We start from the raw sequence: 56,459 nt of genomic DNA on the forward strand, positions 1-56,459 counted from the left end.
GGCGAGCGGGTGGCGCCTCATCTCTTCCATGAAGGGGAACCGCGCGGTGAGGTCGGCGAGCGTGGTCCCGGCCCGCCAGGCGTCGGCCACCTGCGCTACCTGGAGCAGGTCGGTGGCGTCGCCGCGGGCCTGGACCTCGCCGGACACCCGGAGGTCGATCATGAAGTAGCGGGCCTGGGAGCCGAGCCCGACGCAGACGACGCCGCGGTCGGAGGTCAGCTCGGCGCAGGTGAACCGGGCCCGCCCGTGGTCGGGGGCGCTCACCTGGCCGAGGTCGAGCTGGTGCCGGGCGGCCGTGTCGGCGAGCGCGGGGGCGAGTCCGCCCCGCTCGACCAGGTCCGGGTAGAGGCGCACACCCAGCGCCGTCGACACGTCGCTCATGAACTGACTCCCACTTCCTCGTGACAGAGACCAGCAGCACGCGGTTACGGGAATGTTTCCGACGCGCCTTGGTCATCCTGTCCCCCCTGGAGGCCCCACGGCAATAGGAACGGTTGATTCGGCCCCTGTCCGGGTGACATCGCTGCACCGGCTCGAGCGCGCCGGCCTGGTGGCCAGCGCCTGGCGCGACGGGGGGGGCGGGCGCCGCCGCTACGCGCGCACCGGCGGCCGGCCGGCGGCGCGCGTACGATCCAGGCCCATGGCGCGGATCCGGTGTGACTTCTTCTCCGAGGCGCTCGGCATGGGCACGTCGATGACCGTGCTGCTGCCGGAACGGACCTCCGGGCAGATCGGCCTGGCCGGCAACGCCGCCGTCGGCGACCCGCCGGTGCTCTACCTGCTCCACGGCCTGAGCGACGACGACACCATCTGGACCCGGCGCACCTCGATCGAGCGGTACGTGGCCCCGCTCGGGCTGGCCGTGGTGATGCCGCAGGCCGGGCGGAGCTTCTACACCGACGAGGCGCACGGCAACCGCTACTGGACCTTCCTCAGCGAGGAACTGCCCGAGATCTGCCACTCGTTCTTCCGCCTGTCCACCCGCCGGGAGGACACCTTCGTCGCCGGCCTGTCGATGGGCGGTTACGGGGCGGCGAAGTGGGCGCTGCGCGACCCGGGCCGGTTCGCGGCGGCGGCCAGCCTCTCCGGCGCGCTGGACGTCACCCGGCGGCGGGACCACCCGACCAGCCCCGTCAACCCGGCGGTGTGGCACACGGTGTGGGGCGGCCGGGAGGTGCCGGGCACCGACGACGACACGGTGGCGCTACTGGAGCGCGCGGGCTCCGACCTGCCCGCGCTCTACGTCGCCTGCGGCACCGAGGACTTCCTGTACGAGGACAACATCCGCTTCGTCGAGGCGGCCCGGCGCCGTGGGGTGCCGGTCACCGTGGAGTTCTCCCCCGGCGACCACGACTGGGCGTACTGGGACGCGAAGATCCAGGACGTGCTGGCCTGGCTGCCGCTGCGCCGCGAGGTCATCGGCTGAGCCGCAGCCACCGTCTCGGCCGGACCCGAGGCTCTGCAGACTGCGAGTCAGACGCCGACGGAGCCGTCGATGGCCTCGCGGAGGAAGTCCGCGTGCCCGTTGTGCCGGGCGTACTCGTGCATCATGTGCAGCATCACCAGGCGCAGCGAGACCTCCTCTTCCCAGCGTGCGTTGTAGGCGGTGACGTCGAGGGACTCCGCCTCCCGCTCGATGCGGCGGGCGTGCTCGACCTCCCGCTGCCACGCCTCGAACGCTTCCGACCGGTCGGCGGCGCTCGCGTCGTACGCCTCCTGGAAGTCGCCGGTCTCCGACCAGACCAGCGGGATGTCCTCACCGTTGATCACCCGGCGGAACCAGGTGCGCTCCACCTCGGCCAGGTGCCGGACCAGGCCGAGCAGCGACAGCGTCGACGGCGGCGAGGACTGCCGGCGCAACTCCTCGTCGGTGAGCCCCGCGCACTTCATGGCCAGAGTGGCCCGGTGGAAGTCGAGGAATGCGCGCAGCGTCTCCCGCTCGCCGGCGAGCAGCGGCGGGCCGATCCGTTCGGTCTCCACGAGGGTCCTTCCGCGCAGGCGGCGGGCCTGCTCGCCGAGGGTTGGAAGTGGTACCGGGCGAGCTTAGTCTCAGCGCATCCGTCCACCTCCGAAGGGATCATGGATGTACCCCCACCTCCGACGTTCCGCGCTGGTCGCCTCGGCGGTCACCGCGGCGATCGCCGCCGGCGGCACGACCGTCCAGGCGGCCGCCGATCCCTACGGCCACACCGCCACCGCGACGGTCTTCGCCCCGAACCCCGTGCAGCAACTCGGCGACCAGTCGCTGACCGACCAGAAGGACGCGGACTACCCGGCGCTGGCCGGGGCGTACCGGTCGGTGCTGCTGACCAACCTGGACGGTTCCGGCACGCTGACCGGGAAGTACGTCGTCGTCAAGAGCAGCACCGGCACGCCGGCCCGGGCGGCCGACGGCGCGTTCCCGGCGTGGCACCGCGACGCCGACCAGTTCGAGCAGGTCATGGGCTACCACTGGGTGAACACCGCCCAGGCGTACCTGCAGTCGCTCGGCTTCGGCAGCACCCTGCGCCCGGTCAACCAGCGGCAGATCGAGCTGCGCATCGGCCAGTACGGCGGCGACAACTCGTTCTTCCGGGAGGACAAGGCCAACATCACCCTGGGCAAGGGCGGGGTGGACGACGCCGAAGACGCCGAGGTGATCGTCCACGAGTACGGCCACTCGGTGCAGGACGGCCAGGTGCCCGGCTTCGGCACCACGCTCGAGTCCGGCGCGATCGGCGAGGCGTTCGGCGACTACCTGGCGGTCGCGGTGACCAGTTGGGCCACCGGAGCGCCGACACGGACGCCGGAGGCCTGCGTGGCCGACTGGGACTCCGTCTCGTACACCCGGACCGCCCCGCACTGCCTGCGCCGCCTCGACGGCAGCAAGGTCTACCCCGCCGACCTGCGGGGCGAGGTGCACGCCGACGGGGAGATCTGGTCGCGGGCGCTGTGGGACATCCGCACCGCCCTCGGCAACCGCACGGCGACCACGCTGATCGTGGACGCGCAGTTCGACTTCGCCAAGGACACCACCTTCCGGGACGCGGCGCTGGCGACCGTGGCCGCCGCGCAGCGGCTCTACGGCGCCCAGGCCGCGAACGCGACCCGCGCCGCGTTCGCCGCCCGCGGCATCCTGTGACCGCCGCGGTGGGCGCCGCCTCCCGCCGGGGCGGCGCTCACCGCAGCGACGACCGGGCCACCGGGAAGTCGAAGTACGTGTCCGGGTACGGCTCGTCGCGGTAGCGGTAGTGCCACCACTCCCGGGGATAGTTCTCGAAGCCCTGCGCGGTCATCAGCCGCTTGAGCAGCTCCCGGTCGGCCCGCGCCGGACCGGTGATCCGGGCGTCGGCGGTGTGGGCGCGCGGGTCGAAGCAGTCGAACCCGGTGCCCATGTCGACCGAGTTGTCCGGGAAGCGGCGCCCGGCTGGCGCGGTGCAGGGTTGCAGCGGCTGCCCCGGCACGTACGCCGGCTGGTTCGGGGTCGGCACCGGGACCAGGGTCAGGTCGAGGGTGCTGCCCCGGCTGTGCGCGGTCGGCGCACCGATGTAGCCGTCGGCGAAGAGCCTGGTCTTGGGCACGTCGGGATAGAACTCGGCCTTCATCTGCTGCTCTCCGGGGGTCTTCGCCCAGGCGACGAAGTCGTCCACCGCCCGCTGCGGGCGGTAGCAGTCGTACACCTTGAGGCTGCGGCCCTCGGCGAGGGCGGCGGCCTGGACCCGGTGCAGCGCCTCGGCGGCCGTCCGGGTGAGCAGGCACAGCGGTTCGGCATAGCCGGTGATCGGCCGGCCGACGAAGTTGTGCGCGGTGGCGTACCGGATGTCGGTGCGGATGCCCGGGTCTACGGCGGCGAGGTCGACGAAGTCGGCCGGCGCGCGTGGTCCGGCCGACGGGGTCGGCGACGGGGTGGGTGCCGGGGTGGGCCGCGGCGCGGGGCGCTGGCAGGCGGTGAGCGCGGCGACCAGCACGACCGCGATCGCCCCCACGCGAATGCCGCCGCCCCCTCGTCTCCCACTCCCCACCTCGCCCTGTCTACCAGCGTCGCCGCCCGGAGCCGGGCGCGAATTCCCGGAAAGGGTGGCCAGGGTCACCGCGCCCCGTCCCGGTGTGCCCCCAGCGGCCCGACCGTCCAGCCCTGGCGGTGGCACTCCGCCAGTAACCGGGGCAGGGCGGCCAGCGCGGCCCGCCAGGCACCCGGCGCGGCGGAGCACGAGGAGTCGTGCAGCAGGATCGTGCCTCCGCCGGAGAGTCCGGACCGGACGGTGGCGTACACGGTGTCGCCGGTGGCCTTACGGGTCCAGTCCCGGCCCCAGCAGCTCCACAGCACCGGCTCCAGCCGCAGCCGGCGCGCCGCCAGCAGGGTCGCGCCGGTCAGCACGCCGTACGGCGGGCGCAGGAAGCGGGGCGCCCGGCCGGTCACGCCGGCGATCAGCGCCTGGGCGCGCGCCAGGTCGCGTACGGTCGCCGCCGGCCCGCGCAGCAGCAGGTTGTGGTGCGCCCACCCGTGCACCGCCACCTCGTGACCCGCGGCGACGATCTCCCGGCCGAGCTCGGGGGCCCGCTGGAGCATCACTCCGAGCAGGAAGAAGGTGGCCCGCACCCCGTGCGCGGCCAGCACCTCCAGGAACCGCGGGGTGGACTCCGGGTCGGGACCGTCGTCGAACGTCAGCGCCACCCGGTCCGGCGGACCCAGCCCGTGCAGGCCGGGCAGGAACCGCCGCCGGACGGCCGGCAGCGCGGTCACGACCGGCGCCACCTGCACCGCCGGCAGCGCGGCCGCCGCGGCCCAGGCGACGGGTCGGGCGCTCACCGGAGACCGCCGGTGGACTGCAGCAGCGCGGCCACCACGGCGACCGCGTCGCCGACCGAGTCGACCAGCCGGTGGCTGCGGTCGTCCACTCCGGCGCTCCCGGCCCGGCTCGCCACCTCGGCGACCAGGCTCGCCGGATCGTCCCGCTCGGCCGCGGCGACCTCCGCCCTGGTGTCCTCCACCTCCCCCGCTCCCCAGGCGTCCGCCACGGTCAGGGTCAGCCGGTCGTCCGGCGGCAGGCCGGAGCGTTGCCGGGCCGGCAGCTGGCCGACGGCGGTCGAGCTGGCGAGGGCCCGCGACACGAGCGGCTGGACCAGCGTGAGGGCGACGTCGTCCGCGGGCTGCGGCTCGGCGTGCCGTACCGCGCAGTAGACGTCCACGCCCTCGCACAGCCAGCTGGGATGGACGACGAAATCGGTCACGTAGGTGAGGAGCGGGACGGCCAGCCGCCCGTGCCGGCGCAGCGGCCCGAGGAGCTGGTTGGCGAACGGGTAGGTCGTCACCACCACCCGGGTGTCCGGCGGGATGGACCGGCGCATCCGACCCCGCAGCGGCCGGAGCAGCCCGCGGAGCACCGAAACGGACAGCCGGGACCGGCTGGTGAGGGCGAAGAGCGCGTCGTATCCCCACGGCAGCCAGCGCAGGATGCCCCGGTAGGCCCGCCGGACGACCCAGCGCGCCGGGCGGGGCAGCGCCTCCAGGAAGTTCAGCCGGTCCACCACGAAGCCCCGGCGGCGCAGCCGCCGCGTCAGCTCGGCGGCGGCCGTGTCGTGGCCCGCGCCGATGTCCGCGGAGACCACCACGATCCGTCCGGCGCTCTCCATGTCGCCGCGCATACCCGGGGCCACGACATCCACGCGTCCGCCCTCAGATGGCCCGTCGCCGGACCAACAGGCGCAGGGCCACGTACCCGGGCAGCACCGGCAGCCAGAAGGTGGCCAGCCGGTAGATCAGCACCCCGGCGACCGCGGTGTGCACCGGCACCCCGTAGAGCAGCAGCCCGGAAACCAGGGCCGCCTCGGTGGCGCCCAGCCCGCTGGGCGTCGGCGCGACGGACGCCACGCCCTCGCCGAGCGCGGAGACCAGCACCACGGGCGCGATCAGCGCCGGAGCGGAGGGCAGCCCGACGGCGAGCAACGCGAGCCAGAGCGCGGCCCCGTAGGCCAGGGTGAGCGCCACGCCGACCGGCAGCAGCCGCAGCATCCGCCCGCTGCGGACGAGCAGGCGGAGGGCCTCGAGCGCCTGCCGCCGGGCCTGACGCACGCGGGCCCGCCACCGGCGTACGCCGAACGCCACCACGGCCAGCGCGAGCAGCGCGAGCACCACGAGCAGGAGGATCCGGCCCCGACCGACGGCCGCACTGCCCAGGTGCTGTGCGGAGCCCGGGACGAACGGCACCAGGACGGGCAGCATCAGCGCGAAGGCGACCACGCCCGAGGCCCGGTCCACGGCGATCGCGGTGGCCGCGACCGGCAGCGGCAGGCGCTGCCGCCGCAGGTAGCGGAGGCTGAGTGCGACCCCGCCGACGGCGCCCGGCGCGAGCCGGTTGACGAACGCCGACGCCACCTGCACCGCCACGGTGGCACCGAAGGGAATCCGGCCGGGCGCGGCGAGGCGCAGCGCCAGGGCGCTGATCGGGTACGTGGCGGCGGCGGCGAGCAGCGAGCTGGCCACCGCCCACGGGATCGCGTGCCGCAGCGCCCCCAGCGCCATGGCCACCTGGCCGGACTGGGCGAACACGAGGTAGCCCAGGACGCCGAGCATGACGACCAGGAGCAGGCCCCGGCCGGTGAACCGGACCACCCGGGCCGGCCGGGGGGAGCGCCCCGGACAGCGGTGGACGATCTCGTCGCGGAGTTCGTCGAACAGGCCGGGCTGCGTGCCCAGCGCGTGCCGCCCGGCCCGGGACAGCAGCACGGGTTGCAGCCAGGGCAGGCAGTCGGCCACCGCGGCTTCACCCAGGTGGGCGGTCGCGGCCGCGACGGTGGGGCGTACGCCGGCCAGAGCGGCGACCGTGACCAGCGGCTCGACCAGATCCCGGGCGCGCTGCTCGGGGCTGGCCCGGTCGGTGGCGGCGGCCAGCCCGACCAGCCGGGCCGCGGAGTCGGTCACCAGCACGCAGCCCCCGCGCAGGTCCTGGTGGGCCAGCCCGGCGCGGTGCAGCAGCGCCAGCTGGCGCCAGACGTCGGCGAGCGCGTCCGCGCCCAACTCGCCGGGGCGGAGCGTGTCCAGCGGCCGCCCGGGCACGAACTCCTCGACCAGCAGGCCCTCCCCGGCCGGGCCGGTGGTCACGTCCACCGGGCGCGGCACCCGCACCCCGGCGCGCGCGGCCCGGCGGAGCAGCTCCGCCTCGTGCTCGGCCTTCTGCGCCGCGGTGCTGTACGGCGGGCCGTCAGGGAGCTGGCGGTACCGCAGCCGCCGGTACCAGCGACGCAGGCGGCCCGCGTCCCGCTGCCGGCCGGCGGTCAGCTTCACGAAGAGGCAGCGCCCGTCGTCGGTGGTGACCCGCCAGGGGCGGGAGCCCCGGCGGTCGCCGGGCAGTGGCTCGAGGGCCCGCACCGCGACACGCCGGTCGGCGAGGAGTTGGCGGACCCGCGCGGCGGAGCCGGCCCCGCCGCTGTCCCGCATGCTCCGACCATAGGGCCCGGCAGCGTACGTCGGGCGGCAACGCCGCCGATCCGTCCGGCGGCTGCCAGAGCCTCGGCTCGCCCGGGCGAGCCTTGTACGGCAGGTCCTAGGCGCGGCGGCGGCCGACCCGGCGGGACCGGCCCCGGCGGGCGACCAGCGCGGCCACGAGACCGCCGATCGTCAGCGCGAGGATGCCGGCGACCGGCACGATGACCCGCCAGTCACCGTCGGCCATCCGCGCCAGCGCGGTCCCGGCCGGTCCCCGCCAGGGCGCCGGCGTGACCGTGGTCGACGGGGCCGGGGAGCCGCTCGGGGCCGCCTCCGCCGCGTCCAGCTCGCCGGGTTCGACCAGCCGGCCGACCGAGGCGTCCCGGGGCAGGGCGAATCCCCAGTCGAGCAGCTGGGCCCCCTGCTGCCAGCCGCGTACCGGGCGGGCCTCGGCGCCGAGCAGGGTGACCACGAGCCGTCGGCCGTCGCGCTCGGCGGCGCCCACGTAGCTGTGCCGGGCCAGCTGGGTGAAGCCGGTCTTGCCGCCGAGGGCGCCCGGGTAGCGGTAGATGAGCTGGTTCTCGTTCTGGATCTGGAAGCCGCCCTTCTTCAGGGCCGGCTGGGCTGGGATCTTGGTGCGCTCGGTGAGCGCGTACCGGCGGAACAGCGGGTTGGCGAAGCAGGCCCGCGCGATGAGCGCCAGGTCGTACGCGCTGGTGAACTGTCCCTTGCCGTCCAGCCCGGAGGGGGTGACGGCGTGGGTCTGCCGGGCGCCGAGGCGGTGGGCCTCCTCGTTCATCGCCCGTACCCCGCCGGGTACGCCGTCGTCGCCACCGCCGAGCCGGGCGAGCACATTGGCGGCCTCGTTGCCGGAGTTGAGCAGCAGTCCGAGCCACACCGTCTCGACAAGGTACTTTCCGCCGACGAGCAGGCCGACGGCGGAGCTGCCCGGTTCGATCTTCAGGTCGTCACGGGTCACGGTGACCACCTGCTTCGGGTCGAGCTTCGGCAGCAGGGTGGCCGCGAGTAGCAGCTTCTGGGTGCTGGCCGGGGTGGCGTACTCGTGCGGCCCGCAGGCGCCGAGCACGGCGCCGCTGTCCAGGTCGGCGACCAGCCAGGAGGTGGCGGTGACCGCCGGCGGCGCGGCCGTCCCGTCCGGCACGACCAGCCCGGGCGTGTCCAACCGCTCGCCACCCACCACCCGGTCCGCCGGCACGTTCGGCGGCGGCACCGGTCGGGGCGGGCGGGACGCCTTCGGCGCCGGCGCCTTCGGGCACGGCACGGGTGCCCGGGCTGCCGCCGCGGCGGCAGCGAGCTGCGCGGCCGCTCCGGCCGGCGCGACCTGCCCGCCGGATCTCGGCGGCGCGGCGTGCGCGGCGGGCAGGGCCGTCCCGGTGCCCAGGAGGACGGCGGCGGTGAGGGCGGCCAGGACCCGAGCTCTCATGACCAGGGAGACTAACCGCAAGATCGCTTCGCGGTGACACCCGTCGGGGTCCGCCACGCCACGTCCTGCCACCGTCGCGTCGGGTCACCGGCGCACGTGCCCCACCGGACCGCCACCGCCGGCCGGCGCGGCGGCTGCCGGCCGACCCGTGTTGGGCCGGCTCCAGCCGCCCGGTCAGCGGGACGCCAGGCCCAGGTCCGCCAGGTAGCTGTGGAGCGCGGCGGAGGAGCGCAGCCGGCGCAGGCTGCGCCGGTGCAGGTCCTGCTCACGCCGGGCCAACTCGGCGCGGACCCGCTGCGGGCTGCCCGTGGTACGCAACTCACCGAGGACCGCCTCGACGATCTCGTAGGGGTAGCCGCCGCGGCGCAGCAACGCCACGACCTGCGCGGCGCGTACCTCGGCGGCGTCGTACACCCGGTAGCCGGTGCCTCGCTGCCGCGCCGGGCGCAGCAGGCCGCGCTCCTCCCACAGCCGCAGGCGGGAGGTGCGGACGCCGGCCAGTTCGGCGACCGCGCCGATGCGCAACGGGCGCCGGGGCGCCGGGCCGGCGCGGCCGGCCACCGTGTCGAAGGCGGCGACGACGCGGCCGATCTCGGCCCGCTCCCGCTCCAGCTCGGCGTGCCCGGCGTCCACCGCCGCCAACGCCGCCGGCACGTCGCCGCGGTGGACGGCGGCCATCGCCTGGCGGGTACGGGCCCAGCCGTGCCCTTCGGCCAGCCGGCGGGCCACCGCCAGCGCCCGCGCGTGCGCCTCGGTGAAGATCCGGTAGCCGCTCTCGGTACGCGAGACCGGCGGCAGCACTCCGAGGTCGACGTAGTTGCGGACCTGCTGCACGGAGATGCCGGCCCCGGCCGCGAGGTCGACCGCGCGCAGCCTCCGCTCCGGGTGGGTCGCCACGGCCGGCAGCCTATCGCTTCCACCCCGGTTGAGACTTTTTGGAGGAAGCCGGGCGCACGTCGCGCTCGACGTACGGCCAAACTCTCCACAAGCTCGTTAATGGGAGAATTGAGACGGCCAGGCCGCCCAGGAACCGGGCAGGGCTCCGCCCTGCCCCCGAGCGCTGAAGGGTCCCCATGCCACCGTCCGCACCGTCCGCCGCCGACAGTCACGACATGATCGAGGTACGCGGCGCCCGGGAGAACAACCTTGCCGACGTCTCGGTCGACATCCCCAAGCGACGCCTCACCGTCTTCACCGGGGTCTCCGGCTCCGGCAAGTCCTCCCTGGTGTTCGGCACCATCGCCGCCGAGTCCCGCCGCCTGATCAACGAGACCTACAGCGCCTTCCTCCAGTCATTCATGCCCAGCCTGTCCCGGCCGGACGTCGACTCGCTGCGCAACCTCACCCCCGCCATCGTGGTGGACCAGGAGCGGATGGGGGTGAACTCCCGCTCCACCGTGGGCACCGCGACGGACGCGTACGCGATGCTGCGGATCGTGTTCAGCCGGCTCGGCACGCCGCACATCGGCGGACCGGGGGCGTTCAGCTTCAACCTGGCCGAGGGCATGTGCCCCACCTGCGAGGGCCTGGGCCGGGTCTCCGACCTGGACGTGTCCGCCATGGTCGACGTGGAGCGCTCGCTCAACGACGGGGCGGTCCTGGTGCCCAACTTCGCCGTCGACTCCTGGTACTGGCAGACCATCGTGGGCTCCGGCCTGTTCGACCCGGATGTCAAGCTCCAGGACTACACGCCGGAGCAGTGGCAGGACTTCCTGCACAAGCCGGCCACGAAGATCAAGATGGGCAGCAACAACTGGACGTACGAGGGCCTCGCGGTCAAGGTGCGCCGGCTCTACCTCAGCAAGGACCGGGAGTCGATGCAGCCGCACATCCGGGCCTTCGTCGACCGGGCGGTCACCTTCACCACCTGCGGCGACTGCGACGGCAGCCGGCTCAACGCCGCGGCCCGCTCGGTGCGGGTCGCCGGCCGGACCATCGTCGAGTGCGCGGCGATGCAGATCAGTGACCTGGCCGAGTTCCTCCACGGGCTGGACGATCCGGCGGTGGCACCGCTGGTCGGCAACCTACGCGAGACGGTGGACTCGCTGGTCGAGATCGGGCTCGGCTATCTCAGCCTGGACCGGGAGTCCGGCACGCTCTCCGGCGGCGAGGCGCAACGGGTGAAGATGGTGCGCCATCTCGGCTCCAGCCTCTCCGACATCACGTACGTCTTCGACGAGCCCACCGTCGGCCTGCACCCGCACGACATCGCCCGGATGAACGACCTGCTGCTGCGGCTGCGGGAGAAGGGCAACACCGTCCTGGTGGTCGAGCACAAGCCGGAGACCATCGCCATCGCGGACCACGTGGTCGATCTCGGCCCGGGCGCCGGGACGGCCGGCGGGCGGATCTGCTACGCCGGTGACGTCGCCGGGCTGCGCCGGGCCGACACCCGCACCGGCCGGCACCTGGACCACCGGGTCGCCCTGCGCGAGCGGGTCCGCCGGCCCACCGGCCACCTGCCGATCCGCGGTGCCGACCTGCACAACCTGCGCGACGTCGGCGTGGACCTCCCGCTGGGCGTGCTGACCGTGGTGACCGGCGTGGCCGGCTCCGGCAAGAGTTCACTGATCCACGGCTCGCTGTCCGGGCGGGCCGGGGTGATCGTGGTGGACCAGTCCGCCATCCGGGGCTCGCGGCGCAGCAACCCCGCCACCTGGACCGGGCTGCTCGACCCGATCCGCACCGCCTTCGCCAAGGCCAACGGGGTGAAGGCGGCGCTGTTCAGCGCGAACTCCGAGGGCGCCTGCCCCACCTGCAAGGGGATCGGGCTGGTCTACACGGATCTGGCGATGATGGCCGGGGTCGCCTCGGTCTGCGAGGACTGCGAGGGCCGCCGCTACACCGCCGAGGTGCTGACCTATCGGCTGCGCGGCAGGAACATCAGCGAGGTGCTGGCGATGTCGGTCACCGAGGCCCGCGAGTTCTTTCCCACCGGCAGCGCCCGGGCGGTGCTCGACCGCCTCACGGACGTCGGCCTGGGCTACCTGGGTCTCGGCCAACCGCTGACCACCCTGTCCGGGGGCGAGCGGCAGCGGCTGAAGCTGGCCACCCACCTGGCCGGTGACGCCGCCACGTACGTGCTGGACGAGCCGACCACCGGGCTGCACCTGGCCGACGTGGACCAGTTGCTGGCCCTGCTGGACCGGCTGGTCGACGCCGGCAACACGGTCATCGTCATCGAGCACCACCAGGCCGTGATGGCGCACGCCGACTGGATCGTGGACCTGGGGCCGGGTGCCGGCCACGACGGCGGGCGGGTGGTGTTCGCCGGCACCCCCGCCGACCTCGTCGCGCACGGTGACACCCTCACCGCCCGCCACCTGCGCGGCTACGTGAACCGCTGACCGGGCGGCCGGCGGGTGGATCGGTCGGACCGGCTCGGGACCGGCGGCTCAGGGCAGCCGGTGCAGCCACCACCGCTGCCACGGGGTCTCCACGGCGCGAGGGTGGTGGTGGGCGCGTACCCAGGCCACCGCTCGCGCGGGGGCGAGCCCGTCGAGGACGGCGAGCGCGGCGAGGGCGGTGCCGGTCCGCCCGACGCCGCCCCGGCAGGCGACCTCCACCCGCTCCCCCGCGTACGCCCGGCGCCACGCCTCCCGCAGCGCGTCCCGCGCGTCGGCGGAGTCGAGCGGCACCCAGAAGTCGGGCCAGCGGACCCGGCGGTACGGCCAGGCCGGAGTCGGACCGGCGGCCAGCAGCAGGGCGAAGTCGGCCGGCGAGGCGGGCGCGCCGATCCGACGGCCGCGTACGGTGGCGCCGCCGGGCAGCACGACCAGCCCGGCGCGGTCGGTCCAGCGCTCGCTCGCGTTCATCCGGCCATTGTGCCGACTGCCGCCCGGCCCGTCGGCCCCGCACACCTGGGTGCCCGCCGGACGTGGTCCGGCGGGCACCCATCGAGGTCCGGGCTCTGCCCGGTGCGCCTCGGTCAGCGCGAGCCCATCCCGAGGCGGCCGCGACGACGCCAGGCCAGGGAGAGCAGCAGCAGGACGACACCCGCACCGGCCATGCCGCCGCCGAGCTTCATCGGTGTGCTGAGGCTCGCCCCGGTCACCGGGAGGTTCTCATCCTTGTGCGGCGGTCGATGCGGCTTCGGCGGGAGGACCGTACCCGTGGCGGTGGCAACCCGGTCGGAGGTCTCACCCGTGGCGGTGAAGGTGTACCGCCCCGGCCGGTTCGGCCGGTAGGTGACAGTGAAGTTGCCAGCGCCGTCGGCGGTCACCGTGAACTCCAGCGGTGCCGGCTGCGGCTGCGCCTGCGCGTAGGACACGCTCGCCAACGCCACGGTGGTGCCGTCGCTACGCCGCGCCGTTCCCTGCGCGGGCGCGGCCTGCGGCAACGCCGAGATGGCGACGCGATGATCCACTCTCTCGTTGGGCGCGAAGCCGGTGCCCCTGAGCGTGAAGATTTCGCCGAGCCTGATCGTGGGCGGGCCGACCGTCAGCTTGGTGACGGGCGGCGGATAGACCGGTGGCTGCGGCTGCGCCGCCCCGGCCGCGGTCGGCGCGGCCGCCACGGCCAGGCCGACCGTGAGCGCCATGATGATGCGGGATAGCCGCATGTGGATTCCCTCCTACTGGTCACAGCTTGGTGCGGTAACAACTTGGGTGGTCCATGGGGTGACGGTGGGGGTGACTACCAGTTCGGCCGTGCCGGCGCCGGTCTGCCCGGTGAGCAGCGTGACGTCGAGCGTCCGGGTCTGTCCCGGCTTGACCTCGACGTTCGCCACGGTGACCTGGCGGCGACGGTCGGTCCCGCTGCCCATCGCGGTGTCCCGCCCGTCGAGCCGGCCGCCGAGCACCGCCCCGCCGGTCGGGCTGTACACCGACACGAAGGTGCGGGCCGTGTACGGGTCGCCGGCGAGGGCGGCGCCGGTGACCGACTTGTCCAGGCCCGACCGCGGCGCGGTGGAGTGCACCGTGACGCGCAGCCGGAGCTCCCGACGCCCGTCGGACTGGCAGTCGCCGACCGTCAGGTTGGCCGAGAACCTCAGGTAGTAGCCGAGCTTCGCGCCGCTGCCGTCGTTGAGAAAGACGCCGACCCTCGGCACGGTGTCCTTCTCGGGGAGCCTCCCGGTCAACGGGCTGTCGCCCAGGACGCGCTGCTCCTCGGGATGGACACTCCAGAACAATATCCGACGTTCAGCAACAGAGCGTGCGAAAACGGTCAAAACCTCGCGGGGATTGGGCGTCTTGGCAAAGAGGGCGTCGAACACCGCCGACGCCGCCTGCGCGTAGTACGCGTCCTGGGCGTGCACGTCCAAGTCCCGGTAGGAGTCGCTGAGCAGCGTCCGGACCACGGTGTTCGCCGCCAGGGACGGGCGGCCGGGCACCGCCACCGGCCCGATGACGCCGAGCAGGTACGACAGCACCACCGGATCCACCGCCAGCACCCCGTCCACCGTGGTCCCGGTACGCCGGCGGACCATCTCCCGGTAGAGCGCCGCCGCGGTCGGGAAGTCGGGACTGAGGTTGACGTCCGCCGGAAAGGTCCCCGGCAGGTCGGACCAGAGCCGGCGCATCTCCGCGTCCACCCGCAACGGCGGGTCGAAGTACTGCATGCTGGCGGAAGCGCCCTGCCCGGTCATCCGGATCTTGCCGCCGTCGGCGCTGATCACGGCGTACGCGCCGAACATCCCGCCGGTGGCGCGCAACTCCGCGGGGTTCTGCGACACCAGCAGATAGCGGCGGGGGCCGTCGGCGCCGAGCAGCGGCGGCAGCAGCCGGGCTCCCTGGTCCGCGGCGGCGGTCAGGCCGGCGAGCCGGTCGAGTTCGGCACGCAGCCCGGTCAACGCGTCGCGCACCTGCCCGACGAGGTCGTCGGTCGGCACCGCCCGCAGCCGCTCGGTCGTCTCCCGCACCGCTCGATCCGCCGCGGACACCTCGGTGGACACGGCGCGCAGCCGGGCCAGGTCGAGCCGCCCCTCCTTGGGCACCAGCGAGGCGAGGTCGATCCGGAGCAGGGTCGGGAAGGCGAGTCGGGCGAGGTCGTCCACCGCCACCGCGATCCGGCGTACGGCGGAGAGGTTGTCCCCGGCGTACGGCGTCTGCCGGCCGAGCCACCAGCCCGGGTCACCGGTGGCGCTTTTGGCGGCGGCTGCCTGCGCCTGGAGCGCGGCGAGGGTGCGCTGGGCCCGGGCGGCGTCCCCACCCACCACCTGGGCGCTGAGTTCCTTGGCCAACCCGGCGGCGTTGAGCAGGTGGGCCCGGGCCTGCCAGCCCCGGAATCCGACCCAACCACCCAGCGTCAGCAGCAGCGAGACGACCACCAGCCCGATGAGCAGGACGCGCCGGACCCGGGCCCGGGTCCGCCGTCGGGACCTTGGCCGCCGACCACGCGACACACCGCTCTCCCCCACACCACTCTCCCAGGACTGAATCGGACAGACTTGTCGATGCACCGCTTTCTAGCACGAAACGGCACAGCACCGGCCCGATATCAGGAAGTTTGCTGCCTCGCGTCCTGGTTTGCGATATCGGTTCGCCTCTATCGGCCGGCGCGCGCCGGCGCCGAGACGTCCTGGAGCATCTGCTCGATCCGGTCGACGCCAGCCCGCAGCGACATCTCCCGCAGGTAGGCCTCCCGCCCCCGGCGGCCCATGTCGACGCGGGCGGGCGGCGGGATCGTCGACGCCAGCCAGAACCGGTCCGCCAGCGCGGCCCAGTCCTCCGGCGGGCAGGACAACCCGGCCCGGGCCCGCTCCACGAGCGCCACCGTGTCGCCACCGGCCGAGGCCACCACCGGAGAGGCACAGGAGAGGGCGGCCTGGAGCTTGCCGGGCACCATCCCGCGCAGCTCGGGCAGGTCGCGCAGCATGACGAGCTGGTAGTCGGCCGCCGCGTACAGCGCCGGCATGTCCAGCGGCGAGCGTCGCTCCACGAAGCGGACGTTGTTCGCCCGGAGCTCGGCGGCGAGCCCCCGCACCCGCCGCTCCTCCGCTCCGGAACCCACCAGGACCAGATCCATCCGGTCGTCCAGCGCGGCCGCCGCGCGCACCGCGGTCTCCAGGCCCTGCCGTACGCCGATCGTCCCCGCGTGCATCACCACGCACCGGCCGTCGCGGCGGATCAGCTGCCGCGCGGCCGGGCTGGGCTCGGTCGGCCGGAAGATCCGTTCGTCGGTCCAGTTGAGCACCACCCGCACCCGGTCCGGGTCGGCGCCGGCCGAGACGACCAGGTCCCGCATGGACGGCGCGGTGACGGCGATACCGCCGGCCTCCTGATAGATCCGGCGCAGGGTGGCGCCGAGCCGCCCCGACCACCGGCGGCCCTCGTCGGGCCGGGACGAGTCCTCCTCCGGCCAGACGTCCTGCACGTGCAGCACGGTCGGTACCCGGCCGAGCAGCCGGACCAGGGCGGCCGCGGCGAAGGTGGCCGCCGGCAACTGGAAGACGTACAGGGCGTCGACGTCACCGAGGTAGCGGCGGCCGGTCAGCGCCACACTGCCGGCGAAGGAGAGCCAACTGGCCATCCGCGCCCCGGCCGAGCCGTCGCCGCCGGCGTACCGGGGCACCCGGCGGACGGTCAGCCGCTCGCTGTGCGTCTGGTGCCGCCACCGCTGCCGCCAGCCCGGATAGACGTGACCGCCCGGGTAGTCCGGGAAACCGGTGAGCACGCGTACCTCGTGACCCCGGGCGGCCAGCTCCTCGGCGAGGCTGCCCGGGATGAACGCCGGCTCCGGCGGGAAGTGGTAGGACAGAATGCCGATCTTCATGGCCGCACTCCCGGTGTGGTATCCCGGCGCCCGACCCGACGCACCCCGTACCATGCACGCATCCCCTCTGCGTCCGGCCGCGATCGCCGGAATTCCGCCGTCGCGGCGATCAGCCGCGCCACCGTGCCGACGAGAGGGGTGCAGATGGTCGACGGGGTGCTCTTCGTCTGCCACGCCAACCTGTGCCGGTCCCCCATGGCCGAGTTCCTCGCCCGGCGGCTGCTCCGCGATCTCCCGGTCACCGTGACCAGTGCGGGCACCGACGCCGTCGACGGCGGGACCATGCACCCGTACGCCGGCGCGGTCGCGGCCGGGACCGGCGTGGACCCGGCGACGTTCCGCACCCGGCGGCTGCGCCCGGAGCATCTGACCCGGGCCACGCTGGTGCTGACCGCCACCCGGCGACAGCGTTCCGTCTGCACCGCGCTGGCCCCGGCCGCGCTGCACCGGACCTTCACCCTTCGCCAGTTCGCCCGGCTGGCCGCCGCGGCCGAGGCCCCCGCCGCGGTCAGCGGATCCCCGCTCCGCGCAGCGGTGGCGGCGGCCGCCCGCGCCCGGGGGCGGCTGCAACCCGCCACCCTCGACGCGGACGACCTGGGCGACCCGATCGGTGGCTCACCCGCCGACTTCCGGCGCTGCGCCGAGGAGATCGAGCGGTCGATCCGACCCGTGTTGGCACTCATCGGGACAGCCGGGTGAGTTCCTGGGTGTGGTCGCCCAGCGGCGCCCCGTGCTCGCCGCGCCGGGCGACACCCGCCCGGTCGGTGGGCACGGACGACGCGGCCGGCGGAACGACCACCTTGTACGCCTCGTACTGGTAGGCGTCCGCCCGGGCCACCTTGGCCATGTTCAGCACACAGCCGAGCAGGCGCACCGACACCGAGTGCAGTGCCCGGGACGCCGCGGCCACCTGGCTGCGCGAGGTCCGCCCCTGCTGGGTGACCAGCAGCGCGCCGTCCGCCTGCACGGCCACCACCACGCCGTCGGTGACGGCGAGCAGCGGCGCGGTGTCGATGACCACGATGTCCGCCGACTCCCGCAGGGCGACCAGCAGGTCAGCCATCGCCTTGGAGCCGAGCAGCTCACTCGGGTTGGGCGGGGTGGCGCCGCTGGGGAGCACGAGCAACGACTTGTCGCCCCACCGCTGCACCACGTCGCCCACCTGGACGTCACCCACCAGCACGTCGGTGAGGCCCACCCCACCGTCGACCCCGAGGTAGTCGGCGACCTTGGGACGGCGCAGGTCGGCGTCGATGAGCAGCACCCGCCAGCCCGCCTCGGCCAGCGCGATCGCCGTGTTGCAGGCCATGGTGGTCTTCCCCTCGCCCTGCAGGGCGCTGGTGACCGCGATGACCCGGGCCGGCTCGTGCACGTCCACGAAGCGCAGGTTGGTGCGGAGCTTGCGGACCGCCTCAGCGCGGGGCGAGTTGGCCGCCTCGCCCACGATCAGCGGAGCCGCCTTGGCCCCGGACTCGAACGGGATCTCGCCCAGCAGCGGGCTGCCGGTCACCCGCTGGAGCGCGGCCGCGTCCCGCATCCGGACGTCGGCGACGCCCCGCAGCACGGCCAGCCCCGCGCCGAGCAGCAGGCCCAGCAGTCCACCGATGACCAGGTTGCGCACCGGCTGCGGCGCCACCGGGCTGGAGGTCACCCGGGGACCGCTCACGATCTCGATCTTGACCGGTGGCGACTTGCCGTCCGGGGGCGTCTCCACCTTCCGCACCAGCTCCACGAACTTGGCGGAGAGCGCCTCGGTGGTCTGCAGCGTCCGAGTCTGGTCGGTGTCGGTGAAGGTGGCCTTCAGCAGCACCGTGCCGGCCTCGGTGGAGGTGCTGATCCGGCGCTGCACCTGGTCGGCGGTGAGCCCGAGCGGGCTCTCCGTCACCACGCTCTGCGCCAGCCGGTCGCTGGTCAACAGGTCGGCGTAGGACTTCACCCGCTGCTGGAGGAACAGGCCGCCCTGGTAGGCGTCGGTGACCCCCTGGCTGGGCGTGGTGACGAAGAAAGTCACCGAGCCCTGATAGCTGGGTGGCGTGCGGACCGTGATCAGAGCCGCCGCCCCCACGGCGACCATCACGGTGACCAGAACGATCCACCAGTGGCGTCGGACCAGCCGCAGATAGCTGAGAACGTCCATCACGCTCCCCCTCGCGACACGCCGATCAGCCGATGAAACTGCACGAAAGCCCCCTAAAACGCCCAGTTGCCATGCCAGGATCGAAAGCGCATATACATCACAGTAAGCGACCGGACGAATGTAAACGATTAGAAGCGCTCATACGGTCTAAATCCTTCCATTCCCGGTTCGGACGCAGAGGACATCGATGGATCGCGAAGCAACCGCCGCCGCCCGGCCCCGCGACTGGGTCACCCGCCGCGCGGCCACCCTCTCTCTGTTAACGCTGGACACCGCCGCGTGGTGCGGCGGATTTCTCGGCGCGGCGTGGACCCGTTACGAGTTCGAGCTGACCGCCGTCCGCGGCGTCCGGGTGCTGACCGTGGCGCTCGGCTGCGCCGCGCTGTACGCGGTGCTCACCCTGCTTCGCTTCCGGATGTACGGGCGGCACCCGATCGGCAGCGCCGGCGAGGCCCGCGGGCTGGCCGGCCGGGCCGCGATCGCCGCGCTGGCCACCCTGGCCTGCCTGCTCCTGCCGCCGTGGACCGAACGGCCGACACCGGCCACCACCCCGCTGCTCGGCGGCGCGGTCGCCCTGGTGCTGATGGCCGCCGGCCGCGCCGCCTGGCGGGCCCGGCAGGAACGACACCGCCGGCCGGTCCGCGCCGCGGAACGGTGCCTGGTCTACGGCGTGGACGCGGCCAGCGAGCGCCTGGTCCGGGTGCTCCTCGGCGATCCGCAGGGCCGGTACCGGCCGGTGGGACTGCTCGACGACGACCCCGCCAACCGGGGACTGCGCCTGGAGGGGCTGCGGGTGCTGGGCGGCCGGGAGCAGATCGCCCCGGCGGTACGGGCGACCCGGGCCGGCACCGTGATCTTCTCGATGAGCGGCTCGGACGCGGCGCTGCTGCGGGACGTGCGCGCCCGCACGCTCCAGGCCGGCGCCGCGTTCAAGGTGCTGCCCCCGGTCCGCGAGCTGCTCGACCGCCCGGTCGCGGTCACCGACGTCCGGGACATGCAGCTCACCGACCTGCTCGGGCGGGCCCAGCGGGTGGCCGAACTGACCTTGGAACGCAGCGGCCTGGCCGGGCGGCGGATCCTGGTCACCGGCGCCGGCGGCTCCATCGGCTCCGAGCTGTGCCGGCAGATCGCCCGCTGCGAGCCGGGCGAGCTGATGATGCTCGACCGGGACGAGTCGGCCCTGCACGCCCTGCAGATGTCCCTGCACGGGCGGGCGCTGCTGGACGGCCCAGAGCTGATCCTGGCCGACATCCGCGACGCCGAGGGCATCGCCCGGATCATCGCCGACCGGCAGCCGGACGTGGTCTTCCACGCGGCGGCCCTCAAGCACCTCACCATGCTCCAGCGGCACCCCGGCGAGGCGATCAAGACCAACGTCTGGGGCACCCTCAACGTCCTGGAGGCGTGCCGGGACATCGCCGAGTTCGTCAACATCTCCACCGACAAGGCGGCCAACCCGACCAGCGTGCTCGGCTACTCGAAGCGGATCACCGAGCGGCTCACCGCTCACTTCGCCGACCAGCTCGGCGGGGCCTACCTGAGCGTCCGCTTCGGCAACGTGCTCAGCAGCCGGGGCTCCGTGCTGACCGCGTTCCAGGCGCAGATCCGGGCCGGGGTGCCGATCACCGTCACGCACCCCGAGGTGACCCGCTACTTCATGACCGTGCAGGAGGCGGTGCACCTGGTGCTCCAGGCGGCCACCATCGGCCGCGGCGGTGAGGCGCTGGTGCTCGACATGGGCGAGCCGGTACGCATCGCCGACGTCGCCCGCCGGCTCGCCGCCGAGGCGGACCACCCGGTCGACATCGTCTACACCGGGCTGCGGCCGGGCGAGAAGCTGCACGAGCACCTGTTCGGCGCCGACGAGGCGGACAGCCGACCGCTGCACCCACTCATCTCACACGTGGCGGTGCCGTCGCTCGCCCCAGAGGAGGTACGCGGGCTGGACCCGTACGCCGACCCGGACGAGTTGGTCAAGCGGCTGGCGGCGCTCTGCGACCACGTCCACGCGTCGCTGCCGGTGCTGCCCGGGCAGCGCTGAGCCGGGCGTGGTGGGCGCTTCCGCCCGGCGCCTGAGCGAAGCGTCCCACCGGCCCGGATCGGCCCTGCTGCCGCCGACGGGATAGGGTCGAACCCGGTGTGCCGGGAAGTCTGGTCGGCGAGTTCCTTGCCGTCGACGAGCCGGAGTTGGACACCGCATGACCAACCGCACCCCGCGCACCCGCCTGCCCGAACGCCTCCTCGCCCGCCGTTCCTGGCCGGAAGCACGCTTCCTGGCCGACGTGCTGCGTACCGAAACGGTGGGCGGCGGGCTGCTGCTGCTCGGTGCGGTGATCGCGCTGGCCTGGGCCAACTCCCCCTGGCGGTCCGCGTACGCGGAACTGGGCCGCTGGGTGCCGTGGCCCGGCGGCGGGGCGCTGCACCTGGACCTCGCCCTCGCCGCGTGGGCCGCGGACGGCCTGCTGGCGATCTTCTTCTTCGTGGTGGGCCTGGAGCTCAAACGCGAGTTCGTGGCCGGGGACCTGCGGGACCCGCGGCGGGCGACCGTGCCGGTGGTCGCCGCGATCGGGGGCATGCTGGTGCCCGCCCTCTGCTACGTCGCGGTGGTCCTCTCCACCGGCGGGGCGGGACTGCGCGGCTGGGCCATCCCCACCGCCACCGACATCGCCTTCGCCCTCGCCGTGCTGGCAGTGGTCAGCTCACACCTGCCGCAGGGGCTGCGCGCCTTCCTGCTCACCCTCGCGGTGGTCGACGACCTCTTCGCGATCATCATCATCGCCGTCTTCTACACCGCCGACTTCCACCCCGTGCCGCTGCTCGCGGCGCTGGCACCGATCGCCGTCTTCGCGCTGCTGGTGCAGCGGCGGCGGACCTGGTGGTGGGTGCTCATCCCGCTCGCCGGGCTCGCCTGGGCCCTGGTGCACGCCTCCGGGGTGCACGCCACGGTGGCCGGGGTGCTGCTCGGCTTCACCGTGCCGGTGCTGCCCTCGCGGGCCGGCGGACCGGGGCTGGCGGAGCGGCTGGAGCACAGGTGGCGGCCGGTGTCGGCGGGCCTGGCGGTGCCGGTCTTCGCGTTCTTCGCGGCCGGCGTGTCGCTGGTCGACGTCGACCTGGGCGCGGTGCTCACCGACCCGGTCGTGCTCGGGGTCGCCGCCGGTCTGGTGCTCGGCAAGACGGTCGGCGTGTTCGGCTCGACGTTCCTGCTCGCCCGGTTCACCCGCGCCGAACTCGACGAGGAGATCACCTGGGCGGACCTGCTCGGGCTGGCGCTGCTGGCCGGCATCGGCTTCACCGTCTCGCTGCTCATCGGTGAGCTGGCCTTCGGCGCCGGCAGCCCGGAGGACGACCGGGTGAAGGTGGCCGTGCTGCTCGGCTCGCTGATCGCGGCCACGTTGGCCTCGACCGTGCTGCTGCGCCGCAACCGGGTGTACCGGCGGATCTCGGAGCGGGAGAGCCGGGACGCCGACGGCGACGGCATCCCGGACGTCTACCAGAAGCGGACCGCGTAGGCGCCCCGGGCACGGTCAGCGCCGGCGCTGGCCCTTGCGTTCCTCCTCGGGCTCCTTCCACCCATCGGTCTCCTCCTCCACCGCCTCGGCGTACGGCTCCATGGCGTCGTCGGCCGGCACCACGATCTGCTCGATCCGGTCCTGCTCGTCAGGGCGCGCGCCGGGTGGCGGCTCGGGAGCGGTGGTCTCCCCGGCGAAGCCGTACTCGTTGGGCTCGTCGTGCCTGGCCATGCGCTGACCTCCCGGTCGTCCGAAGGTTCGCCTCTCCTGCCGCCCACGCTAGGCGTCCGGCGTCGCCGCCGCAGGACGGCGCAGATCTTCGTACCCGGGGCCGGCCTCGACGATCGCCCCGGTCGGGCGCCGCCGCCGCGACCGGGCGGGCGCGGCGGCGACACCCCGCGGACGGCTCAGGTCAGCTCGTGGACCGCCTCCAGGATCAGCCACAGGCCGGAGATGGCGAAGAGGATCGCCGCACCGTACCGGATGGCCTTCTCCGGCAGGTGCTTGCCGAGCAGCCGGCCGACCATGATCGCCAGGGCGTCGGCGGCCACCATGCCGATCGTGGAACCGAGCCAGGTCCCGAACCAGCCGTACTTGGTGGCCAGGGTGATGGTGGCCAGCATGGTCTTGTCACCCAGCTCGGCCAGGAAGAAGGCGACGCCGACGGTGATGATCGCCGATTTGCTGCTCTTCTCGGCCTTGCGCTTCTCCTCCTCGGTGAGCTTGTCGCCGCGCAGGGTCCACGCGCCGAAACCCAGGAACGCCACACCGGCGATGAGCGAGATCCAGGTGGTGGGCAGCGCCGCGTGCAGCCCGTACCCGATCGCCACCGAGGCCAGGTGCACGATGGCGGTGGCGACGGTGATGCCGATGAGCACCGGCACGGGCTTGAACCGCGTGGCGAACGTGAGGGCCATGAGCTGCGACTTGTCGCCCAACTCGGCGACGAAGATGACGCCGAAGCTGATCACCAGCGCGACGAGGAAACCGTCCATGTGAACCTTCCCGATCAAGCCGGGAGGAGGTACGGGGGCGCCCTCGACCCGGCTGCGACAGCCTGAGTCGAAGGTCTCGCCCGCCCCGGGGACCGGGGCCGCGTGGCCGGATGCGGGACGCACCAGTATGTCGACCACGACATTGGGGGCTACTCCCCTTCGCGCCGCCCAGCCTAGCCCACCCCGGCCGGCGGGGTCGCCGCGGGTGAACAGCGTCTCTGATTAGCTTAGTGATCCTGAGTCGGATGGGGTTTCCGGGATCGTTTCCCACCGTGGTGGAGATGCATGGGCGTGCAGGTGGAATCCCGCGCCCAGTGCGGCTCCTCGTGGCCGGTGGCCGGTGGTGGTGGGTGTGCTGATCGTGTTCACGTCCTGGTGTCGGTGGGCTGCGCGGGGCAGCCTCCGGTCCGTTGGTGCGTGTCCCTCCGGACGCTTGCCCGCCCGGCCGTGAGGTCGGGTGGGGGAGGGTGCCCTGCGTCGCCTGGGCGCGGGGCGTGTTGGCTTGTGCCGGGTGGGGCCGGTCTTCGACCGGTCCCTCCGGCTGGCCTTGACCGTGGTGGTGGGGGTGATGACGGCGCTGGCTTCGAGGGTGTCGACGACCGTGCGGATCACCATGGCGCCGGTGGTCTTGTCGGTGACGGTTTTGGCTTGGTGGGTGAGGCCGCGGGCGGCGATACGCCGCCAGGCGCCATGGTCGCGGTCTCCTTGCCAGCGGCAGGACTGGTTGGGGCAGGTGGCCCACTTCCATCCCGACGTGGCGGGCCGGTCGGGGGCTTTGCAGTGCCGTAGCGGGGCCAGGCACTGCGGGCAGTGCTTGGACGTGTTGCGGGCGGGGACGGTGACCACGGCGATACCGGTCTCGGCGGCGAGGTGCCGGATGCGGTCGCTGATCTTTCCGCGGACCTGTTGGGACAGGCGAGTATTCAGGGTGCGCCCCATGCCCTTGGCTTCCATCGATCGCAGGTCTTCCAGGTAGATGACGGTCGCCCGGGCGGCGATCGCCTGGTCGACCGTCCAGCGGGCGGCAGCCCACGCCAGCGCGTCGTTCAGGTTTTGGCGGCGGGCGGACACGTGCCGGATCTCGCCAACCAGCAGCCCGTGTTTCGCGCTCAGCTGCTCGTCGGGGCGGCCGCCGATGAGCCGCTGGTAGGTATCGGCCTTGGCGTGCAGCCGCTCACTCTGACGGCGCAGTCGATGCTGCTTGGCCAGGATGCCGGCGGCCCGGAACTGTCCACCCGCCCCCAACGCCGCGATCCGTCCGCTGTGGTGCAGTCGTAGGGCACCGGCGCTGAGGAGGGTGTTGAGGCCCCAATCCACACCGACCGCCACCGTGTGACCGGTCCGCGCGGCTTTCGGCACCGGGTGCGTGTATGCCAGGTCGGCACGCACCATCCCGTCGGTGACGCGGAGGGTGGGCAGGTGCAGCACCGCCGAGGCAGGAACCGTGGACGGCAACGTGATCCGGCACGCCACCCACGTCCAGTCCCGATACCCTCGCGGATCCGGACGGGTGGGCAACTGCAGCCGCAGCAGCGCCCTGCCCGGGTCGGTGTCGCAGCGCTCGATCGTGGCCTGCTGCCGGTCACACGCGGCCAGCAACAGCATCCGCCCGATTCTCGGGGTGCCTTCGAGTTCGAACACGTCCACCGGCAGCCGGCCGTTGACCTTGGCGAACGTGGCGGCCTGCCGGGTGCGGCCCTTGATGATGCTGGCCGGCAGATGCTCTCCGCCTGGGATCGCGGCCCGCACCTGATCCCACTCCGCGGGGGTGCGCTTGCGCGGATCGGCCGGCCACGTCGCCAGGACCCCGGCTGTCACATCGGCGCGCCACGCCGCCGAACGAAGAGCACGCCCCGCTTGCTCCTGCGCCATCCGCACGATCCGGTCATTGACCCTCACACCCACCGGCGCGGTCACCGCCCAGCCCAGGCGTCGCAGCGCCATCCACGCGTTCGACGGCAACCGCCGCCCACCCGCATCCACCCCGGAAGCCAACACCTGCACATCCACGGTGTTCCAGTGCTCGCCGATCAGCGTGGCCACCATGCCCGCCACCAGATCGGCACACCAACCGACCCGTTGCGCCAGCACCGCCCGAGACAGCACCTCGCCGGTTTCCTCGTCCACCCCTACGCGGAGCAATGCGCGGGCACACGCGGTGCGGGCCATCTCACCCTCGGCCAGCCGCAGCTTCCCGCTCACCGACTCAACGCCTCAACACCGATCCACAAAAACCGGCCCTCACCGCCAACCCACGCCACCGGCATCCACCCCGAGCCAACCCAAACACCAAGCATCACAGGGTGAACACCGACACACTCCGCGGCCTGTGAGAGCCGAAGACATTCCATACAGACCAATCTATGATCACTGACGATAAATAATCAAACCGGTCAGCCTCACCCACGGCGGCCCCGGACGCTCAGTCGGCCCGGGCGAGGGTGACGCCGAACAGTCCGTCCGGGTCGGTCCAGAACGCCTGCGTGGCGAAGCCGGTGTCGGTCAGCTCGGCCGCGATCCCCTCCGGGTGGAACTTCGCCGAGATCTCCGTCCGCAGCTCCTCACCCGCGGCGAACCCGATGTCCAGGTCCAGCACGTGCACCCGCATCGGGCGTTCGGCGCGCAGCCGCATCTCGATCCACTCGTGCGCGGGATCCCAGACCGCCACGTGGGTGAACGCCTCCGGGTCGAAGTCCGCCCCCAGCTCCCGGTTGATCACACGGAGCACGTTGCGGTTGAAGTCGGCGGTCACCCCGGCCGCGTCGTCGTAGGCGGGCACGATCACCTTCGGGTCCTTGACCAGGTCGGTGCCGATCAGCAGCCAGTCGCCGGCCTCCAGCGCGGCGCGCATGGCGGTGAGGAACTCGGCCCGCTCCACCGGCAGCAGGTTGCCGACGGTGCCGCCGAGGAACACCACCAGCCGCCGGCCGCCGGTGGGCAGCCGGTCGAGCTGCCGGGTGAAGTCGCCGACGATGCCGCGTACCCGCAGCCCGGGGTACTCGGTGGCGATCCGCTCGGTGGACTCCCGCAGCGCGCTGACCGACACGTCCAGCGGCGCGAAGGTGCCCAGGCCTCCGTGACGGGTGAACGCGTCGAGCAGCAGCCGGGTCTTCTCCGACGAGCCGGACCCCAGCTCGATCAGCGTCTTCGCCCCGGTCACCTCGGCGATCTCGTCGGCGTGCTCGGTCAGCACCGCCCGTTCGGCCCGGGTCGGGTAGTACTCCGGCAGCCGGGTGATCTCGCCGAAGAGTTCACTGCCCCGGGCGTCGTAGAACCATTTCGGTGGCAGCCACTTCGGCTGCGCGGTCAGCCCGACCCGTACGTCCTCCCGCAGGCTGCGGTCGAGGTCCTGCTCCGCCAGGTAGATCTCCAGTGGCTCCGCGCTCATGAGGTGCCCCTTCCGTTGCCCGAACGTCCTGCCCTACCCGTGGAAACGTTGGTTCAGGCGGCCACCAGGTCCCGGGTTCGCACCCCGGTCGCGGTCGCCACCACCAGCCGCCCGTCCGGCACCGCCTGCCAGCCGGGGTCGTCGTCGAGAGGTTCCGAGGCCAACAGCACCGACTCGGGGGTACGGCGCACCGACAACGCGTGCCCGGCCACGCTGGCCACCGCCGTCGTACCGTCGGTGAGCAGCAGGTTCACCCGCGACCCGGGCGCGACCGCCGCGACGGCCGCGACGGTGTCGGCCACCGCCCGCGCCGGATCGTGCCCGGCCCGCAGCCGGTGCCGGACCAGCGCCCACAGCAGCGCGGCGTCGGTCGGCGCGTCCAGCGTCAGCAGGTCGCGGACCGGCAGCTCGGCGGCGAGCGGCACCACCGTGTCCGGCCAGCCCCGGACCACGCCGTTGTGGCTGAACAGCCAGCGCCCCTCGGCGAACGGCGCGGCGGCCGTCTCCTGCACCGGCATGCCGACCGTCGCGGACCGGACCGCGGCCAGCACCGCACCGGCGACCGTGACCGCCGCGAGCCCGGGCAGCGTGGTGTCGCTCCACAGCGGCTGCGCCCGCCGGTAACGGACCGGGTCGCCGGTGCCCGGGTACCACCCGACGCCGAAGCCGTCGGCGTTGATCGTGCCGCCGCCGCGCATGTCGCGCGGCGCCCAGGACTGCCGCAGCAGCCCGTACGGCGGGTCGTACAGCAGGCTACGCAGGCTGACCGGCGGACCGAGGTACGCCAGGTGGCGGCACATCAGGCGGAACCGCCGCTCACGCCGCCCTGCTCCGGTCGCTCACGCCGCCGCCTCCTCCGGTCGGGCGTCCCGGGCGCAGCGGAAACCGCTGAAGATCTGCCGCCGGATCGGGTAGTCCCAGTTGCGGAAGGTGCCCCGGCAGGCCGCCCGGTCGGTGCCGAACGAGCCGCCACGCAGCACCCGGTAGTCGTCGCCGAAGAAGACCTCGGAGTACTCGCGGTACGGGAACGCGACGAAGCCGGGATGCCCCCGGAAGGTGGACGAGGTCCATTCCCAGACGTCCCCGATGAGCTGGTGCACGCCGAGCGGCGAGGCGCCCGCCGGGTACGCGCCCACCGGCGCCGGCCACAGGTGCCGCTGGCCCAGGTTCGCGTGCCCGACCGTCGGGTCGCCATCACCCCACGGGTAGCGACGGGAGCGCCCGGCCGCGGGGTCCCAGCGGGCCGCCTTCTCCCACTCCGCCTCGGTGGGTAGGCGCCTGCCGGCCCAGGCCGCGTACGCCTCCGCCTCGTACCAGCAGACGTGCACCACCGGCTCGTCGTCGCGCACCGGCGACCAGCGGCCGAACCGGCGGTACGCCCAGCAGTCGCCGTCCCGCCGCCAGTGCATCGGCGCGCTCAGCTCCGCTTCGACGCGGTGTCGCCAGCCCGCCACACTCCACCAGCGCGGCTCGTCGTACCCGCCGTCGGCGATGAAGTCGCGGTACTGGCCGTTGGTGACCGGCGCGGCGTCGATGACGTACGCGGGCAGGTCCACGGTGTGCGCGGGGCGCTCGTTGTCCAGCGCCCACGGGTCGGTCGAGGTGCCCATGGTGAACGGCCCGGCCGGCACCAGCACCTCGCCGCCGACCCGGCTTCGCGGCTCGGGCGGTGGTGGCGCGTCCAGCACCGGCGCCCCGGCGCGCAGCTGGTGGGTGGCCAGCATGGTCTCGTCGTGCTGCTGCTCGTGCTGCACGATCATCCCGAACGCGAAGCCGTCCGCCACCAGCTTCCGATCGGTGAACCGGATCCCGTCGAGCAGGTCGTACACCTTGTCCCGGACGGTGTGCACATAGGCGCGGGCCTCGGCCGGGGGCAGCAGGGGCAGCGCGGGGCGGTCCTTGCGGGGCTGTTTGAACGCGTCGTACAGGTCGTCGATGTCGCGGCGTACCGGATCGCGACCGCCGACGTCGCGCACCAGCCAGAGCTCCTCCTGGTTGCCGACGTGGGCCAGGTCCCAGACCAGCGGGGACATCAGGGTGGAGTGCTGCCGGATCAGGTCGTCGTCGTCCACCGCGTCGGTCAGCAGCGCGGTGCGGCCTCGGGTGCGGTCCAGCTCCGCCGCGATCCGGCTGCGCAGCTGCTCGCTGTCCGTACCCGGCCGCTCGGTCGTGGTCACCGGTGTCCCCTCTCCGCGGCGGCGCGGCGCCGCACGATTCCTCGGCTCGTCTCCTCGTGGATCCCGGCCGGCAGGTCCAGCTCGGGCAGGGCCGCCAGGGCCAGGTCGAACAGCGCCGTCGCGGCGGCAGCCAGCGGGCCGTCGTCGAGCCCGTGCCGGGCCGCGGCCTGCCAGCGGTCGGCGACCGGGGTGGCGACGGCCAGCGCGTCCCGGGTGGTGGCCGGCTCGGCGAACAGCGCGGCCAGCACGGCCAGCGGCACCGTCCACTCCCGCCGCGGCTGGGCGTCCAGGTAGCGCACCTCCAGGTAGCCGCGCGGGCGTACCGGCGGGAAGAGGGTGCTGACGTGATAGTCCAGGTCATCGGTGGTCGGCGGGCGGGGCAGCGCCCCGGCCAGCCAGTCGGCGAAGGTGACCCCCGGCGGCGGGGTCCAGTCCGGACCGTCACCGCGGATGCACAGCAGCGGCGCGGCGAGCACGTACTCGGCCCACGCGGTGAGCGGGTCACGGTCGGGCGAAACGGGCGACCAGACCGGCCGGGTCCGGGCCGGGTCGATGGCCAGCCAGGCGGCCATCCGGGCCGAGGCCCAGCCGGTACGCCGGCCGGCGTACCGGTCCGCGGTGGCGAACGCGGCCAGCAGCGGTGGACCGACGGCGTGGGCCGCGGCCCACCTTTGCGCCAGCTGCTCCGGCTCGCCCGCGTCAAGGCAGACCTGCAGGCTGGCTGTGCTGTACATCATGACCCGACCGGCCGGGCCGTGCCGGTCGAAGACGCAGCGCATGGCCTGGTAGCGGGGGGTTTCCACGACGGAGCGCGGGATCCGCCAGGGATCCAGGCCGGCACGGCCGAGGGCGAGGCCGGCGGCGTCCAGCGCGGCGGTCAGCTCGGCGACGTCGGCCTCGGTGGCCAGGATGAGCGCGGCGATCGACGGTCGCGGCGCGGAGGAGATTTCCACCTGCCCGCCCGGCTCCACGGTCACGGCGCCGCCGTGCCGGAGCCTCTCGGCCGGGCTGGTGGGATCGATGGTGACGGGGCTGTGCCGCCCCAGCGCCCGGTGCAACCGTGCGCGGTCGACCGGGCGGGCCGGGTCCGCGGCGTCGTGCACTGTCCATTCCAGCTCGACGCCGGTGAGCGTGGGCGGACCGGTCTTGAAGCAGATCCTGGCGATGTGCCGGGCGGCGGCGGCCTCGTCCGGCAGGACGGTCGTCCGGTCCAGCTCCGGTGACATCACCAAGAGAAGGCTCCTCTCCCCGTGCGGGGTGGGCGACCACGGTGTCGACGGGCGCCCCACCGTCGCGGGTCGGGCGTCCGCGGTCCCACCCATCTTCTGTCTAGCAGACAGATCCCGCGGGCCGAGGGAGATGAATTTTTGTCCGGAATCGGGTTGCGGCCGAGGCCGGTGGGGTCAGCCGCCGATGCCTGGCCCCTGCACCCCGGCCGGGTTGCCCACACCGGACTTGCCGCTACCCGATTTGCCGCTGTTCGACTTGCCGCTGTTCGATTTGGCGCTGTTCGACTTGTCCGGGCCCCCGGCGGACGTGGTCGCGCCGGCGGCCCCGGACGACGCGCCGTGGGCCCCGGACGACGCGCCGTCGGCCCCGAACTTGGCAGGCGCACCGGACGGCTTGGCGGGCGCACCGGACGACGTGGCGGGGACGCCGGACGACGGGGCGGAGGCAGCTGGGGACGGCTTCGGGGCCCGTTCCGGGACGAGCCGGAGGCAGAAGTCCTCCACCTGGTCCGCGCCGCCCGCCGCGGCGACCAGGTCGGCGAAGCCCGGCGACTCCAGCGCCTTGGCCCGCTGCGGTGGCGACTTGGCCAGGTAGGCCTTGCAGTGGCCGGCCAGCTTGCCGGCGCCGGCCGGCTGGCCGGGGCCGTCGGACGGGGTCGGGGCGGCGCCGGTGGTCGGGGCTTGGCCGGGAATTCCGGTGCCGGTCGGGCTTCCGCCCTGGGACCCGGTCGGCGCCGCCGCGCTCCCCCCGCCGGTGCTGCCCGACGTGCTCGGGGCCGAGGGCGGCGCCGGTTGGTCGGGCCGGTCGAGGCTCACCGCGGCGAACGCGACCCCGGCGGTGGCGGTGGTGGCGAGCCCGGCCAGCCAGGCCGCCGCGCCGACGCGGAGGCGTCCCGGCCGACGGGGCGCGAGCGCCGGCGCCGGCACGGGTGCCGCGCGGGCCGCCCGGAACGCGGCGAGCGCCTGTTCCTCGCCGGACAGCTCGCCCGGCTCGGCGGGCGCTGCCGCCGCGACGAGCAGGTGGGCGAGCGGATCGGCGGTCGGCTGGCGGCCGGCACGGGACGCGTCGAGAAGACGGTCGGACTCCGCCCGGTCGGCGGGTCCGACGGATCGGTGAAACCTCATCCAGATTCCCCTCACGTCATCCGTCTGCCGGCTCGGCCTTGGGCGCGTTCGGCGCCGCTCGTCCCCGGCCGGTACGAGGGCGGGGTGGGGTGGCCTGCTCGGTCCGGTTGGACGGCTGGTGCACGTCGGAGCGTTCCAGGAGCGCGGCGAGGCGCCGGAGCCCCCGGTGCGCGGCGGTACGAACGGCGCCCGCCCGCCGGCCCAGCACCCGCCCGGCGGTCTCCGCGTCGAGCCCGATCACGGCGCGCAGCAGCACCGCCTCCGCCTCCCGCTGCGGCAGGGTGGCGATCAGCGCGAGCGCACTCTCGGTGCCGATGGTCTCCCCGGCGCGCTCGGCAGTGTCGGCGTCCCCGGCCAACTCGCTGAGCGCCTGCACCGGCACCGGCAGGGACGGCCGCCGACGCTGCCGGCGGAGGTGGTCCATGGCGCGGTTGCGGGCGATGGTGACCGTCCAGGCGCGGAACTCCCCACCGGCGAAGCCGGGCAGGTCGCGGGAGATCTGCAGCCAGGCCTCGGAGGCGACGTCCTCGGCGTCCGCGCCGACCAGGGCGGTGAGGTAGCGCAGCAGGCCGGGCTGCAGGCTGCGGTAGAGGAAGCGGAAGGCCTCCTCGTCGCCCGCCTGCGCTGCGGCAACCGCCTCGCTCAGCTCGCCGGTCATGGATTCGCCATTTCCGTTCTCGGGACCGACGCGTGCCGGTGCGGCGTGCCCGATGCCCGTTCCGGTCCCGGTGACCGGACCCCCACCCGCACCATCAGCCCCCCGCTGACCTGATCGGCGCTCCGCGCGGAAACGTGCGGGCGCGCGCATGGACACACGTGCCGCGAAGTACGGTCCGTCGGCGGACATACCGTACCCGCGTCATGGGGCGGCCCAGAGCCGGGCTAACGCTAGGAGCGGGGGCACCGGTGGACAAGCCGCCACTCGACCGCGAAAGAGTGAGAATTCTCTACGGGCGACCACGGCGGGTCGATGTAACGAAGAGCACCGCCAGAACGCTGCGGGCCGTCCGGTGCGCGAGTCAGGCCGGTCGACGCGGACAAACCACGCGCGGATCGGCGATTCCTGGCCGATCGTACCCGAGCCGTCACGGTCCGCCAATCGACACCCGGGGCCGCTGGCCGTTCGGCGCAGGGCGGTCGGACCGCCCACGCGCCCCGACGGGAGAGATCGCGGGAAATACTTCCCGGCACCACTGGGTACGGTATGGAGGTGTTGTCTTCGGAGGTCGTGCTCAGCGGTCGGTACCGCCTGGATGACCGTGTCGCCACCGGCGGCATGGGTGACGTCTGGCGTGCCACCGACCTGGTGCTGGGCCGTCGGGTCGCGGTGAAGGTCCTGCTTCCCGCGCTGGTTTCCGACCCCGATTTCATCGCCCGCTTCCGCGCCGAGGCGCGGATCATGGCGTCCCTGCGTCACCCTGGCGTCGTTCAGGTCTTCGACTGCGGCGAGGACGAGCTGCCCGACGGCGGCCGGGCCGACTACCTGGTCATGGAGTTCGTCGACGGCGAGCCGCTCTCCCGGCGGATCCAGGAGGCCGGCCAGCTCGAGGTCGCCGAGACGATGTCCATCGTGTCGCAGGTGGCCCAGGCCCTGCACGGGGCGCACGCCCGGGGCATCGTCCACCGGGACGTGAAGCCGAGCAACCTGCTGGTGCAGCAGGACGGCACGGTCGTGCTGGTCGACTTCGGCGTGGCCCGGTCGACCAACGTCACCAGCATCACCAGCACCAACGCCGTGCCCGGCACCGCGCTCTACATGGCACCTGAGCAGGCGGCCGGCCGGCCGGTCTCCGGCGCCACCGACATCTACGCGCTCGGCGCCGTCGCCCACTGCTGCCTCACCGGCAGCCCGCCGTTCACCGGCGACAACCCGCTGCAGGTGGCGGTCCGGCACCTGGACGACGAGCCGCCGGAGCTGCCGGCGGACATCCCGCAGCCGGTCCGCGACCTGGTCGCCCGGGCTCTCGCCAAGGACCCGGCCGATCGCTTCCCGGACGGCGCGGCGATGGCCGCGGCGGCCCGGGCGGCCATGGCCGGGGCACCGACCGCGACGGTGCCGGTGACGCTGCGTGGGGCGGTCGGGCCGGCCCCCGGCCGCAACGACCTGACCGTCGCGGCGCCCCTGGCCACGGTGGCGCCCGCCGGCCGCCGGGCCCGGCGCGGGACCCTGGTCGGCGCGCTGGCCGCGGTGCTGGTCGCGCTGGCCGCCCTGGGCGCGGCGCTCGGCGCGGCACGGAACACGGGCGAGCCGGGCATCACCATCGAGAGCACCCCGCCGGCCGTCGCGCCCAGCGACGACGCGGAGTCGCCGGCGGCGACCGAGACCAGCCCCGACGAGAGCACGCGGCCGCGCCGGCCGGCCCGGCCGGACACCAGCCCCTCGGCCACGGCGAGCCCGACCCCCACCCCGTCCTTGACCGCGTCCGTGGAGCCGTCGGCGTCCGAAGCGCCGCCGAGCGCCTCGACATCACCGTCGACGGAGCCCAGCCCGGCAGGCTCGTCGTCGGACGGCCAGCCGTCACCGGGCGACAGCGCCAGCACGCAGACCAACGTCAAAGCGGATCAACAGCCCCGCGCGGGCGGCTGATCCGCCGAAAGCAGGCGAGCGCACCGGGGCAACCCGGCCGGGCCGGCCCCGCATCCGCTGCGGGACCGGCTCGGCGTTCCGGGTCCGTTCCCGGTCACTCCGCGCCCAGCGCCTCCACCACCGGCCGGGACAGCGCGCGCCGGGCCGGGAGGACGGAGGCGGCCAGCGCGGCCAGCACCGCCACGCCGAGGATCAGGGCGATCCGCGCCGGCGGCAGCACCAGGATGAAGCTGCCGCCCACCCGGGCCACCACGGCCATCGCGCCGGCGGCGACCGCGGTGCCGAGGGCGACGCCGAGCACCGCGCCGACCAGCGCGATGAGCACCGCCTCGACGGCCAGCGCGGCCCGCATGCCGCGCCGGGTCAGCCCCACCGCCCGCAGCACCGCGTTCTCCCGGGTGCGTTCCACCACGGACAGGGTGAGCGTGTTGGCCACTCCGACCAGGGCGATGACCACCGCCAGGCCGAGCAACGCGGTGACGAAGCCCAGCACCATGTCCACCGTGCCGGTGAGCATCTTCTTGTACGCCGCCTGGTCCATCAGGTTGACCGTCGGGTAGTCGGCCAGCACCTGGGTGAGCGCCGCCTTCGCGGTCGCCGGGGCGACCCCCGGCGCCGGGTCCACCTCGGCGAGGTAGCCGCGCTGCCCCGGGAAGAGCCGGGTGAAGTCCGAGTCCACCACCTCGACCACGTACCCGGCCGGGACCGGGCTGCCGGCCAGCGGGGCGTCGTCGGCGTGCACCACCGCGGCGATCCGGAACTGCCGGCCGGCGAGCGTGACGCTCTCCCCAACCGTCCAGCCGCGTGCCGTGGCCAACTCCCGGTGCACCAGCACCGCGCCGGGCCCGAGCCCGCCCACATCGCCGGTGTCGACGCCGGCCAGCGTCCGGCGCACCAGCGCCGGGTGCGCCGCCCGCAGCTGCACCCCGTCGGCCACCCGGCTGCGCTGCTCGTGCACCACACCCAGCTCGGGGCGGGCGGCCAGCGCGCCGGCCAGCGGGGCGGGCAGGTCGCCACCGATGCCGGTCACCACGAAGTCCACCCCGACCTCGGCGTCGACCCCGTCCTCGATGCCCCGCTTGGCGCTGGCCGCGCCGACCACGAAGGCGGTGACCAGCCCGATCCCGATCACCAGCGCGGTCGCGGTGGCGGCGATCCGGCGTGGGTTGCGTACGGCGTTGGCGACGGCCAGCCCGGCGGTCGCGCCGAGCAGCGGGCGTACCGGCCGGCCGAGCAGGCGGACCAGCGCCGGCACCAGCACCGGCCCGAACAGCACGATGCCGAAGAAGGCCAGCACCCCGCCGAGCGCGACCAGCGCCACCTGGCCGGAAGCGCCGGCGCCGAGCAGGGCGGCCACGCCGCCGGCGAGCACCAGCGCACCGGCCGCGAGCCGGATCCGGCCCGCCCGCCGGGCCGGCTGCACGGCCGCGTCGGTCAGCGCCGCCACCGGGGCGATCCGGGTGCCCTGCCAGCTCGGCACCGCGGCGGCACCGACGGTGATCAGGGTGCCGAGGAGGAGGCAGAGCAGCACGGTCGCGGGGCTCATCGTGAGCGGGCCGCCTGCCAGCGCGCCCTGGGCGGACATCAGGGCGTCCAGCCCGACGGCCAGACCGACCCCGGCCAGCACCCCGGCAGCCGACGCGACCAGCCCGGTCACCGCCGCCTCCAGCAGTGTGGCCCGGAACACCTGGCCACGGGTGGCCCCGACCAGCCGGAGCAGCGCGGTACGCCGGGTGCGCTGGGCCAGCACGATGGCGAAGGTGTTGGCGATGACGAAGCCGGACACCACCACGGCCACCGCGGCGAAGGTGAGCAGAAAGGCGCTGAACTGCCGCAGGTTCCGTACGCCGTCCTCCACGGCCTCGTCGAGGATCCGCTGCCGGTCCTTGACCACCACCCCGGGGCCGACCGCCGCACGGACCCGCTCGACGAGCGTGGCGCGGTCCACCCCGGGCCGGGCGGCGACGAGGATCCGGTCGTACCCGCGCTGGCCGCTGACGGCGAGAGCGTCGACGCCGGCCAGCCCGATGTACGGCCCGCCGACGTCCCGGGAGGTGCCGTCCACGTCGACGGTGCCGACCAGGGTGTACGGCCGGGCCGCCCCGGTGGCGCCGCCCACGCGGACCGGCGAGCCGAGCCGGAAGCCCTGCTCGGCGACGGTCGGCGCGTCGAGGACCAGCTCGCCCGGGCGCTGCGGCAGGCGGCCGGCGACCACGTCGTACGACTGCACGGCCGGGTCGGTGGGGACGGCGGCGAGGACGGCGTAGCCGAGCACCGGGCGGCCGTCGGCGCCGACGACCCCGCCCGAGCCGAGCAGTTCGCCACCGGCGGCGGCCACCCCGTCGACGGCTCGCACCCGGTCCACCAGGTCGGGTGGCAGCGGCTTGTCGTCCTGGCCGTACACGCCGAGATCGGTGTGCCGGTCGAAGGTGCCGGCGCGGGCGTACGCCCCGGCGCGGATGCCGTCGGTGAAGATCAGGGTGCCGGCCACGAAGGCAACCCCGAGGACGATCGCCAGCGAGGAGAGCAGCAGGCGCAGCCAGTCGGCGCGGACCTGGCGCAGGGTCAGGCGCAGCATCCCGGTCACCGCCCCACCGACGGCGCGAGGGCGCCGGCCGGGTCGAGGCGGGTGAGCGCCTCGCGCACCTGCCCGACGGTGGGCCGGACCAGCTCGTCCACCACCCGGCCGTCGGCGAGGAAGACCACCCGGTCGGCGTAGCCGGCGGCCACCGGATCGTGGGTCACCATGACCACGGTCTGGCCGAGGGTGTCGACCGCCTCGCGGAGCAGGCGCAGCACCTCCGCACCGGAGCGGGAGTCGAGGTTGCCGGTGGGCTCGTCGGCGAACAGCACCCAGGGGCGGGTGATCAACGCGCGGGCCACCGCCACCCGCTGCTGCTGGCCGCCGGAGAGCTCGGCCGGCCGGTGCCCGAGACGGTCGGTCAGGCCGACCGCGGCCACCACCTGCCGCAGCCAGGCCGAATCGGGCCGGCGGCCGGCGATGGCCAGCGGCAGCACGATGTTCTCCTCGGCGGTGAGGGTCGGCAGCAGGTTGAACTTCTGAAAGACGAAGCCGATCCGCTCCCGGCGCAGCAGGGTCAGCCGGCGATCGTCGAGCCGGGCCAGGTCGGCGTCGCCGATCCGTACCGTGCCGGCGGAGGGCCGGTCGAGGCCGGCGAGGCAGTGCATGAGGGTGGACTTGCCGGAGCCGGAGGGGCCCATCACGGCGGTGAAGCGGCCGGCGGCGAGGTCGAGGTCGACGCCGTCGAGGGCGACGACGCGGGACTGCGCGGAGCCGTACTCCTTGCGCAGGCCTCGCGCGGTGACGGCGACGCCGGTGGTCGTGGGTGCGACGGACACGTGTTGCTCCCCGTGTGGAGACGTTCATCTGACGCCTCCGACGCTATGCGCGGCACCGCCCTGTCGATCTCCACCTGCGCGCTCGATCCTGGTACGCCGGCGGTCGCCCCGGACCGGGTGGACCCGTACGACCCAGGTCGTACGCCGGGTCAGCCGCCCGGCGTGACCAGTCCACTCTCGTACGCCAGCACCACCGCCTGCACCCGGTCGCGGAGCTGGAGCTTGGCCAGGATCCGGCCGACGTGGGTCTTCACCGTCGCCTCCGCGACGTGCACCCGGCCGGCGATCTCGGCGTTGGACAGCCCCTGCGCCACCAGCAGCAGGATCTCCCGCTCCCGTTCGGTGAGCTGGGCGAGCCGCGGGTCCTCGGTGGGGGCCGGGCCGAGCTGGCCGGCGAACCGGTCGAGCAGCCGCCGGGTGATCGACGGGGCGACCACCGAGTCACCCTCGGCGACCACCCGGATCGCGGCGAGCAGTTCCTCCGGCGGGACGTTCTTGAGCAGGAACCCGCTGGCCCCCGCCTGGAGCGCGGCGAACGCGTCGGCCTCGGTGTCGAAGGTGGTGAGCACCAGCACCCGCGGCCGCCCGGCGGGCGGCCGGGCGCAGATCCGCCGGGTCGCCTCCACCCCGTCCATGGTCGGCATCCGCAGGTCCATGACGACCACGTCGGCCTCGACCCGGTCCAGCACCCGCAGCGCGTCCGCGCCGTCGATCGCCTCGCCGACCACCGCCAGGTCGGGCTGGGAGTCCAGCACCATCCGAAACCCCGCGCGCACCAGCGCCTGGTCGTCGACGATCACCACCCGGACGGTCATGCCGCCTTCCCTTCCTCCGCACCGGGTGCCGACGGTAGCGGCAGCCGCGCCTCGACCCGCCATCCCCCGGCCAGCGCCGGACCGGCGGTGAGGCTGCCGTCGTACACCCCGACCCGCTCGCGCATGCCGACCAGGCCGTGCCCGCCGGACGGCGCCGGCCGGACCACCGGACGGCCGCGCCCGTCGTCGACCGCCCGGACCACCACGGCGTCGGCGGACCAGTCCAGGCTCAGCTCGACGGACGCACCCACCCCGGCATGCTTGAGCGCGTTGGTCAGCGACTCCTGCACCACCCGGTAGACGGTCAGCTCCAAGCCTGGCGGCAGGGGCACCGCCGCGCCGGTGGCGGCGCAGCTCACCCGCAGGCCGGCGGCGCGGAAGCGGTCCAGCAGGTGGGGCAGTTCGACCAGCGCCGGCCGGCGGTGCGCCGGCTCGGCGGACAACTCGCCGCCGGGCGCGGCCGCCGCGTCCGGCACGGCCGCCGGCTCCGGCCGGCTCGGCTCCCGCAGTACGCCCACCAGCCGGCGCATCTCCTCCAGCGCCTGCCGGCCGGTGTCCGCCACCACCTTGGCCGCCTCCCGGGCCGTCGCCGGATCCCGGTCGATGGTGAACCGCACCCCGTCCGCCTGCACGATCATCACCGCCATGCTGTGCGCCACCACGTCGTGCAGCTCCCGGGCGATCCGGGTGCGCTCCTCGGCCACCGCCGCCCGGGACTCCGCCTCCCGCTCCCGTTCCAGGGTGGTGGCCCGCTCCTCCAGGCTCAGCACGTAGAGCCGGCGGGTCCGCACGTTCAGCCCCATCAGCCACACCGCACCGGTGACCAGCCCGAAGTAGATCGCGCTGGCCCACCAGGCGGCCGGCCCGCGCACCTGGAGCGCGGCCAGCACCACGCCGGCCGCGGCCACCACCCCGGCGAGCACCCCGTCACGGAGCCGGTCGGCGTACTTGACCACGCTGTAGAGGGCGATCAGCACGCCGACGTCGTAGCCCAGCGGCCCCCAGCCGACGATCACCTGGGTGAGCGCGAGCGCGGCCACCACCGCGGCCACCGCCGTCGGGTGGGTACGCCGGAACAGCAGGACCAGCGCCATCACGATCCCGACGCAGGTGGCCTTCCAGCCACCCGGCTGGGCGACGCCCCCGGCGACGGCGAAGAGCGCCACCAGCCCGGAGACGGCGGCGTCGAAGGCGACGCTGCGTAGCGGGCGCCCGAAGATGATGCGGTCCACGGTCACCCAGCGTACGGGGTAGGTCGACCATCGATGCTCACCGCTACTGCGCGGCGACGCTCGCCACGTGGCGCCCGCCCCGGGTTCACCGCGCGCCCGGCCCCACGCCGGTCGGGCCCGGCGGTCAGCTCATCGGCAACCGGTAGCTGCGCTCGCCGCCGCCCGCGGCGGTGACCAGCCGCACCTCGCCCGACTTCAGGCCGTACACCACGGACCAGCGGGTGTGTGCCTGCCGGACCGAGCCGAGCAGCCGCAGCGCGCTCGGGGCGTCCACGGTCCCGCCGGCCCGGTCGAGCGCCTCGGCCAGCACGCCGTACCGATGATCGCGCCGCAGGTCCCGGTCGGCCACCCCGACGGCCGGCACGTTGGTCAGCGCCTGCCACGCGCCCCGACCCTTCTCGGCCCGCATCTCACCGTCGACGAACTCGACCACGGCGGACGCCCCGCTGGCGTCGGCGAGCAGGTAGTGCAGCGGCGGGCCGCCATCGAAGTCCAGGTTGTAGCGGCCGAACATGGCGATCGCCTCGTCCACCGTGGCGGCCCCGTCGAGCACCAGCCGCAGGATGCGTACGGAGCCCACGGTCGGCCGGCCCGGCACCGGGCGCGCGGTCGCGCCGTCGTCGGCGGCCAGCCCCACGGCCAGGCCGCGCTCGTTCATCCCGTCGAAGGGCAGCAGCGGCGCGTTGAGCAGCCGCCGGTCCCCCGCCGGGTCGGCGCCGACGCCGAGGTACGAGATGTCCACCACGGAGATCGAGGCGTACCCGTCCGGCGGGTCGGTCCGCAGCACCAGGGCCGGGTTCGGGTCCCAGTCGAAGTTGCGGGCGAACAGCGGTCGGGTCCGGTCGCCGAGCGCGGCGAACAGCGAGCAGCCGAACGGGCTCGCCTCGGGGGTGCCGGAGATGCCGACCGTCGGGTCGTAGTCCCCGACGTAGGTCATCTCGTACAGCGGCAGGTCGTCCACCCGGCGCAGGCTGGCCAGGGTCCGCTCGACCTGGCCGGCGTCCTGCCGGGAGGCGGTCGGGGTGCCGGCCGGGGACGCCGCCGGGGTCCGTTGGCTGCCGGCGCAGCCGGTGCCGGCGAGCAGCAGGGCGAGACCGGTGGCGAGCAACGTCCTCCGCATGCCAGCGACGCTAGAGAAGGCAGCGACAGTTGTCCATCGGGTCAGGGGGCGGGGATCCGGGCCAACTGCTCGTCGATCGCCGCGGGGGTGAGGGCGGGGCGACCGCCGGGGTGGCCCACCGTCGCGCCGGCCGCGGCGACCGCGTGCCGGGCCACCTGTTCGTACGGCTCGCCGCGGAGCAGGCTGACGGTGAGCGCCGCGACGAAGGCGTCCCCGGCGCCGGTGGTGTCCACCGTGGGCGTGTCGCTGATCGGTACGAAGCGTTCCCCGTCCGGCCAGACGAAGGCGTTCCCCTCCCCCGCCACCTCGACCGCAACCAGCGACGGCCCCCGGGCGAGCAGCTCCCGGCCCGCCCGCAGCCCCGTCCCGGCGTCCTTCGGCGGGTCGCCCACGATCAGCTCGACCTCCCGCGCGTCGGCCCGCAGCACGTCGGCCAGGGCGAGCAACTCCGTCGCGCCCGCCGGGTCCGCCGGCGCGCCGTCCAGCACCACCAGCCGGTCGGCCTCGCGGGCGCACCGGGCCGCCGCGAGCGCCGCCGGCAGCGGCTGCTGGAGTTGCACGAGCACGGCGCGGGCCGCCGAGAGCACCTCGGCCGCGCCGGTCACGTCGGCCTCGGTCAGCAGGGTCGCCTCGGGGATGTCCTCCAGGTAGCGCCAGTGGGCGTCGGCGTCCACCACGTCGACGATCAGCGCGCTGGTGGTGCCCGCCCGGCGCAGCACGGGGGCCACGTCGATGCCGTCGCTGCGGGCCTGGCCCAGCAGCCGGTCGCCGACCTCGTCCTCGCCGACCACGCCCAGCAGCCCGGGCCGGACGCCGAGCTGGGCCAGCCCGACGGCCTGGTTGGCCCCCTTGCCGCCGAGCAGTTCCCGGCGGCGGCGCACCGGGGCCGTACGGGACGGGCCGGGCACCTCGTCCACCACGAGGACGAGGTCCCGGCACACCTGCCCCACCACCAGCGCGTCCAGTCCGGCCATGCCCGGTGATACCCCGGCCGCCGCCGGTCACGCCCCCCGCTACCGGCGCGTGACGGCGAACATGAAGCAGCCGTACACCACATTGCGGCTGTGCAGCCGGTCCACCGCCGGGTCGGCGAGCAGTTCGGTGATGACGGCCTCGGGCTCGTCGCCGTCGTGGAGCCGGCCGCCCACGATCCGGCCCCGGCGGTCGTAGGCCCGCAGCACCTGGGGCCGGCCCCGCCAGCCGGGCGGGTAACCCGGCCCGTGGTCGGGTCCGGGGCAGTCGCCGTCGTGCGCGAAGACCGGCCCGACCTCACGGTACGGGCCGGCCGGCAGCGGTGGGGCGTACCCGAACAGCAGCAGCGGCTCGCCCGCGCCGGCGTCGCGCAGGCAGCAACGCAGCGGTTCGCCCCCCTCGGCGGTGCGGCGCTGCGGCGGCTGGCCGGACGCGTCCCGGTCGGTGCGCCGCACCTCGGCCAGCACCTCGCCCGGCATCGGCTGGATCAGGTACCCGGTGGACGTCGTCATGCGCCCAGCCTGGCGCGGTCCGGCGGTCGGTGCTGGCGGCGATCGGACCTCGCGTTTCGCGCCGCGAGCCGCCCGGTCCCGCCCGGGCGGCCGGCGGCTCACCGGGGTAGCGGCGCCTCGTCCCCACCCCGGGCGTGGCGCGGGTTGACCATCCGGCGGACCACCGGCGCGGTGTTCCACCGCGCCGCACCCACCAGGTCCCGGACGTGCTCGAACGCGGTGTAGTCGGGCCTGGCCAGCCCGTCGGCGATCGCCCGGTCCAGGTCGTTGCCGCACCGGCTGAGCACGCTGTCGAAGTCGCGACGGACCGGGTCGAGCAGGTGGTAGCCGTAGGAGCGGTGCAGGCGGGCGAAGAACGGCTTGTAGAGCCGGGCCCGCTCGTGCAGCCCGGACGAGTACGACATCGGGTGCTTTGGCCGCTGTCGGACGTAGTCGGGCAGCAGGTCGGCGAAGGCCTGCCGGAGGATCCACTTCTCCTGCCCGTCGCGCAGCTTGAGCTCGAGCGGGAGCCGCATCGCGAGCTCCACCAGGTTCAGGTCGAGGAAGGGCACCCGGGCCTCCACGCCGTGGCCCATGCTGGCCCGGTCCACCCGCTGCAGCTCGGTCCGGCAGAGGTTGCGGATCTTGTGGAGGAAGAGCCGGCGGGACCGTTCCGGGCCGACCTGGTGATACATCGGGTAGCCGCCGAAGAGTTCGTCCGACCCGTCGCCGGTGAGCACCACCTTGATCCCCAGCTCGTGCAGCCGACGGAAGATCGGCACCGAGACGACCGCGTTGATGATGTCGCCGTACTCGGACAGCTCGGAGATCCGGATCGCCTCCCGGATGTCGGCCAGCCGGATGTCGCGCGGGCGCAACTCGATCACCTCGTGCGGCACGCCGAGGTCGGCGGCGAGTCGCCGCGCGTACGCCACGTCCGGGCTGCCCGGCACGCCGATGGTGATCGCGAGGCAGTCCGGGTGCAGCTGCCGGGTGTGCAGCAGCGCGAGCGAGCTGTCCAGACCGCCGGAGAGGACCACCCCGACGGTGAGGTCGGTGTCGAGCCGCACCCGAATGCTGTCGGTGAGCGCGACCCGGACGAGCAGGGCGGCCTCGTCCGGGTCGTCGATCACCGGCCGCCCGGCGCCGAGGCTGTGCAGGTCCACGTACGGGCGCAGCCGGACCGCCCCGTCGGGCTCGGCCCAGCCGTGGTGCCCGGGCGGGACCTCGCTGATCGGGGCGCCGTGCCCGACCAGCGCCTTCACCTCGGACGCGAGGTGCAGGCAGCCCGGGCTGCGGGACCAGTACAGGGATTTCACGCCGAGGGGGTCACGGGCCAGGTAGGCCCGGCCGCTGGCCCGCTCCACCACCACGAAGGCGTACTCGCCGCGCAGCCGGTGCACCGCCTCTTCGCCCCACTGCCGGAACGCGGCGAGCACCACCTCGGTGTCGCTGACGCTGTCGAAGGTGTACCCGAGCCGGGTCAACTCGGCGCGCAGCTCGTGGTGGTTGAAGACCTCGCCGTTGTAGCAGAGCAGGTGGCGTTTGTCGGGCGTGACCCAGGGCTGCACCGCCCGCCCGCGGTCCACGATCCGCAGCCGTCGTACGCCGGCCAGCAGGCCGGCCTCCTGCCGGGTCTCGGTGACCTCGCCGCGTGGGGCGAGGGCGGCGAGCATCCGCCGGAAGGTCGCCGGATCGGCCTCCGGGCCGATGCTCAACGCGATCCCGCACATACTCCGCTCATCCGCCCATCTCGGCCTCGTAGGCCCGGCGGAACCGGAGCCGGGCGGTGGGCGCGAGACAGAGGTGCCAGGCCTGGCCCTCGTCGACCACGTTGATCTCGCCGGCCTCCTGGCGGGCCAGCAGCAGGTCGGCCAGCGCGTCCCGGACGCCGAACCGGGCGAACCAGGCCATCTCCACGTCGGCCGCCCAGCCGAGGCAGTGCCCGCTGGGCACCATGGCGGCGTATCCGAGACGGCGCAGTCGGTACTGGTGCTCGGCGCTGCGGGCGAGGCTGGTGACCCAGAGCGGCGGGGTGGCCGGCGGGCTGGCCGCGGCGAACTCCCGGGCGACGTCGTTGAGCAGGGCGATCACCTCGCGGCGGGCCCGGCGGAACATCAGCCCCGTGGTGTACGGGGTGGAGTCGGGAAGCAGCCGGTGGCGTACCGCCCGCAGCCCGCGGCCGAGGACGGTGGCGGGCTGTTCCTGGTAGCGGAAGGCGAGCAGTCCGCGCCGGCGCAGCCACTCCAGGTCGACGAGGTCGGTGGTCGTGTCGACCTGACTGTCGGTGAGGAAGGCCGGGGTGTCCCGCCACCACATGACGTCGATGCGGGAGAGCAGGTAGATCCGGACCAGCGCGGTGAGGTCGTGCGCCGAACTGCGGACGTTCGGCTGGTAGCGGGTCATCTCCAGCAGCAGGGTCTCCCGGGCGCCGACGAATCCCTGTGGGGTGGCGTTGAGGACCGCGGCGATGGCCGGCTCCCGCAGCCGCTGATCCAGCAGCACCTGGCGGGCGGTGGTCGAGGAGGCGTCGGCCAGGGCGGCGACCTCGACCAGCAGTTCCGCCACCGCCGCCCGGTACGCGGTGAGGTCCGGCTGCCCGGGCACCGGGCACCGGCCGACGGCGGTGGGCGCCCGACGGGCGGAGGCGGTGGACGCGGAGACGGAGGACGCGGCGGCGGCGGTGGACGCGGACGCGGTGGGCGCAGGGGCGGTGGGCGCGGAGGCGGTGGGAACGGGGGCGGTGGGCGCGACCGCGGGGGCGGTGCGCGCGACGGCTTGCCCGGGCTGCTGGCCGGGGCTTCGGCTGGGCACTCGCATGATCGGGTCCCCTCTCCGGGCGGACACGGCGTGATTGCACCTGGACCCACCGTAAGCACCAGGATCGGGAAGCTTCCGAACAATCCTCCTATCTCCCCCCTAATAGCCCTCATTCGGGGCGACCCGGCCCTAACTGCCCGTCAACCCCTGCACCCACCCGTACGAGGGCGCGGGGGGCGGGTCGGCGTCCCGGCCGGCGCGGACGGCGTCGGCGAGGTGCAGCGCCGCACCCAGCGCGGCCCGGAACAGCAGGGAGCCGGTGCTGACCCGGGCCACCCCGAGCCGCCCCAGCGCGGCCAGGCCCGGCCCACCGGGCCGGTGCAGCACGTTCAACGGCCGGCCGACCTCCGCGGCCAGCAGCCCGACGGTGTCGTCCGGCGCGGCGGGGACGAAGAACCCGTCGGCGCCCGCCTCCCGGTACGCCCGCGCCCGGTGCAGGGCCTCATCCAGCGGCTCGGGCACCCCGAGCCACCAGGCGTCGGTGCGGGCGTTGACGAAGAGCCCCGGCACGGCGGTCTTCACCGCGGCGATCTTGGCGGCGGTCAACTCCGGCGGCGCGAGCGTGCCGTCGGGGCGGCCGTCCTCCAGGTTCACCCCGACCACCCCGAGCGCCGCCAGCTCGGCGACGTAGTCGGCCACCGCCGCCGGGTCGTCGCTGAAGCCGCCCTCCACGTCGACGGTGAGCAGCACCGGCAGGTCGCGCAGCCGCCGGGCGAGGTCGAGGTTCTCGCCCCCGGTGGCGCCGGCCCCGTCCGGCTTGCCGCCCGCCGCGGCGACCCCGAGGCTGGTGGTGCCGATCGCCGGATGCCCTGCGGCGGCCAGGGCGGCGGCGGAGGCGTGGTCCCACGCGTTGGGCAGCAGCACCGGCCGCCCCGGCCGATGCAGCGCGCGGAAGGCGGCACCCCGGTCACTCATCAACGATCACCTCAATCATCAGCGGCACCCCAGGGGTTGATCATGAGGTTGGCGGCAGCCCGGAGATCCACATCGTCGCCAACCTCATGATCATCGGAAGCGGGGTGGGTGGTCAGGCGCGGGCGGGGCCGGTGTCGCGGGATGGGGGTGGGGCGAGGGCGGCCGGGGCGAGGCCGAGGGCGGCGGCCAGGGCGGGGCCGCCGGCCGGGGTGAGCCGGATCGCGCGGCCGGTGCCGCGTACCGTCCAGCCGAGGTCGAGGAAGCGGGCGCACAGGGCCGCGCCGAGCGCGCCCGCCAGGTGCGGGCGGCGTTCGGTCCAGTCCAGGCAGTCGCGGACCAGGGGCCGCCGGCCGGTGCGCAGCGGCTCGACCGGCACGCCGATCCCGGCCAGCCAGGCCACGCCGGCCGGGGTGAGCGCCAGGCCGCCCGTCCGGTCCAGCACCCCACGGTCCAGCAGCGCGTCGTGCACCAGCACGCCGAGCCGGCCGGCCAGGTGGTCGTAGCAGGTCCGGGCGTACGCCAGGGCGGCGCCGGCCGACGCGGCGCGCAGCGTACGGGCCGGGACCGGCGGGGCGGGCACGTGCCCGGCGAGGTCCTCGATGAGCTGAGCCACCGACGGTCCGGCGAGGCGGACGTACCGGTGCCGCCCCTGCCGCTCCTCCACGAGGAGCCCGCCGTGCACCAACCGGGTGAGGTGATCGCTCGCCGTGGAAGGGGCCACCCCGGCGGCGCGGGCCAACTCCCCCGCCGTCCAGGCACGCCCGTCGAGCAGGGCCAGGCAGAAGCTGGCCCGAGTGCGGTCGGCGAGCAGCGCGGCGAGCCCGGCCAGCGATCGGCCGTCGGTGCTGGTGGTGGTCATCCACCCATGCTGGCACGGGTACGGTTCGGCGCCGGCCGACCCGTCCGGCCGCCCTTTACAACGTTGTATCCAACGTTGTAGAAACGGGTGCACCGCAGTGACCTCCGTCAACCCACGAGGCAGGCCTGATGGGACACCTCCACCGGGGCGGCGCGCTCGCCGCCGTACTCGCACTGGTGCTGACCACGGCGGCCCCCGCGCCGGCCGCCGCCGCACCCGACCGCTACCGCAACCCGATCTCCGCCGGCTACGCCGACACCTTCGCCGACCCGGTCGTGGTCCGCGGTGACGACGGCCTCTGGTACGGCTTCGGCACCTCCGACCCGCTGCGGGAGGGCGAGCGGCGGGCACACCGGGTGCCCATCGCCCGCTCCGCCGACCTCGTCGACTGGACGTACGTCGGCGACGCCTTCGCCCCCGACCAGCGGCCCTCCTGGGCCGCACCCGGCGCGATGTTCTGGGCCCCCGACGTCCGTCGGGTCGCCGGCCGCTGGGTCATGTACGTGACCGTCACCGACACCACGGTCTCCGGCGACACCTTCGACACCGCCATCGGGGCGGCCACCGCGCCCACCCCGGCCGGCCCGTGGACGTTCACCGACGCACCGGTGGTCGCGCCTCGCCCCGGCGGCGGGGGCGGCTACCTCTGGACCATCGACCCCAGCCAGCTCACCGACGTCGACGGCCGGAACTACCTGTACTACGGCAGCTACTACGGCGGGGTCTCGGTCACGGAGCTCTCCCCGGACGGGCTGACCGCCGTGGGCACGCCGACCCTGGTCGCCATCGACAACAAGTTCGAGGGCAGCTACGTGCTGCGCCGCGACGGCTGGTACTACCTCTTCGCCTCCACGGCGAACTGCTGCGCCGGGCCGGCCACCGGCTACTCCGTCCAGGTCGGACGCGCGCGCAGCCCACGCGGCCCGTTCGTGGACCAGGACGGGCAGCGGCTGGACGTCTCCCGGGCCGGGGGCACCCCGGTGCTCACCCAGAACGGCAACCGCTGGATCGGCACCGGGCACAACGGCGTCCTCACCGACCTGTCCGGACAGGACTGGATCGTCTACCACGCGATCGACCGGGCCGACCCCTACCTGGACGAGCCGTTCGGCATCAACGAGCGGCCGATGCTGCTGGACCGCCTCGACTGGGTGGCCGGCTGGCCGACGGTGAACGCGGGTGCCGGACCCTCCGACGGTCCCCGGCCCGCGCCGGTCACCACCGGTCGCCTCGACGCCCGCTTCGACTCGGCGGACCTCACGGGTTGGCGGGCCGACGGCGCCTGGCGGGTGGCCGACGGGCAGGTCACCGGCACCGGCGCGCTGACCGGCCGGATCGCGGTGGGCGGCGACGTGCGGGCCGAGGCCGACCTGCGGTTGACCGGCGGGGAGTCGGCCGGGCTGCGGCTCGGCGCGGTGGAGGTGCGGGTCGGCGGCGGGCGCTTGACGGCCCGGGAGGCCGGCGGGACGGTGGCCGAGGCACCCCTGCCCGCCGGGCTCGACCTCGCCGACCGGCACAACCTGGCCGTCGAGGTACGCGGCCGGCAACTCGTCGCCCAGCTGAGCCCGGCCCGGCTGGGTGACCAGCTCGCCGTGGTGACGCTGGAGCTGACCCGGCCGGCGGCCGGCCCGCTGGCGCTGCTCGCCGCCGGGGCCGCCGGTTTCGACAACGTCAGCCTGGCCCGGCTGTACCGGCCGGTGCGGCACACCGTCGCCCCGCCGGCGGTCGGCCCACTGCTGCCGGGGTTTTCGGACGAGTTCACCGACGGCCTCGATCCCGCCTGGCGCTGGATCCGGCGCAACCCGACGGCCAGCGTCACCGACGGCGGGCTGCGCTGGCCGGTGGAGTCGACCGACCTGGTCGGCACCGGCAACACGGCCGGCGTGCTGCTCCGCGACGCGCCGACCGGGGACTACGTGGCGGAGACGAAGGTGACCCTCGACCTCGGTGCGGACACCGTCCGCAACTACCAGCAGGCCGGCATGATCGCGTACGTGGACGACGACCGGTTCGCCCGGCTGGCCCAGGTGGCCATCTGGAACACCCGCCAGGTCGAGTACGGCTACGAGCTGCCCTTCGCCGGCCAGCCGGTGTACGGCGGCTCCATCGTCGGCACCCCGGCCACCACCACCTGGCTGCGGCTGGCCCACCACGTCGACCCGGTCACCGGCGAACACGAGTTCCGGGCCGGCTCCAGCCGGGACGGGCAGCACTGGACCTGGGGCGCGGTGTGGACCTTCCCGGCCGACACCACGCCCCGGATCGGACTGGTCGCGCAGGGCGGCGCCCAGCCGGCGGTCACCGCCGAGTTCGACTACCTGCGGTTCTACCGCTGAGCCCGGGAGTCCGGGGCCGTCCGCAGCCGGACGGCCCCGGACGGCTCAGCAGGCCGGGCGCGGATGCACGGAGACCAGCTCGTTGACGGTACGGGTGTCGCTGTCGTAGCTGCGCGCGGCGACGAACTCCCCGGCGGGGCGGTCGAGGCCGGCCAACGCCCGGGCCCGGCGGCGGTCGGCGTCCCGGAACCGCAGCGCCAGGCTCAGGTGCGGGATCCAGCGCCCCGGCAGGTGCCACGGGCGCGGGCCGGGCGCCCCGGCGAGCACGTCCCAGACGGCACCGTGCAGAGCGAGCAACTGCGGCGCGGGCCGGACCAGCCAGACCAGCGGGGCGCTCCCGTCGAGCACCGCCACCCGGTCGAGGCGGGCGGGCAGGGGCAGCGCCGCGTCGCAGAGGTCGGCGAGGCGCTGCTCGGCCCCGGGTGGGAACTCGTCGACCGAGGCGAGGGTCAGGTGCGGGCGGTTGGTGGGGTGGATGTTGCGCGCCAGGCTGGGCAGACCGGCCTCGGCCAACCGTCGCCAGGCCACCCGTACCGCCTCCTCCAGCTCCGTCGAGCAGAGCAGTTCGACCGTACGCACGCCGTCAGGCTAGTCGCCAACGGTGTGTCGGGACGTCCCGTGGGGAATGCTCACCGGATGAGCGTGCTGACCGAGACCGACGAACGTCACCTGCGCCGGGCCCTCGCGCTGGCCGTCGCCGCCCGGGACGCCGGCGACGGCCCGTTCGGCTCGTTGCTGGTCGACACCGACGGGCGGGTGCTGGCCGAGGAGGTGAACACCGAGCGCACCGACGACGACATCACCGCGCATCCGGAGCTGAAGCTGGCCCGCTGGGCGGCCCGACACCTGGCCGCCGACGCGGCGGCCGTCGCGACGATGTACACGAGTTGCCAGCCCTGCGGCATGTGCGCCACCGCCATCGAACGCTCGGGCCTGGGCCGGGTCGTGTACGCGCTCAGCGCCGAGCAGTTGGCCCAGCTGCTCCCGGCACCGCCGCCCGCCCCGGTGGCGTACGCCGGCCCGGCGCTGCTCGCCGAGGCGCGGGTGCCGTTCGAGACGGGCTGAGCCGGTCAGAGCCAGCCGGCCTCGCGGGCGATCCGGACCGCCTCGGCCCGGTCGGTGGCGCCAAGCTTCTGCACGCAGGCGGCGAGGTGGTTGCGTACGGTCCCGGCCGCCAGGTGGGTACGCCGGGCGATCAGGGCGACCGGTGTGCCGTACTCGGCCAGGCGCAGGGTCTCCAGCTCCCGGGCGGTCAACGGGCAGTCGGGCAGGGTCAGCGCGTCGGCGGCGAGCGCCGGGTCGACGTACCGGGCCCCGGAGTGGACCCGGCGGATCACGTCGGCGAGCGCTCCACCGGGCGCGCCCTTGGGGAGGAACCCCCGGGCTCCGGCGGCCAGCGCGGGGCGCAGATGAGCGGGGCGACCGTGGCCGGTCAGGATCACCACGGCGCAGGCGGGCAGTACGCGGGCCAGTTCGGCGGCGGCCTGGATCCCGCCGGGCGGCGGCATCTCCAGGTCCAGCACGGCCACGTCCGGGCGGTGCGCCAGCGCGGCCGTCACGGCGGCGCGGCCGTCGGCGGCGTGCGCGACCACCTCGATGTCCGGCTCCAGGTCCAGCAGGGCCGCGAGGGCGAGCCGGATCAGCTCCTCGTCGTCGGCGAGCAGCACCCGGATCACGACGGCACCGGCAGGGTGGCCACGAGGCTGAACACCCCGTCCTCGGTGCGGGTGCGCACGGTGCCGCCGGCCGGGGCGAGCCGGTCGGCCAGCCCGCGCAGGCCGCCGCTGCGCTCGTCCGGTCCGTCGCCGCGGGCGCCGTCGTTGCGTACGGTCATCGTCACCAGGCCGTCCTCCCGGGTGATCTCGATCCGGCACCAGTCGGCCCGGCTGTGCCGCAGCACGTTCGTCCCGGCCTCCCGCAGCACCGCGGCCAGGTCGGCGGCGACCGCGGCCGGCAGGTCACCGTCGGGCGGCACGACCGTGCAGCGCACCCCGCTGGTACGCAGCACCTCACCCACCGCGGCCACCTGTTCGGCGAGGTCGACGGTCCGGTAGCCGTGCACGGCCGCGCGTACCCGGTGCAGGGCGGACCCGGCGAGGCGCTGCACCTCGGCGGCCTCCCGGCCGGCGCGGTCGGCGTCGACGGGCGCGAGGCGGGCGGCCAGCTCGGCCTTCAGCGCGATCACCGTCAGGTCGTGGCCGAGCAGGTCGTGCACGTCCCGGGCGAAACGCAGCCGCTCCTCGGCGGCGGCCAGCCGGGCGCGGGCGGCCTGGCCCTGCCGCGCCTCGACGAGCAGGTCCCAGAACCACACCTGCACCCAGGTGACCGCGGCGACCCCCAGGCCGACGCCGCCGGTGACGAGCAGCGCATGGCGTACCGGCACGCCGGCCCACTCGGCCACCACGACGGAGACCACGAGCATCGCGGCCATCGCGACGGTGGCGGTCACCGGCCGGAACAGCAGCGGCAGCATGCCGACCAGCGACGCGCCCAACCAGGCCCAGGTCGGCCAGGTGCCGGCGGCGACCGGCCCGACGAGCGGCACGCTCAGCAGGGTGGCCACGGCCAGCGCGGCGTACCGTCGGCGCCGCCGGTCGCCGGCGAGCCAGGGGGCGACCGCCGCGTGGACCACACCCGCCTGGGCGGCGACGAACGCGAGGAGCCCGACCGCGCCGAGGGCCACGCGGACCGGGTCCGGCTCGCGGGCCAACCCGACGCCCGGCAGCAGCAGGGTGGCACCGAGGTTGGTGGCAAGCGACGCCAGGGTCAGGTGCCGGGCCCGGCGCACCCGGCGGTCCGCCGCCTCGACCGTCATGCCCGCCGATCCTAGGTAAGTTGCCCGTCCGGTTCACCCCTGCGGAATGTCATCGGCACACCGTGCGTCCCGCACGGATCCCGGTGAGTTGTGCGCGGGTCGGCCGGGCGGCCGGTCGGGGCAGGGTCGGGGCATGACGGAGACAACGGCACGCGTACCCCGGAAATCGGCCCACGACGGCCGCCGGCTGGCGCGGCACCTCGCCGAGATGGTCGCCGCGATGCTGGCGGGCATGCTGCTGCTCGACCCGGTGTGGCGGGCGGGTGCCGCGGTGCTGGGCGGCGCGGACGTCCTCGCCCGGACGGACGTGGCGGCGCTGGTGATGGCGACGGACATGGCGCTCGGGATGGCCGCCTGGATGTGGCACCGCGGTCACCGACGGGTCGCCGTCGTCGAGATGGTGGCCGCCATGTACGTCCCGTTCCTGCTGCTCCTCCCGCCCTGGTGGGCCGGGCTGGTCGGGGACCACGGGCTGACGCTCGGCGGCCACCTGCTGATGCTGCCCGCGATGGTGCTGGTGGCGCTGCGGCACCGCCACGCGCCCGCGGCACCGCCCCGCCGGCACCCGGCCGCCGCGGCGCTGGCGCGCCGGTGGCCCACCGCGCTCGCCCTGCTGATGACCCTGGACCTCTGGATCGCGCCGGCCGTGCTCGCCCCGTGGACGCTACTCGTGCTGCCGGCCGGTTACCTGCTGCTCGGCACCGGGCGCCGGCAGTGGCGCGACCGACGGGCCCTCGCGCTCCAACTCGCCGGGCTGGCTGGCTGGGCCGGGCTGGCCGCGGTCGCCCTCGCCGTGCCGGACGGCGTCGGCGGTGCGCTGGTGGCCGCCGGCTGGCTGGCGCACGCCGCCTGGGACCTGGCGCACCACCGCAGCGGCCGGGTGGTCCCGCGGGCGTACGCCGAGTGGTGCGCGGTGCTGGACGTGGCGGTGGGGATCACCATGGCGCTGGCCCTGCTGGGCGGATGAGCGCGACTCGGTGTGCCGGTCGCCGCGCGGCCCGGTCGGCGGTGATGAAAGGCTTGCCGCATGAGTTCCGCACCAACGCCGACCAACCCCACCACCCCTGCCGACGCCGACGACCCGGGGACCACCTTCGCGGACCTCGGGCTACGCCCCGAGCTGCTGAACGCGCTGGCCGCGCTCGGCTACGAGGAACCGACCCCGATCCAGCGAGAGGCGATCCCGCCGCTGCTCGCCGGCCGGGACCTGCTGGGCCAGGCGGCGACCGGTACGGGCAAGACGGCAGCGTTCGCCCTGCCGCTGTTGCAGCGGATGCCGGACGAGCGGCCCGGCGGCGAGCCGGTGTCGCTGGTGCTGGTGCCCACCCGGGAGCTGGCCGTACAGGTCTCCGAGGCGTTCCACCGGTACGGCAAGGACCTGGGCACCCGGGTCTTGCCGATCTACGGCGGCCAGCCGATCGGCCGGCAGCTGCGGGCGCTCGACCTGGGCGTGGACGTGGTGGTGGCGACGCCGGGCCGGGCGCTGGACCACATCGCCCGGGGCACCCTGCGGCTGGATTCGCTGGCCACGGTGGTGCTGGACGAGGCGGACGAGATGCTCGACATGGGCTTCGCCGAGGACATCGAGGCGATCCTGGAGCACGCCCCGGCCGACCGGCAGACGGTGCTGTTCTCGGCGACCATGCCCGCGCGCATCGACGGGCTGGCCCGCCAGCACCTGACCGACCCGGTCCGCATCCAGATCGAGCGGGAGCGGCCGGTGGCCGGCGAGGCGCCCCGGGTGCGGCAGAGCGCATACCTGGTGGCGCGGGCGCACAAGCCGGCGGCGCTGGGCCGGGTGCTGGACGTGGAGTCGCCCACCGCGGCGATCGTGTTCTGCCGCAGCCGGGAGGAGGTGGACCGGCTCACCGAGACGATGAACGGCCGGGGCTACCGGGCCGAGGCGCTGCACGGCGGGATGAGCCAGGAGCAGCGGGACCGGGTGATGGGCCGGCTGCGGGCGGGCACCGCCGACCTGCTGGTGGCCACCGACGTGGCGGCCCGCGGCCTGGACGTCGAGCAGCTCACCCACGTGGTGAACTACGACGTCCCGTCGGCGCCCGAGTCGTACGTGCACCGGATCGGTCGGGTGGGCCGGGCCGGCCGGGAGGGCGTCGCGATCACCCTCGCCGAGCCGCGCGAGCACCGGATGCTCAAGACCATCGAGCGGGTCACCGGCCAGCGGATCGCCGTCGACAAGATCCCCACGGTGGCGGACCTGCGTACCCGGCGGCTGGAGCTGACCCAGGCGGCGCTGCGGGAGTCGCTGCTGGAGGACGACCTGGAGCCGTTCCGGGCGATCGTCGAGTCGCTGACCGACGAGTTCGACCTGATGGAGGTGGCGCTCGCCGCGGTGAAGCTGGCCCACGAGGCCACCCTGCCCGGGACCACCGACGAGGAGGAGGAGATCCCGCAGGTCGCGGTCCGACCGTCCCGAGAGGGCCGACCGGGGTACGAGGGCCGGGAGCGGCGCGGCGGCGGCCGGCCGAGTGCCGGCGGTACGACGCAGGTCTTCATCGGGCTCGGCCGGCGTGCCGGGGTCCGGCCGCAGGACCTGGTCGGGGCGATCACCGGGGAGACCCGGGTCAGTGGCCGGGACATCGGCTCGATCGAGATCGCCGACCGGTTCTCCCTGGTGGAGGTCCCGTACGCGGTCGCCGACGAGGTGATCCGGGGGCTGCGTGGCAGCACCATCAAGGGCCGCAAGGCCACCGTACGCCGGGACCGGGACACCGACGGCGGCGAGCGCCGCTTCGACGGCGAGCGGCGGGAGCGGCGCGACCCGGATCTCGACGGCGGTGCGCGGCGGGAGCGCCGGGACCGCTGGTGAGCACGGCGGAGGCCCCCGGTCGACCGACCGGGGGCCTCGTTGTGCCGGACGAACGGGTCAGGCCGCGGCGAGCGGCTGGCCGCCCAGGGTCTCCGCGTCGACGTCGGCCGGGCGCAGCGCCAGGGCGAGCACGTCGGCGACGTCGGCGAGGGTGTGGATGGTCAGCGCCTCGCGTACCTCGGTGGGGAGGTCGTCGAGGTCCGGCTCGTTGCGCTTCGGGATGATCACCTCGGTCAGGCCGGCCCGGTGGGCGGCGAGCAGCTTCTGCTTCACACCGCCGATGGGCAGCACCCGGCCGGAGAGGGTCACCTCACCGGTCATCCCGAACTCGGGGCGGACCGGTCGGCCGCTGGCCAGCGAGGCCAGCGCGGTGACCATGGTGATGCCGGCGCTGGGGCCGTCCTTGGGCACGGCGCCCGCCGGAACGTGCAGGTGGATCCGCCGTCCGGCCAGGGCGTTCGGGTCCAGCCCGAGCCGCCGCCCGTTCGACCGCAGGTACGACAGGGCGATGTGCGCGGATTCCTTCATCACGTCGCCGAGCTGGCCGGTCAGGGTCAGCCCCGGCTCGCCCTCCATGCTGGTCGCCTCGATGAACAGCACGTCGCCGCCGGCACCGGTGACCGCCAGTCCGGTGGCCACGCCGGGCACCGCCGTCCGCTCCGCCGACTCCGGGGTGAACTTCGGCCGGCCCAGGTAGCGGGCCAGGTTGTCGGTGTCCACCCGGACCGGGGTCGGGTCGGCGGCCAGCGCGACCGCCACCTTGCGCAGGATCTTGGCCAGGGCGCGTTCGAGCTGCCGGACGCCGGCCTCCCGGGTGTACTCGCCGGCGATGAGGGCCAGGGCCTCGTCGGCGATGGTCACCTCGTCGGCGGTCAGCCCGGCCCGCTCCCGCTGCCGGGGCAGCAGGTGGTCCCGGGCGATGGCCACCTTCTCGTCCTCGGTGTAGCCGTCCAGCGTGACCAGCTCCATCCGATCCAGCAGCGGGCCGGGGATGGTCTCCACCACGTTGGCGGTGGCCAGGAAGAGCACGTCGGACAGGTCGAGGTCGACCTCGAGGTAGTGGTCCCGGAAGGTGTGGTTCTGCGCCGGGTCGAGCACCTCCAGCAGGGCCGCCGCCGGGTCGCCGGCGTAGCCGACAGCCAGCTTGTCGACCTCGTCGAGAAGCACGACCGGGTTCATCGAGCCGGCCTCGCGCAGGGCCCGGACGATCCGGCCGGGCAACGCGCCGACGTACGTGCGCCGGTGGCCGCGGATCTCCGCCTCGTCCCGGACGCCACCGAGCGAGACCCGGACGAAGTTGCGCCCGAGCGCCCGGGCGATCGACTCGCCGAGGCTGGTCTTGCCGACGCCGGGCGGGCCGGCCAGGGCGAGCACCGCGCCCGAGCCGCGCCCGCCGACCACGCCGAGGTTGCGCTCGGCGCGCCGATTGCGCACCGCCAGGTATTCCAGGATGCGATCCTTCACGTCGGCCAGGCCGGCGTGGTCGGCGTCGAGCACCGCGCGGGCCGCGCCGAGGTCGGTGTTGTCCTCGGTACGCGTGCTCCACGGCATCTCCAGCACCGTGTCGAGCCAGGTACGGATCCAGCCGGCCTCCGGCGAGGCGTCGCTGGCCCGCTCCAGCTTGCCGACCTCGCGCAGGGCCGCCTCACGTACCTTGTCGGGCAGGTCGGCGGACTCGACCCGGGAGCGGTAGTCGGCGGAGCCGTCCGGCTCGTCCTCACCGAGTTCCTTGCGGATCGCGGCGAGCTGCTGGCGGAGCAGGAACTCCCGCTGGGACTTCTCCAGGCCCTCCCGGACGTCGCTGTTGATCTGCTCGGTGACCTCCTGCTCGGCCAGGTGGTCCCGCACCCAGCCGACCAGCAGCTCGAGCCGGGCGGTGACGTCCGGGGCGGCGAGCAGCTCGGTCTTCTGCGCCAGGCTGAGCCAGGGCGCGTAGCCGGCCGCGTCGGCCAGCTCGGAGAGGTCGGTCATCCGCTCCATGGCGTCGATGACCTGCCAGGCGCCACGCTGCTGGAGGACCGAGGTCATCAGCGCGCGGTACTCGCGGGCGAGTTCCCGGGCGCGGCCGGCCGGTGCGGGTTCGTCGAGTTCGGCCGCCTCGACCCAGAGGGCGGCGCCCGGTCCGGGCACGCCGGAGCCGATCTGGGCCCGGGCGAGGCCACGGACCACGGCGGCGGGCTCGCCG

At 74.6% G+C, this 56,459-nt stretch carries 48 protein-coding genes (2 of these 48 running past the window's edge); 11 read left to right on the plus strand and 37 right to left on the minus strand.

Annotation, left to right across the window (positions count from 1 at the left end; translation table 11 throughout):
* Positions 1-381: the 5' portion of a hypothetical protein gene (locus tag ACFYM6_RS18745; RefSeq protein WP_387277028.1), read on the minus strand. Its footprint begins 12 nt before the window's first position; the window shows 381 of its 393 coding nt (coding positions 1-381); its start codon is at positions 379-381; its stop codon lies beyond the left edge, outside the window.
* 259 nt (positions 382-640) lie between these two features.
* On the opposite strand from ACFYM6_RS18745, the gene ACFYM6_RS18750 reads away from it, so the two are divergent.
* Complete coding sequence (locus ACFYM6_RS18750) at positions 641-1,426, plus strand: alpha/beta hydrolase (protein ID WP_387277030.1); 786 nt, start codon at positions 641-643, stop codon at positions 1,424-1,426.
* Positions 1,427-1,473: 47 nt separating this feature from the next.
* Here the strand turns inward: ACFYM6_RS18750 and ACFYM6_RS18755 are convergent, their stop codons facing one another.
* Positions 1,474-1,980, minus strand: coding sequence for a DinB family protein (locus tag ACFYM6_RS18755; RefSeq protein WP_387277032.1), 507 nt, complete (start codon positions 1,978-1,980; stop codon positions 1,474-1,476).
* 103 nt (positions 1,981-2,083) lie between these two features.
* Between ACFYM6_RS18755 and ACFYM6_RS18760 the strand changes: the two genes are divergently transcribed.
* The gene (locus ACFYM6_RS18760) at positions 2,084-3,121 is read left to right on the plus strand and encodes a M36 family metallopeptidase (RefSeq protein WP_387277034.1); all 1,038 of its coding nucleotides are present in this window, start codon (positions 2,084-2,086) and stop codon (positions 3,119-3,121) included.
* A 37-nt stretch (positions 3,122-3,158) separates the two neighbouring features.
* On the opposite strand, the gene ACFYM6_RS18765 is transcribed toward ACFYM6_RS18760, so the two are convergent.
* The 6 genes from ACFYM6_RS18765 to ACFYM6_RS18790 form a co-directional block, all read right to left on the minus strand.
* Positions 3,159-3,956 (minus strand): M15 family metallopeptidase, encoded by a 798-nt coding sequence (locus tag ACFYM6_RS18765; protein ID WP_387277344.1) that lies wholly within the window; start codon positions 3,954-3,956, stop codon positions 3,159-3,161.
* Between the two features lie 110 nt (positions 3,957-4,066).
* A complete protein-coding gene (locus ACFYM6_RS18770) occupies positions 4,067-4,789 on the minus strand; it encodes a polysaccharide deacetylase family protein (RefSeq protein ID WP_387277036.1) in 723 nt (240 codons plus the stop codon).
* Complete coding sequence (locus ACFYM6_RS18775) at positions 4,786-5,646, minus strand: UDP-N-acetylglucosamine--LPS N-acetylglucosamine transferase (protein ID WP_387277038.1); 861 nt, start codon at positions 5,644-5,646, stop codon at positions 4,786-4,788. The genes ACFYM6_RS18770 and ACFYM6_RS18775 overlap by 4 nt, the downstream gene beginning before the upstream one ends.
* A 10-nt stretch (positions 5,647-5,656) precedes the next feature.
* The gene (locus tag ACFYM6_RS18780) at positions 5,657-7,417 is read right to left on the minus strand and encodes a lysylphosphatidylglycerol synthase domain-containing protein (RefSeq protein ID WP_387277040.1); all 1,761 of its coding nucleotides are present in this window, start codon (positions 7,415-7,417) and stop codon (positions 5,657-5,659) included.
* 106 nt (positions 7,418-7,523) lie between these two features.
* Positions 7,524-8,849, minus strand: coding sequence for a D-alanyl-D-alanine carboxypeptidase family protein (locus tag ACFYM6_RS18785; RefSeq protein ID WP_387277042.1), 1,326 nt, complete (start codon positions 8,847-8,849; stop codon positions 7,524-7,526).
* 174 nt (positions 8,850-9,023) lie between these two features.
* Complete coding sequence (locus tag ACFYM6_RS18790; protein ID WP_387277044.1) at positions 9,024-9,746, minus strand: MerR family transcriptional regulator; 723 nt, start codon at positions 9,744-9,746, stop codon at positions 9,024-9,026.
* Positions 9,747-9,922: 176 nt separating this feature from the next.
* Between ACFYM6_RS18790 and ACFYM6_RS18795 the strand changes: the two genes are divergently transcribed.
* A complete protein-coding gene (locus ACFYM6_RS18795; RefSeq protein WP_387277046.1) occupies positions 9,923-12,196 on the plus strand; it encodes an ATP-binding cassette domain-containing protein in 2,274 nt (757 codons plus the stop codon).
* A gap of 48 nt (positions 12,197-12,244) precedes the next feature.
* On the opposite strand, the gene ACFYM6_RS18800 is transcribed toward ACFYM6_RS18795, so the two are convergent.
* From ACFYM6_RS18800 to ACFYM6_RS18815, 4 genes are all read right to left on the minus strand, one after another.
* Entirely contained in the window at positions 12,245-12,664 is a 420-nt protein-coding gene (locus ACFYM6_RS18800; protein ID WP_387277048.1) for a protein-tyrosine phosphatase family protein, read from the minus strand.
* Between the two features lie 113 nt (positions 12,665-12,777).
* Entirely contained in the window at positions 12,778-13,410 is a 633-nt protein-coding gene (locus tag ACFYM6_RS18805) for a hypothetical protein (RefSeq protein WP_387277050.1), read from the minus strand.
* A gap of 12 nt (positions 13,411-13,422) precedes the next feature.
* Positions 13,423-15,192 (minus strand): DUF4012 domain-containing protein, encoded by a 1,770-nt coding sequence (locus ACFYM6_RS18810; RefSeq protein WP_387277052.1) that lies wholly within the window; start codon positions 15,190-15,192, stop codon positions 13,423-13,425.
* Between the two features lie 143 nt (positions 15,193-15,335).
* The gene (locus tag ACFYM6_RS18815; RefSeq protein WP_387277054.1) at positions 15,336-16,562 is read right to left on the minus strand and encodes a glycosyltransferase family 4 protein; all 1,227 of its coding nucleotides are present in this window, start codon (positions 16,560-16,562) and stop codon (positions 15,336-15,338) included.
* Positions 16,563-16,685: 123 nt separating this feature from the next.
* Here ACFYM6_RS18815 and ACFYM6_RS18820 point away from each other — a divergent pair, with 123 nt between their 5' ends.
* Positions 16,686-17,261 (plus strand): low molecular weight phosphatase family protein, encoded by a 576-nt coding sequence (locus ACFYM6_RS18820; protein ID WP_387277056.1) that lies wholly within the window; start codon positions 16,686-16,688, stop codon positions 17,259-17,261.
* On the opposite strand, the gene ACFYM6_RS18825 is transcribed toward ACFYM6_RS18820, so the two are convergent.
* On the minus strand, positions 17,242-18,699 hold the full coding sequence (locus tag ACFYM6_RS18825) for a polysaccharide biosynthesis tyrosine autokinase (protein WP_387277058.1): 1,458 nt from the start codon (positions 18,697-18,699) through the stop codon (positions 17,242-17,244). The genes ACFYM6_RS18820 and ACFYM6_RS18825 overlap by 20 nt on opposite strands.
* A gap of 187 nt (positions 18,700-18,886) precedes the next feature.
* Here ACFYM6_RS18825 and ACFYM6_RS18830 point away from each other — a divergent pair, with 187 nt between their 5' ends.
* Both ACFYM6_RS18830 and nhaA read left to right on the plus strand, forming a co-directional pair.
* Positions 18,887-20,740 (plus strand): polysaccharide biosynthesis protein, encoded by a 1,854-nt coding sequence (locus ACFYM6_RS18830; protein WP_387277060.1) that lies wholly within the window; start codon positions 18,887-18,889, stop codon positions 20,738-20,740.
* A gap of 157 nt (positions 20,741-20,897) precedes the next feature.
* Complete coding sequence (nhaA, locus tag ACFYM6_RS18835) at positions 20,898-22,208, plus strand: Na+/H+ antiporter NhaA (RefSeq protein ID WP_387277061.1); 1,311 nt, start codon at positions 20,898-20,900, stop codon at positions 22,206-22,208.
* 15 nt (positions 22,209-22,223) lie between these two features.
* Here the strand turns inward: nhaA and ACFYM6_RS18840 are convergent, their stop codons facing one another.
* From ACFYM6_RS18840 to ACFYM6_RS18880, 9 genes are all read right to left on the minus strand, one after another.
* Positions 22,224-22,439 (minus strand): hypothetical protein, encoded by a 216-nt coding sequence (locus ACFYM6_RS18840; protein ID WP_387277063.1) that lies wholly within the window; start codon positions 22,437-22,439, stop codon positions 22,224-22,226.
* 176 nt (positions 22,440-22,615) lie between these two features.
* Positions 22,616-23,203, minus strand: coding sequence for a TMEM165/GDT1 family protein (locus ACFYM6_RS18845; protein ID WP_387277064.1), 588 nt, complete (start codon positions 23,201-23,203; stop codon positions 22,616-22,618).
* 222 nt (positions 23,204-23,425) lie between these two features.
* Positions 23,426-25,405 carry a zinc ribbon domain-containing protein gene (locus tag ACFYM6_RS18850; protein WP_387277066.1) on the minus strand — a complete coding sequence of 660 codons (1,980 nt, stop codon included), beginning with the start codon at positions 25,403-25,405 and terminating at the stop codon, positions 23,426-23,428.
* Between the two features lie 220 nt (positions 25,406-25,625).
* Positions 25,626-26,591 (minus strand): L-histidine N(alpha)-methyltransferase, encoded by a 966-nt coding sequence (egtD, locus tag ACFYM6_RS18855; RefSeq protein WP_387277068.1) that lies wholly within the window; start codon positions 26,589-26,591, stop codon positions 25,626-25,628.
* 53 nt (positions 26,592-26,644) lie between these two features.
* The gene (gene egtC / locus ACFYM6_RS18860; protein ID WP_387277069.1) at positions 26,645-27,391 is read right to left on the minus strand and encodes an ergothioneine biosynthesis protein EgtC; all 747 of its coding nucleotides are present in this window, start codon (positions 27,389-27,391) and stop codon (positions 26,645-26,647) included.
* Between the two features lie 39 nt (positions 27,392-27,430).
* Positions 27,431-28,768 carry an ergothioneine biosynthesis protein EgtB gene (gene egtB, locus ACFYM6_RS18865; RefSeq protein ID WP_387277071.1) on the minus strand — a complete coding sequence of 446 codons (1,338 nt, stop codon included), beginning with the start codon at positions 28,766-28,768 and terminating at the stop codon, positions 27,431-27,433.
* The gene (gene egtA, locus ACFYM6_RS18870) at positions 28,765-30,000 is read right to left on the minus strand and encodes an ergothioneine biosynthesis glutamate--cysteine ligase EgtA (RefSeq protein WP_387277073.1); all 1,236 of its coding nucleotides are present in this window, start codon (positions 29,998-30,000) and stop codon (positions 28,765-28,767) included. Before egtA ends, egtB begins: the two co-directional genes overlap by 4 nt.
* Before the next feature lie 171 nt (positions 30,001-30,171).
* Entirely contained in the window at positions 30,172-31,122 is a 951-nt protein-coding gene (locus ACFYM6_RS18875; RefSeq protein ID WP_387277075.1) for a hypothetical protein, read from the minus strand.
* 16 nt (positions 31,123-31,138) lie between these two features.
* On the minus strand, positions 31,139-31,780 hold the full coding sequence (locus ACFYM6_RS18880; RefSeq protein ID WP_387277077.1) for an RNA polymerase sigma factor: 642 nt from the start codon (positions 31,778-31,780) through the stop codon (positions 31,139-31,141).
* A gap of 546 nt (positions 31,781-32,326) precedes the next feature.
* Here ACFYM6_RS18880 and ACFYM6_RS18885 point away from each other — a divergent pair.
* On the plus strand, positions 32,327-33,709 hold the full coding sequence (locus ACFYM6_RS18885) for a protein kinase (RefSeq protein WP_387277079.1): 1,383 nt from the start codon (positions 32,327-32,329) through the stop codon (positions 33,707-33,709).
* 94 nt (positions 33,710-33,803) lie between these two features.
* On the opposite strand, the gene ACFYM6_RS18890 is transcribed toward ACFYM6_RS18885, so the two are convergent.
* From ACFYM6_RS18890 to ACFYM6_RS18940, 11 genes are all read right to left on the minus strand, one after another.
* Positions 33,804-36,287, minus strand: a complete 2,484-nt coding sequence (locus ACFYM6_RS18890; protein ID WP_387277346.1) for an ABC transporter permease — start codon at positions 36,285-36,287, stop codon at positions 33,804-33,806.
* Positions 36,288-36,292: 5 nt separating this feature from the next.
* Positions 36,293-37,069: an ABC transporter ATP-binding protein gene (locus tag ACFYM6_RS18895; protein ID WP_387277081.1), complete on the minus strand. Its 777-nt coding sequence runs from the start codon at positions 37,067-37,069 to the stop codon at positions 36,293-36,295.
* A 149-nt stretch (positions 37,070-37,218) separates the two neighbouring features.
* A complete protein-coding gene (locus ACFYM6_RS18900; RefSeq protein ID WP_387277083.1) occupies positions 37,219-37,884 on the minus strand; it encodes a response regulator in 666 nt (221 codons plus the stop codon).
* The gene (locus ACFYM6_RS18905) at positions 37,881-39,122 is read right to left on the minus strand and encodes a sensor histidine kinase (protein WP_387277085.1); all 1,242 of its coding nucleotides are present in this window, start codon (positions 39,120-39,122) and stop codon (positions 37,881-37,883) included. Before ACFYM6_RS18905 ends, ACFYM6_RS18900 begins: the two co-directional genes overlap by 4 nt.
* Before the next feature lie 118 nt (positions 39,123-39,240).
* Positions 39,241-40,236, minus strand: a complete 996-nt coding sequence (locus ACFYM6_RS18910; protein WP_387277086.1) for a carcinine hydrolase/isopenicillin-N N-acyltransferase family protein — start codon at positions 40,234-40,236, stop codon at positions 39,241-39,243.
* A 41-nt stretch (positions 40,237-40,277) separates the two neighbouring features.
* Positions 40,278-41,210 (minus strand): PfkB family carbohydrate kinase, encoded by a 933-nt coding sequence (locus tag ACFYM6_RS18915; protein WP_387277088.1) that lies wholly within the window; start codon positions 41,208-41,210, stop codon positions 40,278-40,280.
* A 39-nt stretch (positions 41,211-41,249) separates the two neighbouring features.
* Positions 41,250-41,720: a DUF1203 domain-containing protein gene (locus tag ACFYM6_RS18920; protein WP_387277089.1), complete on the minus strand. Its 471-nt coding sequence runs from the start codon at positions 41,718-41,720 to the stop codon at positions 41,250-41,252.
* A 98-nt stretch (positions 41,721-41,818) separates the two neighbouring features.
* Positions 41,819-43,432 carry an asparagine synthetase B family protein gene (locus ACFYM6_RS18925; RefSeq protein ID WP_387277091.1) on the minus strand — a complete coding sequence of 538 codons (1,614 nt, stop codon included), beginning with the start codon at positions 43,430-43,432 and terminating at the stop codon, positions 41,819-41,821.
* 7 nt (positions 43,433-43,439) lie between these two features.
* On the minus strand, positions 43,440-44,519 hold the full coding sequence (locus ACFYM6_RS18930) for a hypothetical protein (protein ID WP_387277093.1): 1,080 nt from the start codon (positions 44,517-44,519) through the stop codon (positions 43,440-43,442).
* A gap of 129 nt (positions 44,520-44,648) precedes the next feature.
* Positions 44,649-45,434: an isocitrate lyase/phosphoenolpyruvate mutase family protein gene (locus ACFYM6_RS18935; RefSeq protein WP_387277095.1), complete on the minus strand. Its 786-nt coding sequence runs from the start codon at positions 45,432-45,434 to the stop codon at positions 44,649-44,651.
* A gap of 112 nt (positions 45,435-45,546) precedes the next feature.
* A complete protein-coding gene (locus ACFYM6_RS18940; protein ID WP_357435761.1) occupies positions 45,547-46,293 on the minus strand; it encodes a helix-turn-helix domain-containing protein in 747 nt (248 codons plus the stop codon).
* 128 nt (positions 46,294-46,421) lie between these two features.
* On the opposite strand from ACFYM6_RS18940, the gene ACFYM6_RS18945 reads away from it, so the two are divergent.
* Positions 46,422-48,629 carry a family 43 glycosylhydrolase gene (locus ACFYM6_RS18945; RefSeq protein WP_387277098.1) on the plus strand — a complete coding sequence of 736 codons (2,208 nt, stop codon included), beginning with the start codon at positions 46,422-46,424 and terminating at the stop codon, positions 48,627-48,629.
* 45 nt (positions 48,630-48,674) lie between these two features.
* Here the strand turns inward: ACFYM6_RS18945 and ACFYM6_RS18950 are convergent, their stop codons facing one another.
* A complete protein-coding gene (locus tag ACFYM6_RS18950; protein WP_387277100.1) occupies positions 48,675-49,208 on the minus strand; it encodes a 2'-5' RNA ligase family protein in 534 nt (177 codons plus the stop codon).
* A 57-nt stretch (positions 49,209-49,265) separates the two neighbouring features.
* Between ACFYM6_RS18950 and ACFYM6_RS18955 the strand changes: the two genes are divergently transcribed.
* Entirely contained in the window at positions 49,266-49,694 is a 429-nt protein-coding gene (locus ACFYM6_RS18955) for a nucleoside deaminase (protein WP_387277102.1), read from the plus strand.
* Positions 49,695-49,699: 5 nt separating this feature from the next.
* On the opposite strand, the gene ACFYM6_RS18960 is transcribed toward ACFYM6_RS18955, so the two are convergent.
* Both ACFYM6_RS18960 and ACFYM6_RS18965 read right to left on the minus strand, forming a co-directional pair.
* Entirely contained in the window at positions 49,700-50,305 is a 606-nt protein-coding gene (locus ACFYM6_RS18960) for a DNA-binding response regulator (protein WP_387277104.1), read from the minus strand.
* Positions 50,302-51,444 carry a sensor histidine kinase gene (locus tag ACFYM6_RS18965; RefSeq protein ID WP_387277105.1) on the minus strand — a complete coding sequence of 381 codons (1,143 nt, stop codon included), beginning with the start codon at positions 51,442-51,444 and terminating at the stop codon, positions 50,302-50,304. Before ACFYM6_RS18965 ends, ACFYM6_RS18960 begins: the two co-directional genes overlap by 4 nt.
* Before the next feature lie 133 nt (positions 51,445-51,577).
* Between ACFYM6_RS18965 and ACFYM6_RS18970 the strand changes: the two genes are divergently transcribed.
* Positions 51,578-52,411, plus strand: coding sequence for a hypothetical protein (locus tag ACFYM6_RS18970; RefSeq protein ID WP_387277107.1), 834 nt, complete (start codon positions 51,578-51,580; stop codon positions 52,409-52,411).
* A gap of 60 nt (positions 52,412-52,471) precedes the next feature.
* Positions 52,472-54,274, plus strand: coding sequence for a DEAD/DEAH box helicase (locus ACFYM6_RS18975; RefSeq protein WP_387277109.1), 1,803 nt, complete (start codon positions 52,472-52,474; stop codon positions 54,272-54,274).
* 57 nt (positions 54,275-54,331) lie between these two features.
* Here ACFYM6_RS18975 and lon read toward each other — a convergent pair whose 3' ends face one another.
* A protein-coding gene (gene lon, locus ACFYM6_RS18980; protein WP_387277110.1) for an endopeptidase La crosses the window boundary here: on the minus strand, positions 54,332-56,459 show its 3' portion. 209 nt of this gene lie beyond the right edge of the window; the window shows 2,128 of its 2,337 coding nt (coding positions 210-2,337); the start codon falls outside the window, past its right edge; its stop codon occupies positions 54,332-54,334.

Source organism: Micromonospora sp. NPDC006431, assembly GCF_042870725.1.
Lineage (GTDB): Bacteria > Actinomycetota > Actinomycetes > Mycobacteriales > Micromonosporaceae > Micromonospora.

What these genes read in the sequence shown, in the direction of transcription:
- ACFYM6_RS18975 (WP_387277109.1), top strand. Translation starts at nt 52,472, where the DNA reads ATGAGTTCCGCACCAACGCCGACCAACCCCACCACCCCTGCCGACGCC.
- ACFYM6_RS18845 (WP_387277064.1), bottom strand. Translation starts at nt 23,203, where the DNA reads ATGGACGGTTTCCTCGTCGCGCTGGTGATCAGCTTCGGCGTCATCTTC.
- ACFYM6_RS18880 (WP_387277077.1), bottom strand. Translation starts at nt 31,780, where the DNA reads ATGACCGGCGAGCTGAGCGAGGCGGTTGCCGCAGCGCAGGCGGGCGAC.
- ACFYM6_RS18885 (WP_387277079.1), top strand. Translation starts at nt 32,327, where the DNA reads ATGGAGGTGTTGTCTTCGGAGGTCGTGCTCAGCGGTCGGTACCGCCTG.
- ACFYM6_RS18935 (WP_387277095.1), bottom strand. Translation starts at nt 45,434, where the DNA reads ATGAGTGACCGGGGTGCCGCCTTCCGCGCGCTGCATCGGCCGGGGCGG.
- ACFYM6_RS18760 (WP_387277034.1), top strand. Translation starts at nt 2,084, where the DNA reads ATGTACCCCCACCTCCGACGTTCCGCGCTGGTCGCCTCGGCGGTCACC.
- ACFYM6_RS18930 (WP_387277093.1), bottom strand. Translation starts at nt 44,519, where the DNA reads ATGCGAGTGCCCAGCCGAAGCCCCGGCCAGCAGCCCGGGCAAGCCGTC.
- ACFYM6_RS18970 (WP_387277107.1), top strand. Translation starts at nt 51,578, where the DNA reads ATGACGGAGACAACGGCACGCGTACCCCGGAAATCGGCCCACGACGGC.
- egtD (WP_387277068.1), bottom strand. Translation starts at nt 26,591, where the DNA reads ATGAGCGCGGAGCCACTGGAGATCTACCTGGCGGAGCAGGACCTCGAC.
- ACFYM6_RS18920 (WP_387277089.1), bottom strand. Translation starts at nt 41,720, where the DNA reads ATGACGACGTCCACCGGGTACCTGATCCAGCCGATGCCGGGCGAGGTG.
- ACFYM6_RS18815 (WP_387277054.1), bottom strand. Translation starts at nt 16,562, where the DNA reads ATGAAGATCGGCATTCTGTCCTACCACTTCCCGCCGGAGCCGGCGTTC.
- ACFYM6_RS18925 (WP_387277091.1), bottom strand. Translation starts at nt 43,432, where the DNA reads ATGTGCGGGATCGCGTTGAGCATCGGCCCGGAGGCCGATCCGGCGACC.
- egtC (WP_387277069.1), bottom strand. Translation starts at nt 27,391, where the DNA reads ATGTGCCGCCACCTGGCGTACCTCGGTCCGCCGGTCAGCCTGCGTAGC.
- ACFYM6_RS18785 (WP_387277042.1), bottom strand. Translation starts at nt 8,849, where the DNA reads ATGAGAGCTCGGGTCCTGGCCGCCCTCACCGCCGCCGTCCTCCTGGGC.
- ACFYM6_RS18965 (WP_387277105.1), bottom strand. Translation starts at nt 51,444, where the DNA reads ATGACGGTCGAGGCGGCGGACCGCCGGGTGCGCCGGGCCCGGCACCTG.
- ACFYM6_RS18750 (WP_387277030.1), top strand. Translation starts at nt 641, where the DNA reads ATGGCGCGGATCCGGTGTGACTTCTTCTCCGAGGCGCTCGGCATGGGC.
- ACFYM6_RS18890 (WP_387277346.1), bottom strand. Translation starts at nt 36,287, where the DNA reads ATGCTGCGCCTGACCCTGCGCCAGGTCCGCGCCGACTGGCTGCGCCTG.
- ACFYM6_RS18915 (WP_387277088.1), bottom strand. Translation starts at nt 41,210, where the DNA reads ATGGCCGGACTGGACGCGCTGGTGGTGGGGCAGGTGTGCCGGGACCTC.
- ACFYM6_RS18800 (WP_387277048.1), bottom strand. Translation starts at nt 12,664, where the DNA reads ATGAACGCGAGCGAGCGCTGGACCGACCGCGCCGGGCTGGTCGTGCTG.
- ACFYM6_RS18825 (WP_387277058.1), bottom strand. Translation starts at nt 18,699, where the DNA reads ATGGACGTTCTCAGCTATCTGCGGCTGGTCCGACGCCACTGGTGGATC.
- nhaA (WP_387277061.1), top strand. Translation starts at nt 20,898, where the DNA reads ATGACCAACCGCACCCCGCGCACCCGCCTGCCCGAACGCCTCCTCGCC.
- ACFYM6_RS18780 (WP_387277040.1), bottom strand. Translation starts at nt 7,417, where the DNA reads ATGCGGGACAGCGGCGGGGCCGGCTCCGCCGCGCGGGTCCGCCAACTC.
- ACFYM6_RS18795 (WP_387277046.1), top strand. Translation starts at nt 9,923, where the DNA reads ATGCCACCGTCCGCACCGTCCGCCGCCGACAGTCACGACATGATCGAG.
- ACFYM6_RS18840 (WP_387277063.1), bottom strand. Translation starts at nt 22,439, where the DNA reads ATGGCCAGGCACGACGAGCCCAACGAGTACGGCTTCGCCGGGGAGACC.
- ACFYM6_RS18900 (WP_387277083.1), bottom strand. Translation starts at nt 37,884, where the DNA reads ATGACCGTCCGGGTGGTGATCGTCGACGACCAGGCGCTGGTGCGCGCG.
- ACFYM6_RS18955 (WP_387277102.1), top strand. Translation starts at nt 49,266, where the DNA reads ATGAGCGTGCTGACCGAGACCGACGAACGTCACCTGCGCCGGGCCCTC.
- ACFYM6_RS18805 (WP_387277050.1), bottom strand. Translation starts at nt 13,410, where the DNA reads ATGCGGCTATCCCGCATCATCATGGCGCTCACGGTCGGCCTGGCCGTG.
- ACFYM6_RS18910 (WP_387277086.1), bottom strand. Translation starts at nt 40,236, where the DNA reads ATGCGGAGGACGTTGCTCGCCACCGGTCTCGCCCTGCTGCTCGCCGGC.
- ACFYM6_RS18830 (WP_387277060.1), top strand. Translation starts at nt 18,887, where the DNA reads ATGGATCGCGAAGCAACCGCCGCCGCCCGGCCCCGCGACTGGGTCACC.
- ACFYM6_RS18875 (WP_387277075.1), bottom strand. Translation starts at nt 31,122, where the DNA reads ATGAGGTTTCACCGATCCGTCGGACCCGCCGACCGGGCGGAGTCCGAC.
- ACFYM6_RS18940 (WP_357435761.1), bottom strand. Translation starts at nt 46,293, where the DNA reads ATGACCACCACCAGCACCGACGGCCGATCGCTGGCCGGGCTCGCCGCG.
- ACFYM6_RS18945 (WP_387277098.1), top strand. Translation starts at nt 46,422, where the DNA reads ATGGGACACCTCCACCGGGGCGGCGCGCTCGCCGCCGTACTCGCACTG.